The 53,791-nt window shown below is 61.8% G+C and carries 61 protein-coding genes (2 of these 61 cut by a window edge); 32 read left to right on the top strand and 29 right to left on the bottom strand.

Annotated features, from left to right (window positions below):
- Positions 1-1,097, top strand: the 3' portion of a protein-coding gene (locus tag GTF44_RS11515) for a DUF5928 domain-containing protein (RefSeq protein ID WP_171559033.1). It extends 481 nt beyond the left edge of the window; the window shows 1,097 of its 1,578 coding nt (coding positions 482-1,578); the start codon falls outside the window, past its left edge; the stop codon is at positions 1,095-1,097.
- Here GTF44_RS11515 and GTF44_RS11510 read toward each other — a convergent pair.
- Positions 1,094-2,035 carry an ABC transporter ATP-binding protein gene (locus GTF44_RS11510; RefSeq protein ID WP_171559036.1) on the bottom strand — a complete coding sequence of 314 codons (942 nt, stop codon included), beginning with the start codon at positions 2,033-2,035 and terminating at the stop codon, positions 1,094-1,096. The genes GTF44_RS11515 and GTF44_RS11510 overlap by 4 nt on opposite strands.
- Positions 2,036-2,135: 100 nt before the next feature.
- Between GTF44_RS11510 and GTF44_RS11505 the strand changes: the two genes are divergently transcribed.
- The 6 genes from GTF44_RS11505 (at position 2,136) to GTF44_RS11480 (ending at position 7,844) form a co-directional block, all read left to right on the top strand.
- Positions 2,136-2,324, top strand: a complete 189-nt coding sequence (locus GTF44_RS11505) for a zinc-finger domain-containing protein (protein WP_171559038.1) — start codon at positions 2,136-2,138, stop codon at positions 2,322-2,324.
- Positions 2,324-2,980, top strand: coding sequence for a DUF2459 domain-containing protein (locus tag GTF44_RS11500; RefSeq protein ID WP_171559041.1), 657 nt, complete (start codon positions 2,324-2,326; stop codon positions 2,978-2,980). The genes GTF44_RS11505 and GTF44_RS11500 overlap by 1 nt, the downstream gene beginning before the upstream one ends.
- Before the next feature lie 69 nt (positions 2,981-3,049).
- Positions 3,050-5,851 carry a DNA polymerase I gene (polA, locus tag GTF44_RS11495; RefSeq protein ID WP_171559043.1) on the top strand — a complete coding sequence of 934 codons (2,802 nt, stop codon included), beginning with the start codon at positions 3,050-3,052 and terminating at the stop codon, positions 5,849-5,851.
- A 19-nt stretch (positions 5,852-5,870) separates the two neighbouring features.
- Positions 5,871-6,407: a pseudouridine synthase gene (locus tag GTF44_RS11490; protein WP_171559046.1), complete on the top strand. Its 537-nt coding sequence runs from the start codon at positions 5,871-5,873 to the stop codon at positions 6,405-6,407.
- Positions 6,404-6,970: a YdeI family protein gene (locus GTF44_RS11485; RefSeq protein WP_171559049.1), complete on the top strand. Its 567-nt coding sequence runs from the start codon at positions 6,404-6,406 to the stop codon at positions 6,968-6,970. The genes GTF44_RS11490 and GTF44_RS11485 overlap by 4 nt, the downstream gene beginning before the upstream one ends.
- Before the next feature lie 73 nt (positions 6,971-7,043).
- Positions 7,044-7,844 carry a crotonase/enoyl-CoA hydratase family protein gene (locus tag GTF44_RS11480; protein ID WP_171559052.1) on the top strand — a complete coding sequence of 267 codons (801 nt, stop codon included), beginning with the start codon at positions 7,044-7,046 and terminating at the stop codon, positions 7,842-7,844.
- Between the two features lie 306 nt (positions 7,845-8,150).
- On the opposite strand, the gene GTF44_RS11475 is transcribed toward GTF44_RS11480, so the two are convergent.
- From GTF44_RS11475 to GTF44_RS11455, 5 genes are all read right to left on the bottom strand, one after another.
- Complete coding sequence (locus tag GTF44_RS11475; protein WP_171559055.1) at positions 8,151-9,464, bottom strand: pyruvate dehydrogenase complex dihydrolipoamide acetyltransferase; 1,314 nt, start codon at positions 9,462-9,464, stop codon at positions 8,151-8,153.
- 3 nt (positions 9,465-9,467) lie between these two features.
- A complete protein-coding gene (locus GTF44_RS11470; RefSeq protein ID WP_171559058.1) occupies positions 9,468-9,728 on the bottom strand; it encodes a hypothetical protein in 261 nt (86 codons plus the stop codon).
- Between the two features lie 4 nt (positions 9,729-9,732).
- Positions 9,733-11,103: a pyruvate dehydrogenase complex E1 component subunit beta gene (locus tag GTF44_RS11465; RefSeq protein ID WP_171559060.1), complete on the bottom strand. Its 1,371-nt coding sequence runs from the start codon at positions 11,101-11,103 to the stop codon at positions 9,733-9,735.
- 14 nt (positions 11,104-11,117) lie between these two features.
- Positions 11,118-12,125 (bottom strand): pyruvate dehydrogenase (acetyl-transferring) E1 component subunit alpha, encoded by a 1,008-nt coding sequence (gene pdhA / locus GTF44_RS11460; protein WP_171559063.1) that lies wholly within the window; start codon positions 12,123-12,125, stop codon positions 11,118-11,120.
- A gap of 117 nt (positions 12,126-12,242) precedes the next feature.
- Positions 12,243-12,536, bottom strand: a complete 294-nt coding sequence (locus tag GTF44_RS11455; RefSeq protein ID WP_145208225.1) for a septum formation initiator family protein — start codon at positions 12,534-12,536, stop codon at positions 12,243-12,245.
- Between the two features lie 134 nt (positions 12,537-12,670).
- Here GTF44_RS11455 and GTF44_RS11450 point away from each other — a divergent pair, with 134 nt between their 5' ends.
- Positions 12,671-14,272 (top strand): acyl-CoA dehydrogenase family protein, encoded by a 1,602-nt coding sequence (locus tag GTF44_RS11450; protein WP_171559065.1) that lies wholly within the window; start codon positions 12,671-12,673, stop codon positions 14,270-14,272.
- Between the two features lie 69 nt (positions 14,273-14,341).
- Here the strand turns inward: GTF44_RS11450 and GTF44_RS11445 are convergent, their stop codons facing one another.
- From GTF44_RS11445 to gap (GTF44_RS11420), 6 genes are all read right to left on the bottom strand, one after another.
- Complete coding sequence (locus tag GTF44_RS11445) at positions 14,342-15,229, bottom strand: fructose bisphosphate aldolase (protein WP_171559068.1); 888 nt, start codon at positions 15,227-15,229, stop codon at positions 14,342-14,344.
- Positions 15,230-15,352: 123 nt separating this feature from the next.
- Complete coding sequence (locus GTF44_RS11440; RefSeq protein ID WP_171559071.1) at positions 15,353-16,963, bottom strand: SEL1-like repeat protein; 1,611 nt, start codon at positions 16,961-16,963, stop codon at positions 15,353-15,355.
- 95 nt (positions 16,964-17,058) lie between these two features.
- Positions 17,059-18,237 (bottom strand): phosphoglycerate kinase, encoded by a 1,179-nt coding sequence (pgk, locus tag GTF44_RS11435; RefSeq protein ID WP_171559074.1) that lies wholly within the window; start codon positions 18,235-18,237, stop codon positions 17,059-17,061.
- An 88-nt stretch (positions 18,238-18,325) separates the two neighbouring features.
- Positions 18,326-19,327: a type I glyceraldehyde-3-phosphate dehydrogenase gene (gene gap / locus GTF44_RS11430; protein WP_145208235.1), complete on the bottom strand. Its 1,002-nt coding sequence runs from the start codon at positions 19,325-19,327 to the stop codon at positions 18,326-18,328.
- 131 nt (positions 19,328-19,458) lie between these two features.
- Positions 19,459-19,602, bottom strand: coding sequence for a hypothetical protein (locus tag GTF44_RS11425; protein ID WP_171559077.1), 144 nt, complete (start codon positions 19,600-19,602; stop codon positions 19,459-19,461).
- Positions 19,603-19,672: 70 nt separating this feature from the next.
- Positions 19,673-20,677 carry a type I glyceraldehyde-3-phosphate dehydrogenase gene (gene gap / locus GTF44_RS11420; RefSeq protein ID WP_171559080.1) on the bottom strand — a complete coding sequence of 335 codons (1,005 nt, stop codon included), beginning with the start codon at positions 20,675-20,677 and terminating at the stop codon, positions 19,673-19,675.
- A 186-nt stretch (positions 20,678-20,863) separates the two neighbouring features.
- On the opposite strand from gap (GTF44_RS11420), the gene GTF44_RS11415 reads away from it, so the two are divergent.
- Positions 20,864-21,841, top strand: a complete 978-nt coding sequence (locus tag GTF44_RS11415; RefSeq protein ID WP_171559082.1) for a DUF808 domain-containing protein — start codon at positions 20,864-20,866, stop codon at positions 21,839-21,841.
- 76 nt (positions 21,842-21,917) lie between these two features.
- On the top strand, positions 21,918-22,346 hold the full coding sequence (locus GTF44_RS11410) for a DUF2267 domain-containing protein (RefSeq protein ID WP_145208241.1): 429 nt from the start codon (positions 21,918-21,920) through the stop codon (positions 22,344-22,346).
- Between the two features lie 47 nt (positions 22,347-22,393).
- On the opposite strand, the gene tkt is transcribed toward GTF44_RS11410, so the two are convergent.
- Complete coding sequence (gene tkt, locus GTF44_RS11405; RefSeq protein WP_171559085.1) at positions 22,394-24,412, bottom strand: transketolase; 2,019 nt, start codon at positions 24,410-24,412, stop codon at positions 22,394-22,396.
- Positions 24,413-24,680: 268 nt separating this feature from the next.
- Here tkt and GTF44_RS11400 point away from each other — a divergent pair, with 268 nt between their 5' ends.
- Entirely contained in the window at positions 24,681-25,547 is an 867-nt protein-coding gene (locus tag GTF44_RS11400; protein ID WP_171559088.1) for a hypothetical protein, read from the top strand.
- The gene (locus tag GTF44_RS11395; RefSeq protein WP_145208246.1) at positions 25,540-25,962 is read left to right on the top strand and encodes a cell division protein ZapA; all 423 of its coding nucleotides are present in this window, start codon (positions 25,540-25,542) and stop codon (positions 25,960-25,962) included. The genes GTF44_RS11400 and GTF44_RS11395 overlap by 8 nt, the downstream gene beginning before the upstream one ends.
- On the opposite strand, the gene GTF44_RS11390 is transcribed toward GTF44_RS11395, so the two are convergent.
- Entirely contained in the window at positions 25,963-26,628 is a 666-nt protein-coding gene (locus tag GTF44_RS11390; protein WP_171559091.1) for an SDR family oxidoreductase, read from the bottom strand.
- 129 nt (positions 26,629-26,757) lie between these two features.
- Between GTF44_RS11390 and GTF44_RS11385 the strand changes: the two genes are divergently transcribed.
- Positions 26,758-27,360 carry a biotin transporter BioY gene (locus GTF44_RS11385; RefSeq protein WP_171559093.1) on the top strand — a complete coding sequence of 201 codons (603 nt, stop codon included), beginning with the start codon at positions 26,758-26,760 and terminating at the stop codon, positions 27,358-27,360.
- Positions 27,361-27,440: 80 nt separating this feature from the next.
- Here the strand turns inward: GTF44_RS11385 and GTF44_RS11380 are convergent, their stop codons facing one another.
- The 4 genes from GTF44_RS11380 to radA all read right to left on the bottom strand — a co-directional run bounded on the left by GTF44_RS11380 (position 27,441) and on the right by radA (position 31,510).
- Positions 27,441-27,866 (bottom strand): DUF1284 domain-containing protein, encoded by a 426-nt coding sequence (locus GTF44_RS11380; protein ID WP_171559096.1) that lies wholly within the window; start codon positions 27,864-27,866, stop codon positions 27,441-27,443.
- Positions 27,863-29,356: an amidophosphoribosyltransferase gene (gene purF, locus GTF44_RS11375; protein ID WP_171559099.1), complete on the bottom strand. Its 1,494-nt coding sequence runs from the start codon at positions 29,354-29,356 to the stop codon at positions 27,863-27,865. The genes GTF44_RS11380 and purF overlap by 4 nt, the downstream gene beginning before the upstream one ends.
- A 126-nt stretch (positions 29,357-29,482) precedes the next feature.
- Positions 29,483-30,088, bottom strand: a complete 606-nt coding sequence (locus GTF44_RS11370) for a CvpA family protein (RefSeq protein ID WP_171559101.1) — start codon at positions 30,086-30,088, stop codon at positions 29,483-29,485.
- 57 nt (positions 30,089-30,145) lie between these two features.
- Positions 30,146-31,510, bottom strand: coding sequence for a DNA repair protein RadA (gene radA / locus GTF44_RS11365; protein WP_171559104.1), 1,365 nt, complete (start codon positions 31,508-31,510; stop codon positions 30,146-30,148).
- A gap of 394 nt (positions 31,511-31,904) precedes the next feature.
- On the opposite strand from radA, the gene GTF44_RS11360 reads away from it, so the two are divergent.
- Entirely contained in the window at positions 31,905-33,410 is a 1,506-nt protein-coding gene (locus GTF44_RS11360) for an autotransporter outer membrane beta-barrel domain-containing protein (RefSeq protein ID WP_171559106.1), read from the top strand.
- Here the strand turns inward: GTF44_RS11360 and GTF44_RS11355 are convergent.
- Positions 33,407-33,847: a paraquat-inducible protein A gene (locus GTF44_RS11355; RefSeq protein ID WP_171559850.1), complete on the bottom strand. Its 441-nt coding sequence runs from the start codon at positions 33,845-33,847 to the stop codon at positions 33,407-33,409. The genes GTF44_RS11360 and GTF44_RS11355 overlap by 4 nt on opposite strands.
- A gap of 216 nt (positions 33,848-34,063) precedes the next feature.
- Here GTF44_RS11355 and GTF44_RS11350 point away from each other — a divergent pair, with 216 nt between their 5' ends.
- Entirely contained in the window at positions 34,064-34,642 is a 579-nt protein-coding gene (locus tag GTF44_RS11350; RefSeq protein WP_253261201.1) for a GNAT family N-acetyltransferase, read from the top strand.
- Between the two features lie 3 nt (positions 34,643-34,645).
- On the opposite strand, the gene GTF44_RS11345 is transcribed toward GTF44_RS11350, so the two are convergent.
- The 9 genes from GTF44_RS11345 to pyrC all read right to left on the bottom strand — a co-directional run bounded on the left by GTF44_RS11345 (position 34,646) and on the right by pyrC (position 42,538).
- Positions 34,646-35,422, bottom strand: a complete 777-nt coding sequence (locus GTF44_RS11345) for a DNA repair protein (protein ID WP_171559109.1) — start codon at positions 35,420-35,422, stop codon at positions 34,646-34,648.
- A 227-nt stretch (positions 35,423-35,649) separates the two neighbouring features.
- Entirely contained in the window at positions 35,650-36,018 is a 369-nt protein-coding gene (locus GTF44_RS11340; protein ID WP_171559112.1) for a hypothetical protein, read from the bottom strand.
- Positions 36,015-36,470 carry a hypothetical protein gene (locus GTF44_RS11335; protein ID WP_171559114.1) on the bottom strand — a complete coding sequence of 152 codons (456 nt, stop codon included), beginning with the start codon at positions 36,468-36,470 and terminating at the stop codon, positions 36,015-36,017. Before GTF44_RS11335 ends, GTF44_RS11340 begins: the two co-directional genes overlap by 4 nt.
- Positions 36,470-37,216, bottom strand: coding sequence for an ABC transporter ATP-binding protein (locus GTF44_RS11330; RefSeq protein WP_171559117.1), 747 nt, complete (start codon positions 37,214-37,216; stop codon positions 36,470-36,472). The genes GTF44_RS11335 and GTF44_RS11330 overlap by 1 nt, the downstream gene beginning before the upstream one ends.
- Positions 37,213-37,995 carry an ABC transporter permease gene (locus GTF44_RS11325; protein WP_145208264.1) on the bottom strand — a complete coding sequence of 261 codons (783 nt, stop codon included), beginning with the start codon at positions 37,993-37,995 and terminating at the stop codon, positions 37,213-37,215. The genes GTF44_RS11330 and GTF44_RS11325 overlap by 4 nt, the downstream gene beginning before the upstream one ends.
- Positions 37,992-39,035 carry an alanine racemase gene (gene alr / locus GTF44_RS11320; RefSeq protein ID WP_171559853.1) on the bottom strand — a complete coding sequence of 348 codons (1,044 nt, stop codon included), beginning with the start codon at positions 39,033-39,035 and terminating at the stop codon, positions 37,992-37,994. Before alr ends, GTF44_RS11325 begins: the two co-directional genes overlap by 4 nt.
- Positions 39,036-39,089: 54 nt before the next feature.
- The gene (locus tag GTF44_RS11315; protein ID WP_171559120.1) at positions 39,090-40,589 is read right to left on the bottom strand and encodes a replicative DNA helicase; all 1,500 of its coding nucleotides are present in this window, start codon (positions 40,587-40,589) and stop codon (positions 39,090-39,092) included.
- A gap of 204 nt (positions 40,590-40,793) precedes the next feature.
- Positions 40,794-41,474 carry an orotate phosphoribosyltransferase gene (locus tag GTF44_RS11310; RefSeq protein WP_171559123.1) on the bottom strand — a complete coding sequence of 227 codons (681 nt, stop codon included), beginning with the start codon at positions 41,472-41,474 and terminating at the stop codon, positions 40,794-40,796.
- Positions 41,475-41,497: 23 nt separating this feature from the next.
- Positions 41,498-42,538: a dihydroorotase gene (gene pyrC, locus GTF44_RS11305; RefSeq protein WP_171559125.1), complete on the bottom strand. Its 1,041-nt coding sequence runs from the start codon at positions 42,536-42,538 to the stop codon at positions 41,498-41,500.
- Between the two features lie 178 nt (positions 42,539-42,716).
- Between pyrC and GTF44_RS11300 the strand changes: the two genes are divergently transcribed.
- The 16 genes from GTF44_RS11300 (at position 42,717) to ureG (ending at position 52,354) form a co-directional block, all read left to right on the top strand.
- Entirely contained in the window at positions 42,717-43,529 is an 813-nt protein-coding gene (locus GTF44_RS11300; RefSeq protein WP_171559128.1) for an urease accessory protein UreD, read from the top strand.
- A gap of 16 nt (positions 43,530-43,545) precedes the next feature.
- On the top strand, positions 43,546-43,848 hold the full coding sequence (locus tag GTF44_RS11295; RefSeq protein ID WP_171559131.1) for an urease subunit gamma: 303 nt from the start codon (positions 43,546-43,548) through the stop codon (positions 43,846-43,848).
- A 52-nt stretch (positions 43,849-43,900) separates the two neighbouring features.
- A complete protein-coding gene (locus tag GTF44_RS11290) occupies positions 43,901-44,395 on the top strand; it encodes a hypothetical protein (RefSeq protein ID WP_145208276.1) in 495 nt (164 codons plus the stop codon).
- Between the two features lie 31 nt (positions 44,396-44,426).
- Entirely contained in the window at positions 44,427-44,732 is a 306-nt protein-coding gene (locus GTF44_RS11285) for an urease subunit beta (protein WP_171559133.1), read from the top strand.
- Positions 44,733-44,790: 58 nt separating this feature from the next.
- On the top strand, positions 44,791-45,159 hold the full coding sequence (locus GTF44_RS11280) for a lysozyme inhibitor LprI family protein (RefSeq protein ID WP_171559137.1): 369 nt from the start codon (positions 44,791-44,793) through the stop codon (positions 45,157-45,159).
- 65 nt (positions 45,160-45,224) lie between these two features.
- Positions 45,225-46,040 carry a cyclase family protein gene (locus tag GTF44_RS11275; RefSeq protein WP_171559139.1) on the top strand — a complete coding sequence of 272 codons (816 nt, stop codon included), beginning with the start codon at positions 45,225-45,227 and terminating at the stop codon, positions 46,038-46,040.
- Positions 46,040-46,435, top strand: a complete 396-nt coding sequence (locus GTF44_RS11270) for a carboxymuconolactone decarboxylase family protein (protein ID WP_171559141.1) — start codon at positions 46,040-46,042, stop codon at positions 46,433-46,435. The genes GTF44_RS11275 and GTF44_RS11270 overlap by 1 nt, the downstream gene beginning before the upstream one ends.
- Positions 46,436-46,628: 193 nt before the next feature.
- Positions 46,629-46,931: a hypothetical protein gene (locus tag GTF44_RS11265; protein WP_171559144.1), complete on the top strand. Its 303-nt coding sequence runs from the start codon at positions 46,629-46,631 to the stop codon at positions 46,929-46,931.
- 3 nt (positions 46,932-46,934) lie between these two features.
- Positions 46,935-48,644 carry an urease subunit alpha gene (gene ureC / locus GTF44_RS11260; RefSeq protein WP_171559147.1) on the top strand — a complete coding sequence of 570 codons (1,710 nt, stop codon included), beginning with the start codon at positions 46,935-46,937 and terminating at the stop codon, positions 48,642-48,644.
- Positions 48,645-48,772: 128 nt separating this feature from the next.
- Entirely contained in the window at positions 48,773-49,372 is a 600-nt protein-coding gene (locus GTF44_RS11255) for a hypothetical protein (protein ID WP_171559149.1), read from the top strand.
- A gap of 220 nt (positions 49,373-49,592) precedes the next feature.
- Positions 49,593-49,817 carry a DUF1127 domain-containing protein gene (locus GTF44_RS11250; protein ID WP_171559152.1) on the top strand — a complete coding sequence of 75 codons (225 nt, stop codon included), beginning with the start codon at positions 49,593-49,595 and terminating at the stop codon, positions 49,815-49,817.
- A gap of 208 nt (positions 49,818-50,025) precedes the next feature.
- Positions 50,026-50,250 (top strand): hypothetical protein, encoded by a 225-nt coding sequence (locus tag GTF44_RS11245; protein ID WP_145208292.1) that lies wholly within the window; start codon positions 50,026-50,028, stop codon positions 50,248-50,250.
- A gap of 17 nt (positions 50,251-50,267) precedes the next feature.
- Positions 50,268-50,711 carry an urease accessory protein UreE gene (locus GTF44_RS11240; protein WP_253261202.1) on the top strand — a complete coding sequence of 148 codons (444 nt, stop codon included), beginning with the start codon at positions 50,268-50,270 and terminating at the stop codon, positions 50,709-50,711.
- Positions 50,683-51,339 carry an urease accessory protein UreF gene (locus GTF44_RS11235; RefSeq protein ID WP_253261203.1) on the top strand — a complete coding sequence of 219 codons (657 nt, stop codon included), beginning with the start codon at positions 50,683-50,685 and terminating at the stop codon, positions 51,337-51,339. The genes GTF44_RS11240 and GTF44_RS11235 overlap by 29 nt, the downstream gene beginning before the upstream one ends.
- 20 nt (positions 51,340-51,359) lie before the next feature.
- Complete coding sequence (locus GTF44_RS11230; protein WP_171559157.1) at positions 51,360-51,746, top strand: carboxymuconolactone decarboxylase family protein; 387 nt, start codon at positions 51,360-51,362, stop codon at positions 51,744-51,746.
- Positions 51,743-52,354 carry an urease accessory protein UreG gene (ureG, locus tag GTF44_RS11225; protein ID WP_171559160.1) on the top strand — a complete coding sequence of 204 codons (612 nt, stop codon included), beginning with the start codon at positions 51,743-51,745 and terminating at the stop codon, positions 52,352-52,354. Before GTF44_RS11230 ends, ureG begins: the two co-directional genes overlap by 4 nt.
- On the opposite strand, the gene GTF44_RS11220 is transcribed toward ureG, so the two are convergent.
- Positions 52,331-53,275 carry a phosphoadenosine phosphosulfate reductase gene (locus GTF44_RS11220; RefSeq protein ID WP_171559163.1) on the bottom strand — a complete coding sequence of 315 codons (945 nt, stop codon included), beginning with the start codon at positions 53,273-53,275 and terminating at the stop codon, positions 52,331-52,333. The two genes, ureG and GTF44_RS11220, sit on opposite strands and share 24 nt — an antisense overlap.
- Before the next feature lie 224 nt (positions 53,276-53,499).
- On the opposite strand from GTF44_RS11220, the gene GTF44_RS11215 reads away from it, so the two are divergent.
- Positions 53,500-53,791: the 5' portion of a MoxR family ATPase gene (locus GTF44_RS11215; protein WP_171559166.1), read on the top strand. The gene runs 608 nt beyond the window's last position; the window shows 292 of its 900 coding nt (coding positions 1-292); the start codon lies at positions 53,500-53,502; its stop codon lies off the right edge, out of view.

Below are 53,791 nucleotides of genomic sequence, written 5' to 3'. Positions count from 1 at the left end.
TCAACACGCAGCGGCGGTTGGGGCTGGAGCGCAAAATCCCCGAAGATATCCAGATCATGATCGGCAGCCAATGGTGGTGTTTGCGCCGGCGCACGATTGAGGCGGTGCTGAAATTCTGCCGACAGCGGCCCGATGTGATCCGATTTTTCCGCACCACTTGGATCCCTGACGAGACGTTTTTTCAAACCATCGTGCGACATCTTGTGGCCGATGTGGAGATCGAGTCCCGGTCGTTGACCTTCAAAATGTTCTCCGATTACGGGATGCCGGTGACCTTCTACAACGATCATTACGATTTGTTGTTGAGCCAGGATTACCTGTTCGCCCGGAAAATCAGCCCCGAAGCGACCTTCCTCAAAGAACGATTGGGCGCGCTTTGGGCGTCGGACAAGACCGATTTCGCGCTGTCGGGTGATGGTCGACGGCTGCACGGCTTCCTCACGGGGCGGGGCCGGATCGGGCGGCGGTTCGCACCACGGTTCTGGGAGCGCGAGGCGACCCTGGGCCAGGATCGCGAATTGCTGATGATCGTCTGCAAGAAATGGCATGTGGCCAAGCGGCTGTTACACGCGGCCGAAGCGGCCACCGGTATAACGGGGATCGAGTATCTTTTTGACGAAGCCGGGTGTGATGTCCCCCATCTTGGCGGGATTGAACGCACGCTCGAGAAGCGCAACCGGCATCGCCGTGCCTTGATGCGGATGTTGTTCGATTATCACAACACGGATCGGATGATGATCTGTCTTGATCCCAATAATATAGACCTCATTGGGGATTTTACCTCGGATCGCGCCAATACCAAATTGTTGGAAATCCAATGCACCTTCGATGACCGATACCTGATCGGGCATGCGGAGCGTGTGGGGCTGGCGGCGCCCGATTCACCGCCGGAAGTCATCGGTCGGATTTTGCCCACATTACGCTATGAGTTCGACTATGAATCGGCACGCATTCGCGAAGCAGAGTTCCCAAATCATCTGCGCCTGCGTCAGGATCGCAGCACAGATGAGAACACCGAGGTTTTGCAGAGCTTTTTCCGGAGCACGAAAGAGACGGCCTGGAAACTGGCCGAAACCCCGCACCTGTTCGCAGATTAAGCCGCTGGCGCTTTGGCCGAGGTCAGTTCGACAAAGACATCCTCGAGATTGGGTTCCTCGGTCGCCACATCTCGGATCGTGATCCCCGCCGCGCGCACCGCTTGAAGGATCGTATCGGCCGAGACAGTTGAGCGGTGATAGGAAAACACCAGCGCCCCATCGGCCCGTTTACTGCATTCCACGCCGTCGGGTGTTTGAACCGGACCGGCGACGCCCTCGGGCATAATCACCAGAGTCTTCGCATCCATCTGCGCCAGAAGCGTCTCGGTTCGGTCGCGGACGATCACCTCGCCATGGTTGATGATCGCGATTTCGTCACACATTTCCTGAGCTTCTTCCAGGTAATGGGTGGTCAAAATGATTGTCATCCCCTGTTCATTCAGCTTGCGGACATTGGCCCAGAGCATCTGCCGCAACTCGATATCGACGCCTGCCGTCGGCTCATCCAACACCAGGATTTGCGGGCTGTGGACCAGGGCTTTGCCCAAGAGCAGCCGCCGTCGCATCCCGCCCGAGAGCGACCGGGCATAGGCCTCGGCTTTGTCTTCCAAGCCGATCAGCGCCAGGATTTCATCGGTGCGGCGTTGCGCTTTCGGCACGCCGTAAAGACCGGCCTGAACCTCCAAGGCGCCCCGGGGGGTGAAAAACGGATCGAGGTTCAATTCTTGTGGCATTACGCCAATCGCGGCCCGGCTCTGTCGCGGGTTCACATCTTGGTCGAAGCCCCAGATATTCACCTTACCCGATGATTTTGTCACCAAACCGGCGAGGATGTTGATCATCGTGGATTTGCCCGCGCCATTGGGCCCGAGAAGTCCGAAAATCGAGCCCTGCGGAATCGTCAGGTCGACCCCTTTGAGCGCTTCTTTCGCAGCGCCGCGTCCGGCCGCCGCGTAGGTTTTGCGCAACCCGGTCAATTCAATCGCATTGCCTGACATTTTGCCTCCGCTGGCTGGGCTTGCCCGACGCCGGGCAACCTGCAATATGAACGGGACTTATGACGGGATGGACGGCCCGACAAGCGTGAGGACGAGCAAAATGACCCAAGATGCCCCGGAAACCGAAGTGGTAAGCACCTGGCGCGTGGCCTGCGATGGGGGCGAGGGCGCGCTTGGCCATCCGCGGGTCTGGTTGCAGATCGGGCAGGATGTCGGTTGGGTCGAATGTGGCTATTGCGACAAGAAATACATCCATGAAGATTTCGCGGATCAGCTCGACAAAGGCTGATGCTGCGCACCCTGCGCCGCGCGCTTTTGGCGGTTTTCCTGGTCATCGGGCTTTACCTATCGGCGGCTGTTATTGGTGCGGTGTTCCCGGGTCCAACCGCGCAGATCGCGCCGGGTGGCGCGCCAGTTGAAATCGGCCTGATCTCCGGCCCGATCCACTATGATTTCCTGCTTCCTGCAACGCCTGAAACCCGGGCGGCGATGGTGGTTGCCGCTGATGCCGGCGTCCCGGTACAGAACCCTTTGGTGGAGCATTTCCTGGTCGGATGGGGATCAGAGGCGTTTTACACAACCGCCGGGACCTATTGGGACATTTCGGGACGTGCCTTGGCCCGGGCGGTGACCGGAGACAGCTCGGTCTTGCGGGTCGAGGTGGTCGGGGCGTTGCCGGACGGGTTTCTCTATGATCGCCTAACGCTCAGCGGGGCGCAGTATCAAGCGCTCTTGGCCGCGATTGCGGAGAGCACGACGGATATTCCGATCTTAGAGGCCGGTTTTACCGAAACAGACGGGTTTCTGAAGGCGCATGACCGGTTCCACATCCTGCGCACCTGCAACACCTGGGTCACGCAGATGTTGCGTGCCGCGGGGGTGGAGGCCGGTGTGTGGACCCCAACGCCTTTTTCGGTCCGGCTCTCGCTTTGGTGGCACGGATAGATCAAAAACGGGGATGCACGGCCCGATTGCATTGCGTAGAACAGATGTGAAACGTGCGGAGGGTGGACGATGAGCGACGGGACATTTGGCAAAGGGCATCACCTGCATCTGGTGGATGGCTCGGCCTTCATCTTTCGGGCTTATCACGCGCTGCCGCCGCTGACGCGCAAATCAGATGGCTTGCCGATTGGGGCGGTCAGCGGCTTTTGCAACATGATCCACAAGATGATCGAGTCCAACACCGGCCCGGATGCGCCGACCCATGCGGCGGTGGTGTTTGACAAGGGCTCGCACACTTTTCGCAACGACATGTATGATCAATACAAGGCCAATCGCGACGCGATGCCGGAGGATCTGCGCCCGCAGATCCCGCTGACCCGGGAGGCGACGAAGGCGTTCAACTTGGCCTGTCTGGAGCTGGAAGGGTATGAGGCCGATGACATCATCGCCACGCTCGCCCGCCAGGCGCGCGAGGCTGGAGGGCGCTGCACGATCATCTCCTCCGACAAGGACCTGATGCAGCTTGTCGGCGGCGGAGTCGAGATGCTGGACGCGATGAAGAACGCGCGGATCGACAGCGAGGGGGTGGAGGCCAAGTTTGGCGTCGGCCCGGACAAGGTGATCGATGTGCAGGCGCTGGCGGGCGACAGCGTGGATAATATCCCCGGCGCGCCGGGGATCGGCGTTAAAACCGCGGCGCTTTTGATCAATGAATACGGGGATTTGGAGACACTTCTTCAACGTGCCGAAGAGATCAAACAGCCCAAGCGCCGTGAAACACTGATCAATTTTGCCGATCAGATTCGGCTCTCAAAGCGCCTGGTCACGCTGGATGAGGAGACACCGATTGATGTGACGTTGGAGAGCCTGGAGGTGAAGGACCCGGAGCCCGAGGCCTTGATGGGGTTCCTGGCTGAGATGGAATTCCGCACGCTGACGCGCCGGATTGCCGAGCAAATGGGCGTCGAGGCGCCCGAGATCAAAGAGGTCGCCGCACCGGTAACGGAGGACGCGCCCGAGGTGAAACCGTTCGACATTTTGGCCTATGAGATCGTGCGAGACATGCCCGCGCTCGACGTCTGGATCGCGAAGGCGCATGCGGTGGGCTATGTGGCGGTGGATACCGAAACCACTGGCTTGAACGAGATGACCGCCGAACTGGTCGGCGTCTGCCTCTCCACGGCGGCGGGCGAGGGGTGCTATGTGCCGGTTGGCCACAAAGAAGGCGGCGATGACCTCTTCGGCGGCGCGAAGCTGGCCGATGGGCAATTGCCGCTTGACGATGTGCTGGCCGCGTTGAAGCCGATGTTGGAGGACGCGTCAGTCCTGAAGATCGGGCAGAACATGAAATACGACGCGAAGATCTTGGCCCGCTATGGCGTGGATATCGCGCCGATCGACGACACGATGTTGATGTCTTACGCGATGAATGCGGGTCATCATGGGCATGGGATGGACACGCTCAGCGACCGCTATTTGGGCCATGAACCGATCCCGATTAAGTCTTTGCTCGGCAGCGGGAAATCGCAGATCACCTTTGCCGATGTCAGCATTGAGGATGCAGCACCCTATGCCGCCGAAGACGCCGATATCACTCTGCGTCTTTGGCAGCAGTTCAAGCCGGGTCTGCACCGCGCCGAGGTGACGACGGTCTATGAGACCTTGGAGCGCCCGTTGGTGCCGGTTCTGGCCCGGATGGAGATGGCCGGGATCAAAGTTGACCGCGACACGCTTTCCCGGATGTCGAACGCCTTTGCGCAGAAAATGGCGGGGCTGGAGGCGGATATTCATGCCCTGGCTGGGACGCCGTTCAATGTGGGCTCTCCAAAGCAATTGGGTGAGATTCTCTTTGATCAGATGGGGTTGGAGGGGGGCAAAAAGGGGAAAACCGGCGCGTATGCCACCGGCGCGGATGTCTTGGAAGACCTTGCCTCGCAGGGCCATGATCTGCCCGCGCGTGTGCTTGATTGGCGGCAATTGTCGAAGCTGAAATCGACCTACACGGATGCGTTGCAGGACCATATCAACGCCGATACCGGGCGCGTGCATACGTCTTATTCGATTGCGGGCGCGAATACCGGGCGTTTGGCCTCCACTGATCCGAATTTGCAGAACATTCCGGTGCGGACCGAGGAAGGTCGGCGCATCCGTGAGGCGTTTATCGCGGAACCCGGCAAGACGCTGGTCTCGCTCGACTATTCGCAGATCGAGCTGCGTATCTTGGCGCATATCGCCGGGATCGATGCACTGAAACAGGCCTTTAAAGATGGGCAGGACATTCATGCGATCACCGCATCTGAGATGTTCAATGTGCCGCTGGATGAGATGACTCCCGATGTGCGCCGCCAGGCGAAGGCGATCAATTTCGGGGTGATCTACGGGATCTCCGGCTTCGGCCTGGCGCGCAATCTGCGCATCCCACGGGCCGAGGCGCAGGGCTTCATCGACCGGTATTTTGAGCGCTTCCCGGGCATCAAGGACTATATGACCGAGACAAAAGAGTTCGCGAAAACAAACGGATATGTGCAGACTCTGTTCGGCCGGAAAATCCATACGCCTGAGATCAATGCCAAAGGCCCCAAGGCAAGTTTCGCCTATCGCGCGGCCATTAATGCGCCGATCCAGGGCACGGCGGCGGATGTGATCCGCCGGGCGATGATCCGGATGGAGGCGGCGATTGAGGGGCTGCCCGCGAAGATGCTGCTCCAGGTGCATGATGAATTGCTGTTTGAGGTCGAGGAGGGTGCTGTCGGCGATCTGATCGGTGCCGCGCGCGAGGTGATGGAAGGTGCCGCCGATCCGGCTGTGAAACTCTCTGTGCCGCTGACGGTCGATGCGGGGCAGGGGGCGAATTGGGCCGAGGCGCATTGAGGTGCCCTGGGGCTGAAACATGCTGATTGCCTTCAACAAACCGATGAATGTGTTGAGCCAATTCACGTCTGAGGGAGGGTGGTCCGCGTTGGATGGGTTTGGCTTGCCGAAAGGGGTCTATGCGGCAGGGCGGCTGGATCGGGATTCCGAGGGGCTGCTTCTGCTCACTGATAATGGGAAATTGCAGGCGCGGATCGCGTCACCGCGCGCCAAGATGCCCAAAACCTATTACGCGCTGGTTGAAGGTGTGCCCGGGGCGGAGGCGCTGGAGGCACTTCGGATGGGCGTCGCGTTGAAAGATGGGCAAACCCGCCCGGCGCACGTCGCGGCCACCGATGTGCCGGAGTGGCTTTGGCAGCGTGATCCGTCGGTTCGCTTTCGCAAGACGGTCACCGATCGCTGGCTGCGCCTGACTCTGACTGAAGGGAAAAATCGACAGGTGCGGCGGATGTGTGCCCATGTCGGGCTGCCGGTTCTGCGGCTGATCCGATGGTCGATTGGGCCTTATGATTTGACTGGCTTGGCCCCCGGTGCATGGCGCGAGGTGACCCCATGAGTAAGACGGAGACTGTAACGGTGAAGAGCCGCGCCGCGCTGCGGGCGTGGCTTGAGGCCAATCATGCCAACACGTCCTCGATCTGGCTGGCGACTTACAAGAAACATCATCCCAACTACCTGCCTTGGGGAGAGGCTGTGGAGGAGTTGCTTTGTTGGGGCTGGGTTGATGGGCAAGTGGCGGCGCTGGATGCGGACCGGGTGAAGCGCCGGGTCGCGCCGCGCGACGAGAACTCGACCTGGTCGGCGGTGAACAAAGAGATCGTCGCCCGGATGCGCGCCGAGGGGCGGATGACGCCGGCGGGCGAGGCGAAAATCGCGGCGGCGGAAGCCAACGGGATGTGGCATTTCCTGGATGATGTGGAACGGCTGGAGATGCCGCAGGACTTGGCGGAGGCGCTTGGCGATTTACGCCCTGTTTGGGACGGCTGGCCGCGCACTGTGAAGCGCGGTACCTTGGCGTGGATCAAGACCGCCAAGACGCAGCCAACGCGAGAGAAACGCATCACCGATGTGGTGGACAGCGCGCGGGCCGGGCTCAGGCCGAGCCCGGCCCGGCGCTAGGGCGACGCGCCGTTACACTTGACCCGGCAGCGCGGATGACGATCCCTGATGGCGCATCACAAGAGAGGATCACATGAGCGCTTTGGTCTCTGTCATCAATGAAACCGGTCCGATTGCCGAAGTCCGGCTCAATCGGCCCGAGAAGAAAAACGCGGTGACGCTGGAATTGCTGGCGGAGCTGGTGGCGGCGGGCGAGGCGATTGCGGATCAGCCCGGGCTGCGTGCGGTGGTTCTGAGCGGCGCGGGCGGAGATTTCAGCGCCGGGATGGATACAGGCGTGTTGATGCAGATGGCCGGTCGGCTGGACGAGGTGAAGGCCGAGATGGTTGCGCCGCCGGATGGCGCCATCGCGAACCGGTTCCAACGCCCGGCCCAGGTTTGGCAAGAAATGCCGGTGCCGGTCATCGCCGCGATTGAGGGCGTGTGTTTCGGGGCCGGGATGCAGATCGCCCTTGCGGCTGATTTTCGGATCGCCGCGCCCGAGGCGAACCTGTCGATCATGGAGGCGAAATGGGGCTTGATCCCGGATATGGGGATCAGCCTGTCCTTACCGCGGCTGATGCCGGTGGACCGGGCCAAGGCGTTGATCATGACGGGCCGGGTCTTGTCGGGGAGGGAAGCCTTGGACGAGGGGCTGGTGACGCGTGTCGCCGAGGATCCATTGGCGGCGGCGCGCGAGTTCGCTGAGGAATTGGCCGAGAAATCACCGGATGCGGTGCGGGCGGGCAAAACACTGGCGGATGCGCTTTGGGGCCGCGATGCAGCGCCTGATCTGGCCCTGGAAGCGCGGCTTCAGGCCGAGTTGATGGGCGCGCCGAACCAGGTGGAAACCGTCATGGCGCAGATGCAGAAACGCCCGGCGGTCTATAAGTAGCCCGCCGATTGGAAGTTGATCTGAACAGCAGTTTTTCCGTTTTTTTACGCAAGCCTGTCAGTGAAAGCCGCACGATCGGTGTCCTCCCCGCCAAGCGATGCCGCAAGGCGCGATGGATTGCGAAACCCTCTCCCGGAGATGGGTGCGGCGGGCGGCGGTTCGTTTCCGGGACAGGGATCATCGGCGCGGGCCGTCAGTGGCGTTGGCAAGTGGTGAGATGCCCCCGGCCTTGTAAGCGAAGGGGCCGCACGATCCGCACGACCCCTTCTTTCTGGCAGGTCTTTCCTCCCCAAAAGACCTGCAGAGTTAGGCCAGCATCACCATCGGGTTTTCGAGATTATCGACAATGGCTTGCAGAAGCTCTGCGCCAAGGGCGCCGTCGATGACCCGGTGATCGACGCTAAGCGTGACCGACATCACGGTGGCCACGGCCAATTCGCCGTCTTTGCCAACGATAGGCTTTTTGACGCCCGCGCCGACGGCGAGGATCGCGCCATGCGGCGGGTTGATCACGGCGTCGAAATTGTCGATGCCAAACATGCCGAGATTGGAAATTGCGAAACTGCCGCCCTGATACTCATGCGGTGCCAATTTGCGTTCCCGAGCCCGGGTGGCGAGGTCTTTCATCTCGGCGGAGAGCGCGGAGAGGGACTTCATCTCGGCATCTTTCAGAACCGGGGTGAAGAGCCCGCCTTCGATCGCCACGGCCACGGCCACATCCGAGGGCTTCAGGCGCAGCGTGCGGTCATTGGCCCAGACCGAATTGGCTTCGGGCACCTGTTGCAGGGCATTGGCGCAGGCCTTGATGATGAAATCATTGACGCTGAGCTTGGTGCCGCGGGCTTCGAGCTGTTTGTTGAGCTGCGACCGGAAGGCCAGCAGCGCGTCCAGTTGAATGTCGCGGCGCAAGTAGAAATGCGGGATGGTCTGTTTCGCCTCGGTAAGCCGCGCGGCGACGGTTTTGCGCATCCCGTCGAGTTTGACCTCTTCGAACTCCCGGCCTTCGTACATTTTGAGGATCGTTTCGGTGGCCGGACCTGCGGCCATGGCGGCGGCGGGCGCAGCGGCGGCCGCCGGGCTGGCGGCGGGGGCTGCGGCTTGCGGAGCAGCGGTGGCGCCTTCCACATCGGCTTTCACGATCCGACCTTTCGGGCCGGAGCCTTTGATCTGCGCCAGGTCGAGGCCTTTGTCTTTGGCGATGCGGCGGGCCAGCGGGCTGGCGAAAATCCGGCTGCCATCGGCGGCGGCAGGCGCGGCGGGGGCAGGGGCCGCGCTCTCGGAGCCCCCTGCGGGAGTCGCCTCGGGCGCGGCGTCAGACGCCTTTGGCGCTTCCGGGGCTGCGGCAGGCGTCGCATTGCCGATATCATCGGCGCTTTCGCCATCGTCGAGCAGAACGGCAATCGCGACATTCACTTTGACGCCCTCGGTCCCCTCGGGGACCAGAATCTTGCCGATCACCCCTTCATCGACGGCCTCGAACTCCATCGTGGCTTTGTCGGTTTCAATCTCGGCCAGAAGGTCGCCGGAGGAGACCTCGTCACCCTCCTTGACCAACCATTTGGCCAGTGTGCCTTCTTCCATGGTTGGCGAGAGGGCGGGCATCAGAATTTCGGTGGGCATGTCTTAACTCTCCTCTGCGAGCGCCAGGGCATCAAACGGGGCGCGCGGGGGTTGTTTTCCGGCCGCCAACACGCGGACTGCATCGGTCAGGGCGTGTTGATTGGCGGCGATCCATTCATAGGCGTCGCTGTGGCTCACCTTGGCATCGCGCCCATATTCCGAAGACAGGAGCGCATCACTGACCAAGACCTCCACCGGTTTGCCGTCTAAATCGACGACCACCCGGTAGGCCTGTTCCAGTTTATCTTTGCCAAGGACTTGCATGAGGTTAGCGATAGGTGACCTGTTTGACGGTCTCGATCACCTCGGCGGTGGTGGTGAGCGCCAGTTTCTCCAGGTTTGCGGCATAGGGCATCGGCACGTCTTTCCCGGTGCAATTCAGGACCGGCGCGTCGAGATAGTCAAACGCATGGGTCATGATATAGGCCGACAGGTGATTGCCGATGGAGCAGACCGGGAAGCCTTCCTCAACCGTCACGCAGCGATTGGTTTTCATCACCGATTGAATCACCGTGTCATAATCGATCGGGCGCAGCGTGCGCAGGTCGATGACCTCGGCGCTGATGCCCTCTTCGGCCAGTTTATCGGCGGCTTCGAGCGCGTATTGCATGCCAATGCCGAAGCTGACGATGGTCACATCCGTGCCTTCGCGCCAGATCCGGGCCTTGCCGAAGGGAATCGTGAAATCATCCAGCACCGGCACATCGAAGCTGCGGCCATAGAGGATTTCGTTTTCCAGGAAGATGATCGGGTTCGGGTCGCGGATCGCGGTTTTCAGAAGGCCCTTCGCGTCGGCGGCGGAGTAGGGCATCACGACCTTCAGGCCAGGCACATGGCTATACCAGGCGGCATAATCCTGGCTGTGCTGTGCGCCGACGCGGGCAGCGGCGCCGTTGGGGCCACGGAACACCATGGGCGCGCCCATCTGACCGCCCGACATATAGAGCGTTTTGGCCGCCGAGTTGATGATCTGGTCCATCGCCTGCATAGCGAAGTTGAAGGTCATGAATTCGACAATCGGGCGGAGCCCGCCAAAGGCCACGCCAACGCCAATCCCGGCGAAACCATGTTCGGTGATCGGCGTGTCGATCACACGTTTCGCGCCGAATTCATCGAGCAATCCTTGCGAGACCTTATAGGCGCCCTGATATTCGGCGACCTCTTCGCCCATCAGATAAACCGTTTCGTCGCGGCGCATCTCTTCGGCCATCGCGTCGCGCAGCGCTTCGCGAACCGTGGTGGCTTTCATCTCGGTGCCGGCGGGGTAGTCCGGCTCGACCGACTTGACGGCGACCGGCGCGGCAGGTGCAGCGGCCACAGGCGTCGGTGCAGGGGCTTCGGTCGCCGGGGCTTCTGCGGCGGGCGTGGCCGGGCTTGGCACCGCCGATGCGTCCTCGCCTTCTTCTAGAAGAACGGCAATGGCTGCGTTGACCTTCACCCCTTCGGTGCCCTCAGGCACAAGGATCTTGCCGATCACGCCTTCATCGACGGCCTCAAACTCCATTGTGGCTTTGTCGGTCTCGATCTCGGCCATGATGTCGCCGGACGACACGGTGTCGCCCTCTTTGACCAGCCATTTTGCCAAAGTGCCTTCTTCCATCGTCGGAGAGAGCGCGGGCATGAGAATTTCGGTTGCCATGTCTGTCGTCTCCCTCAGGCGTCGGCGTAGATGTCGGTCCAGAGCTCTTCGAGCGCTGGTTCCGGGCTGGTTTTGGAGAATTCGGCGGCCTCGTTGATGATCTCTTTGATCTCTTTATCGATCGCCTTCAGATCATCCTCCGAAGCATGTTTGCCCTGAAGCAGCAACTCGCGCACATGTTCGATGGCGTCCCGTTCCTCGCGCATCTTCTGCACCTCTTCGCGGGTCCGATACTTCGCCGGGTCCGACATCGAATGGCCGCGATAGCGGTAGGTTTTGATCTCTAGGATGTAGGGTCCCTTGCCCGCGCGGCAGTGCGCGACGGCTTTCTCACCGGCGGCTTTCACCGCCAGAACATCCATCCCATCGACTTCTTCGCCCGGGATGCCATAGGCCGCGCCGCGTTCCCAATAGGAGGGCGATTTGGTCGAGCGTTTGGTCGAGGTGCCCATGGCGTATTGGTTGTTTTCGATCACGAAGACCACCGGCAAGTCCCAAAGCTCGGCCATATTATAGGTCTCATAGACTTGGCCCTGGTTCGCGGCCCCATCGCCGAAATAGGTGAAGGTCACGCGCCCGTTTTCTTTGTACTTATCTGCAAAAGCGAGGCCCGCACCAATTGGCACTTGCGCGCCGACGATGCCATGCCCGCCATAGAAATGCTTCTCTTTCGAGAACATGTGCATGGAGCCGCCCTTGCCCTTGGAATAGCCGCCCTCGCGACCCGTCAGTTCGGCCATCACGCCCTTGGGGTCCATGCCACAGGCCAGCATATGGCCATGGTCACGATAGGAGGTGACGCGCTTGTCGCCTTCTTCGGCAGCGGCTTCGAGACCCACCACGACGGCTTCTTGTCCGATATAGAGGTGGCAGAACCCGCCGATCAGACCCATGCCATAGAGCTGGCCGGCCTTTTCCTCGAATCTGCGGATCAGCAGCATTTCGCGGTAGTATTCCAGCAGTTCTTCGGCGGAAACATTTGGTTTTGCGGCAGTTTTTGCCGTTGTCTTCCGTGCGGCCATGCGGGGCGGTCCTCCAGCCTAAGGCAGATAGTTTAACGTTGAACTACCCATAGCAAAGCTTTTGGTGAAATGCACCAGTCGAATTGAACGTTGCGTCAAAGCGTCTGTTTGGGGGGGTTAGGGAAGGACGATTTCGTCAGCGCGGATCAGACCCAATACGCTGCGGGCTTGCTCATCTAGAAGATCGAGGTCGAGATAATCATCCGACAGGCGCCGGGTCAGGATTTCCATCTCGGCGGTCTCGGCTTGCAACTCGGCCAGTTCAATCCGCAGGCTTTCGGCCTCGGCTTCCACTTGGATGCGATGGAACAGGCCGAAATTCCCTTGCACAGCGGCAAAGGTGAAATAGGCCCCGACGAACAAGAGAGCCATCGGGATCAACAATCCGGAAAGAGAGCGCTTTTTCTGCATAGTCTCTTCTGCCGCCTCAAGATCGCGCCACCTCTGCCGGGCAGCTGCATGGCGGAGATTCGCATATCTCGAATCAAAAGGGAATCCCCTGAAATCAAAAAGATTTTGCGCTATCATGGCGTTGGAGGTGTGAGATGGATGCCAGATCGGATTTGCCAAGTCATGAGGTGACCAACCAGCCGCCACCGCGCGGGGATCGCGATCTTTGGGCCAGCGACCCGGTGCTGCGGGCGCATGCGATTGGCGCGAATGAGGATGTGCTGGCCCGATATGGTGCAGCCCTTGGCCGGGCAGAGATGCGGGACGCGGCGCGGCAGGCCGAACAGATCGCGCCGGACTTGCAGCTCTTCGATCCTGGCGGGCGTCGGCTGGACGAGGTGCGTTTTGCTCCCGGGTATCACCAGTTGATGACGCTTGGGCTCGAGGCCGGCTACGCTGCCGGGCCGTGGAAGGGCGGCAGCCATGTGACCCACGCGGCGCAGGTCTATATGCACTCCCAGGTGGAGCCGGGCACCTGCTGCCCGATGACAATGACCTACGCCGCCGTCCCGGCACTTGCCGCAAGCCCGGCGCTGGCCCAGCAATGGGTGCCGAAACTGACCGCGCCCGCCTATGACCCGCGCGTGGCCCCGATCCATCATAAACAAGCCGCAACGCTTGGTATGGCGATGACCGAGAAACAGGGTGGATCGGATGTGCGGGCGAATACCACCCGCGCGGAGCCGGATGGTGATGCCTACCGGTTGACAGGACACAAATGGTTCTGCTCCGCGCCGATGTCGGATGGTTTCCTGACCCTGGCCCAGGCCCCGGGCGGTCTAAGCTGTTTCCTGGTTCCGCGCTGGCTGGAGGGGGAGCGCAACGCGATCCATCTGATGCGGCTTAAAGACAAGCTTGGCAATCGCGCCAATGCCTCGGCGGAGGTCGAATATCACGGCGCGCTGGTCTATCTGGTCGGCGAAGAGGGCCGGGGCGTGCAGGCGATCATCGAGATGGTGCATCACACGCGGCTCGATACCGCCATCGCGCCGGCGGGCTTGATGCGCGCGGCGCTGGATCACCTGCATCACTGGACCCGCCATCGCACCGCGTTTCAGCGCAAGCTGGTGGATCAGCCGCTGATGCAAAGCCTCTTGGCCGATCTGGTGCTGGACTGGGAAGGCGCGACGGCCCTTGGCCTGCGCGTGGCCCGCGCCTTCGATGGCGACACGCCGGAGGATCGGGCCTTTGCCCGGATTGCCGTCGCCTTGGCGAAGTTCCTCAACAACAAACTCTGCCCGCGTGTCGTCGTCGAGGCGATGGAAGGGCTGGGCGGCATGGGCTATGTCGAGGAAACCGGCCTGCCGATGCTGTACCGCGAGGCGCCGCTCAACGGGATATGGGAAGGCTCGGGCAATGTGATCTGCCTCGACATCCTGCGCAGCTTGGCGAAAGACCCACTGGCCGGAGAGACCCTCGCGACGGAACTATCGGCCGCCAAAGGCGCGGATCGCACCTATGATACGGCCCTCGCCGCGCATCACGCACGTTGGCCAAAGGGACCCGAGGAGGCCGAGGCCCGTTGGTTCGCCGAAAGCCTGGCGGTTTTGCTCACCGCCTCGGTCCTGATCCGACAAGCCCCTGGCGCGGTCGCCGAGGGGTTTTGCGCGACCCGCCTTGCCGGAGAGAGAGGCCATATCGCCGGCGCGATCAGCGGCCTGAACACCAGTGCTTTGCTAGAACGGCTTGGGCCCTAGGCCGTCCGTCCTCTTCTCTGCTTCCCAAATATCCCGGGGGTCTGGGGGCAGCGCCCCCAGGCACTTAGCTCACGTGGTAGACGCTGCGTGGATGCTGTCGATCGAGGCCGCGATCTGGGCGTCGAATTCGGCATCCGATTGCTGCGCCGACAGGCCTTCGGTCAGCGCACGGGAAAAGCTGGCGATCACGCCCGCGTTCTCCGCCAGTTTCGCGTTTGCGTCATCGCGAGAATAACCGCCGGACAGGGCCACAACCCGCATGACACCAGGGTGCTCCACCAATGGTTTGTAGAGGTTCGGCTGGCTCGGCAGGGTGAGTTTTAGCATCACTTGCTGGCCTGCGGGCAGCGCGTCCAGATGACGGGTCAGTTCGGCCAGCAGGATGTCTTCCGCTTCGGCCTTGTCGGCGATGGAAATCGTGACCTCCGGTTCGATGATCGGCATCAGACCCTTGGCGGTGACCTGCGCCGCGATCTCGAATTGCTGCGCCACATTGGCCGCGATCCCGGTGGGCGACGCGGCATTGATCACCGAACGCATTTTCGTGCCGAAAATGCCTGCGGCCACAGCCCGGTCGAGCAGATCATCCAGGCCGGGCATTGGCTTCATCAGTTGAACGCCACCCGCCTCGGCCTCCAAGCCCTTGTCGATCTTCAGAAACGGCACCACACCACACTCTTCCCAAAGATACTGCGCCGCAGGTTTGCCGCCGATCTCGCGCTCCATGGTCATCTCAAACAGGATCGCGCCAATGACCTTCTCGCCGGTGAAGGCAGGGGATGTCGCGATCCGGGCGCGCATGGCGTGGATCAGGTCGAACATCTCCGCCTCGGAGCCATAGGCGTCTTCGTCGATGCCATAAAGCTTGAGCGCCTTCGGGGTCGATCCGCCGGATTGGTCCAGCGCGGCGATGAACCCGGGGCCAGAGGTCATTTGGGCGGCTTGTGCATCAGTCATGGGCGGGGGCCTCGGGCTTGTGAATGGGAACTGGCCCTGTCCTATGATGGGTCGGGGCGACGGGCAAGCATGATGGCGCTAACGCGCGGATTTGCCCGCCGCCCTGGGTCTGTGCGTGGCCGGCTAAGGCGCGCGGAACCGGCTGGCCAGATCGAGCGCGATCCAGTCGGCCAGGGCGGCGCGTTGGGTCTCGGCGCTGAGCGCGATCCAGAACGCCCGGACCTCGGGGCCGCGGGCGCCAAACCGCGCTTCGATCTCTTCGCGCAACACCGTCGCGCCGATATCGCCCGCCGCTTCGGCCAGGAGCGCATAGTAGTACGCCCGCTCATAGGCGCGCGGCGCGCCAAGCCCGGTGAAATGGGCGAGCGCCAGGGCGCGGAGCGCGCGCGGATCGTCGGTCGCGCCAATCGCCTCTGCCGGGCTTGGGGCACCAATCGCCGCGAGATAGGCGGCCTGGGCTGCGACCACATCGGGGGTGGTGATCCGGGCTTCCAACCCGTCCAACATCGAAATCGCCCCAGACACTTCTGCTGCAGAAGCCCGGAGCGCTTGCGGATATGCGGCTTGGGGGTCGGTCGGGGCAAGGGCGGTGGCCGCAAGCGCGGCGGCGTCGGCACCGAGCGGATCGGCCCCGTCCAAGAGCGGGGCGAGGAGATCGGGCACCAGTGCCGACCCCATCGGAACGCCGTCACCCGCCATCAGGGCGCGGGCCAGGTTCAACCGGTCCTGGGCGCTCAGATCGCCGCCATCGATCTGCGCCAGAAGGCCGGTATCGATGAGCCGCGCGCGGGAGAGCGGTGTGGCACGCGCATCCAGCGCCAGGGCGGCGATCAAACCATGCGGTTTCTCATAGGTGTCGGGTTCCAGTACAACGCCGCCGGGCGGCAGATCGGCCTCAATGGTGATCTCGCCGGGGTCGCGGATATAGGCCTCAACCTGGGTCATCAACGCCTCAATGAAGTTCCGTTCAATCGCGCTGAGATTGCGACTGCCACCTTCGGAGAGGGCGACGGTCAGTTGTTCGGTGCCAAGGGCACGGATCGTTTCCGGCGCGCGCAGGTTCTCGGGCAGAAGCTGCGAGAAGGCCGCCCACCCGCCGCTATCGCGGAGGCTTGCGACGGCGCGCGTGACGCGGATGGCCGGATCGTCCGTGCCGCCAAATTCGTTCATGCGGGGCAGAAATGTGCCCGCCGCCGAGACGTCCAACACGACCACGCCATTGATCGCGGCGGAGAGGTCAAAGAGGGTGGCCCCGGTGCCATAGACATAATCGGCGCTGAGCGTCAGCCGGTCGAGGATGATCTCGTTGAACCCGGCGGTGCGCAGACCGATAGATGCCTCCTGCGGCAGGCAGGCGATACCAGCGGTTGCGCCGATCAAGGTCACGGCGACCTCGGTTGAAACCGAGAATGGTTCCGAGACGTCCGAGCTGATCACGACGCGTTCGACGGTGATCTCGCATTGCCCGGCGCGGTCATAGGGCAGGTTGGGCCGCGCGGTGACGCCGGAGAGCGAAATCGTGCCGCGCAGCACATCGGTGGAGAGGTATTGGTACTCCAATTCCATCTGGGTCCGCGCCGCCGCGATCCCGACATTGGCCAGCGCCGTGGCAAGCCGGTCGGGGGCGAAAATCTCGGCAAATCCGGGGCGCGGGTCCCCCTCTTGCGCGGCGGCGGGCAGGGCCAGGGCGGTGACCAGGCACATCGCGCCGGTCAGGTGTTTCAATGCGGACATCAGCTATCTCTCCCCTTAAATGATGCGGAGAGACTAGACGATTTTTGCGAATTCTATAGGCAGGTTTCCCTTACCGCCCGGATTGGCGCGGCGGGTCAGCCGACGAGGGCGGCAACGCCAGGCAGGGTTTTGCCCTCCATCCACTCCAAAAACGCGCCGCCTGCGGTGGAGATGTACGTGAAGCGGTCGGCAGCGCCAGCTTGGTTCAGCGCGGCCACGGTATCGCCGCCGCCTGCCACCGTGATCAACTGGCCTTGAGCGGTGAGTTGAGCCGCGGCCTCGGCGGCTTGGTTGGTGGCGGCGTTGAACGGCTCCAACTCAAACGCGCCAAGCGGGCCATTCCAGATCAGCGTTTCGGAAGCGCCAAAAACGCCTTCGAGCGCCGCGACCGTAGCGGGACCCGCATCGAGGATCATCGCATCCGCCGGGCATTGATCGGCGGGCAGAATCTCATGCGGCGCATGGGCCTCGAAGGCGCGGGCGACCACGATGTCTTTCGGCAGATGGATGGTGCAGCCGCTGGCCGCCGCCTTGGCCAAGACGGCGCGCGCCGTCTCTGCCATGTCTTGCTCGGCCAGCGAGGTGCCGATCTCATACCCTTGGGCAAAGAGGAAGGTGTTGGCCATGCCGCCGCCGATCACCAGATGGTCGACCTTCTCGACCAGATTGCCCAGAAGATCGAGCTTGGTTGAGACTTTCGCGCCGCCAACCACGGCCACGACGGGGCGTTTTGGGGTGCTGAGCGCGGCTTCGAGCGCGCTCAACTCGGCCTGCATTAGACGCCCGGCGCAGGCGGGAAGAAGCCGCGCGATCGCTTCGGTCGAGGCATGGGCGCGATGCGCGGCGGAGAAGGCATCATTGCAATAGATATCGGCCAGACCCGCCAGACGACCGGCGAACCCGGGGTCGTTCTTCTCTTCCCCCGGCGCGAAGCGGACATTTTCCAGAAGCAGGATCTCGCCTGGCTGCAGCGCCTCGGCGGTGGCGCCATATTGGCCATCGGCGAAACCGACCGCTTGGCCAAAGGCGGTTTCCAGCGCGGGCAGAAGCGGGCGCAAGCTCATCTGCGGCACGACCAGGCCTTTGGGGCGGCCAAAATGCGCAACCAGGATCGGCATGCCGCCTTTGGCGAGGATGTCTTTCACCGTCGGCACGATCCTGTCGATGCGGGTCGTATCGGTGACCTTGCCATCTTCGACCGGCACATTGATGTCGACCCGGGTCAGCACCCGTTTGCCCGCGAGGTCCATATCATCAAGGGTTTTCCAGGTCATTTGTGCCTCCGCCTGCGTGCAAATCTGGGTGCAGGGCGTCCGGAGGCGCCCTATTGCCCGTTGTCAAAGTAACCCGGATGCGCCGGTGTCAGAGGTATTTTGCCATCTCAACGGCGGTGTCCGCCATGCGGCAAGAGAACCCCCATTCGTTGTCATACCAGGTAAGGATGCGGCACATATTGCCATCCATCACTTTGGTCTGATCGGTGGCGAAGATCGAGCTGTGCGGATCGTGGTTGAAATCCATCGAGACCAGCTTGTCATCGGTCACGCCCAGGATGCCCTTCAACGGGCCGCTGGCGGCGGCGGCGTGGATCGCGGCGTTGATTTCCTCGATGCTTGTGTCACGAGCGGCCTCGAACGTCAGATCAACAGCGGAGACATTCGGGGTCGGCACGCGGATCGCGACGCCATCGAGTTTACCGTTCAACTCCGGCATCACCAGGCCCACGGCCTTCGCCGCGCCGGTGGAGGTCGGGATCATCGACATCGCGGCGGCGCGCGCGCGGTAGAGGTCGGAATGCATCGTATCCAGCGTCGGCTGATCGCCAGTATAGGAGTGGATCGTGGTCATGAAACCGCGTTTGATGCCGATTGTGTCATGGATCACTTTGGCCGGCGGTGTCAGGCAATTGGTGGTGCAAGACGCGCAGGAGACATGCAAGTCATCGGCGGTCAGGCTGTCATGGTTCACGCCATAGACGATGGTTTTGTCTGCGCCGGAGGAGGGGGCAGAGACCAGGACGCGGCTGGCGCCGTTCTCCAGATGCACCTTCGCCTTGTCGCCTTTGAAGATGCCGGTGCATTCGAGCACGATATCTACATCGCCCCAGGGAAGCTCCGCCGGGTTGCGAATGGCGGTCACGGCGATCGGCCCGCGGCCAACATCAATGCTGTTTTCGGTTGTCGTCACCGTTCCGGGAAACCGGCCATGCACAGAATCGAAGCGCAGCAGATGAGCATTGGTTTCCACCGGGCCCAGATCGTTGATTGCGATGACCTCAATATCGTGGCGGTCCTGTTCGATGATCGCGCGCAGGATATTTCGGCCAATCCGCCCAAACCCGTTGATTGCAACTTTAACGGCCATCTCAACTCTCCTCGAAACCTGATGTGATCCATGTTCGGCCACTATGCAGCAATTGCAACCGCGTGGCGTATGTTAGCGATAACATGGCGCTTGTAACCCTGCGATGACCGGATGGGAAGGGGGGTGCGGCACTAGCGCCAGAAAGCCACCCACTCCAAGACGCGGAGCAGATACCAGCCGACGATCAGGTGCAAATCCCAATGGAAATAGAGGAAATCCGCCGCGACCACCGCGAGGATGATGCCACCGAGCCAGAGGGCGATTGTGTTGGTCATATGAGGCCCATTGTCCGCGCGCTAATCTGCAAGGCAGACACTGGGCCGCGCCGGGTCTGGGCGCAACCCCTCAGTGCAGAAGGCGGCCCATCGCACCGGCCACATCTGCCATGCGGACCGAGAAGCCCCATTCATTGTCATACCACGCCAAGACCCGCACCGTGCGCCCGCCAACCACTTTGGTTTGGTCCGGCGCGAAGATGGAGGAGTGCGTGGTGTGGTTGAAGTCGATGGAGACTTTCGCCTCCGGGTCATAGGCCAGAACTGCGCCCATATGGCCCTGCGCCGCTTCGGCGACGACGGCATTGACCTCTTCCACGGTCACATCGCGGCCCGCCTCGAAGGTCAGATCGACGGCGGAGACATTTGGTGTTGGCACGCGAAGTGCTGTGCCATCAAGCTTGCCATCCAGTTCCGGCAACACCTCTTTCAGCGCTTTGGCCGCGCCGGTGGAGGTTGGGATCATCGCCATCGCGGCGGCGCGGGCGCGATACAGATCGGCATGGCGGCGGTCGAGCGTCGGCTGATCGCCGGTATAGGAGTGGATCGTGGTCATGATCCCGCGCTCAACTCCGATTGCGTCGTTCAAGACTTTGGCGAGCGGCGCCAGACAGTTCGTGGTGCAAGAGCCGTTCGAGACAACTTTGTGCTCGGGCTTCAAGGCGCGGTGGTTCACACCATAGACGATGGTTTTGTCGGCGTTCTTGGCAGGTGCCGAAACCAGCACCCGTTTTGCGCCATGCTCGAGGTGAATCGCGGCCTGGTCGCGGGAGTTGAATTTGCCGGTGCATTCCAGAACCACATCGCAGCCGGACCAATCCAGCTCGCGCGGTTCATAGGTCGAGAAGACTTTCATCGGGCCGCGGCCCAGATCGAGCGTATCGCCATCGACCCGAACCTCGCCGCCGAACCGGCCATGGACCGAGTCGTATTTCAGCAGATGCGCGTTGGTTTCAATCGGCCCGGTGGCGTTGATCTTCACGACCTGCACATCATTGCGCCCGCTCTCGGCGATATGGGCCAAAGTGCAGCGCCCGATGCGGCCAAATCCGTTGATCCCGATGGTGACGGTCATTGCCGCGCTCCTTTGCCCTAACGATTCTGCCCCTGCCTTGGGCGCGGTGCATACAAAATCCTTGGGGCGACGGGAAGGAAAAACCGCTTATTTTCTTTATGTTAGCGCAAACCACTTCTGTTTGCGCTAACGGTTGGAGCGATGCGGAAAGCCGGGTAGAGTGCGCCAAACCGACGGAGGCAGGGCATGAGCGGGTTACTGGCGCTATTGGATGATGTGGCGGCGATTGCGAAAGTCGCGGCCGCCTCGGTCGATGATGTGATCGGCCAAGCGACAAAGGCCGGGGCGAAGGCCGCAGGCGCGGTGATCGACGATGCCGCCGTGACGCCGAAATATGTGCATGGGTTTGAAGCCAAACGAGAATTGCCGATTGTCTGGCGGATCGCAAAGGGCTCGATCTTCAACAAGCTGGTGATTTTGCTGCCCGTGGCGCTGCTGCTCTCGGCCTTTGCGCCGTGGATGATCCCACCTCTGTTAATGCTCGGCGGCGCGTATCTCTGCTTCGAAGGGGCGGAGAAGATTTGGCATAAGTTCGGCCCGGGACATCACAGCGCAGAGGAAGAGGCCGCCGCCGTCGGCGACCCGGCGCATTTGGAGGAAGAGAAGGTCCAAGGCGCGATCAAGACCGATTTCATCTTGTCGGCGGAGATCATGACCATCGCGCTTGCGGCCCTGCCAGAGAGCAATGTTTGGTTTGAGGCGGCCGCTCTGGCGGTGGTCGGGCTTGGGATCACCGCGCTGGTCTATGGCTCGGTGGCCTTGATTGTGAAAGCAGATGACGTCGGGCTGCATATGGCCAATGAAGGCCGGCTTGGTCTCACGCGCAGCGTCGGGCGCGGCATCGTGCGCGGCATGCCCGGCTTCATGTCGGTTCTGACCTGGGTCGGAACCGCGGCGATGCTCTGGGTTGGCGGCTCGATCATCATCCACGGGCTGGCCGAACTGGGCTGGCACACGCCGGAAGAGATGATCCATCACGCCGCCGAGGCCGTGGCGCATCTCTTGCCCAATGGGGCGAGCGGTTTTGTCTCCTGGCTGGTAAAAGCGGTGATTGACGGGGTGTTGGGGCTGGCCCTCGGGCTCGCGCTGATCCCGCTGGTGGCGACGGTCATCGGGCCAGCGTTGCGCGCGGTCGGCATCGGTGCAAAGGCCGGAGATCACTAACCCAGATCAAGGCTGAGGCTACCGCCGCTTGGTATGATCCCTGAAATGGGCGTCAGAGACAGGAGGAGCCGAGGCCATGAGTGCACTTGGGTTGAGGATCATCGACGAATCCGTTCAGCAGGCCAATCTTTGGATCAATGATGTGGATTATCGGGCCGGATGGGCCAACAAGCAGCGCGCCTATCGGCTGCTCCGCGCGGTGTTACATGCGGTGCGCGATCATCTGAGCGTCGATGAGGCGGCGCAGCTTGCCGCACAAATGCCGATGCTGATCCGGGGTCTCTATTACGAGGGCTGGAATCCGTCCAAAACCCCGGTCGTGATGCGCAGCCGCGCGGATTTCGTCGCGGCGGTGCAGAAGGACTTTGCCAAGGACCCGATGGGGGATGCGGAAGAGGCGATCGGCGCGGTGCTGGATGTGTTGGATCAGCGCATCTCGGAAGGGGAAATGGCCCATGTCCGGGCCAGTTTCACCAAAGAGATCCGCGCGCTTTTTGCCGACTAAACCGGCGTGAGGAGGCCGCGGGCGCGCGCGCCAACGGCCCCGCAATCTCAGGACAGGAGCGATTTCGCCTTGTCGGCCACAGCTTCGGCGGTGATACCGAAATGCGCGAAGAGCTCGCCAGCCGGTGCGGAGCCGCCAAAGCTCTCCATCCCGACGAACCCGGCTTTCGCCTCGCGACCCCGCTCGCCCAGAAGCCAGCGATCCCAGCCAAGCCGAACCGCGGCCTCGACCGCGACGCGCACCGCACCACCGGGAAGGATCCGTTTGCGATAGGCCTCCGGCTGCGCCTCGAACAGCTCCCAACAGGGCATGGAGACCACGCGGGTGCCGATCCCTTCAGCTTGCAGCAGATCGCGCGCGGCCATGGCCACGGAAACCTCGGAGCCGGTGGCCATCAAGATCACCTGACGTTTGCCTTCGGCATCGGCCAAGACATACCCGCCTTGGGCGGTCAGGTTCTTGGTCTTGTGCTCGGTCCGAACGGTGGGCAGGCCCTGGCGGCTGAGCGCAAGGACCGAGGGCGTGGCCCGTTGTTCGAGCGCGACTTCCCACGCCTCAGCGGTTTCCACGGCGTCCGCCGGGCGGAACACAAGGCAGTTCGGCGTTGCCCGCATCATTGCCAGATGCTCGACCGGCTGGTGTGTCGGCCCGTCTTCGCCCAGGCCAATCGAGTCATGGGTCATGACATATTGGACATTCACCCCCATCAGCGCCGAAAGGCGGATCGCGCCACGCGCATAGTCGGTGAAGCAGAAGAACGTGCCACCATAAGGCCGCACGCCGCCATGAAGCGCCATGCCGTTCATCGCAGCCGCCATGCCATGTTCGCGGATGCCGTAATGGATATGGCGGCCCTTGCGGTCTTCGGGCGCGAAGACACCCAGATCGGCGGTTTTGGTGTTGTTGGAGCCGGTCAAATCGGCGGAGCCGCCCAATGTCTCGGGCACCACCGGGTTGATCACTTCCAGCGCCATCTCGCTGGCTTTCCGGGTCGCGACCTTGGGTTGCGTCTCGGAGATTTGCTTTTTCAGCGCTTTGATCGTGGCGGAGAGCTTCTTCGGCATCTCACCAGCGAAGGCGCGGGTGAACTGCGCCTGACGATTGGCTGAGGTGAGACCGAATTCGGTTTCCCAGGCTTCGCGGGCAGCGCGCCCCTTGGCGCCAATCGCTTCCCATTCCGCTTTCAGATCGTCGGGGATCTCGAACGGGCCGTATTTCCAGCCGTAGGCGGCTTTGGTGTCAGTGATCAGCTTCGGATCGGTCAGCGCGCCATGGCCTTTCGCGGTGTCTTGGGCCGAGGAGCCGATGGCGATATGGGTTTTGCAGGCAATCATCGCCGGGCGCGGAGAGGCTTTTGCCTCGACGATCGCGCGGTCGATATCCGCCGGATCATGCCCGTCACACTCGAACACATCCCATCCGGAGGCGGCAAATCGTGCCTTCTGATCGGTCCGGTCGGACAGCGTCACCTCACCATCAATGGTGATGTTGTTATTGTCCCAAAACACGATCAGCTTGCTCAGTTCGTGACGCCCTGCGAGGCCAATCGCCTCCTGGCTGACCCCCTCCATCAGGCAGCCATCGCCCGCAATGCAATAGGTGTAATGGTCGATCAACTTCTTGCCCCATCGGGCGCGCAAGCTTTCTTCGGCCATGGCGAAGCCAACCGCATTGGCGATGCCTTGGCCCAAAGGCCCGGTCGTGGTCTCGATGCCTTTGGCATGGCCATATTCCGGATGGCCCGCCGTGATCGCGCCCAACTGGCGGAAATTCTTCACCTGCTCCAGCGTCATATCCTCGTAGCCTGTGAGGTAGAGCAGGCTGTAGAGCAGCATCGATCCGTGACCAGCAGACAGGATGAACCGGTCGCGGTTTGGCCAATCGGGTGCGCTTGCATCAAAGCTCAGATGGTTTTCAAACAGAACTGTGGCCACATCGGCCATGCCCATCGGCATGCCGGAATGGCCGGAATTGGCGGCCGCGACGGCGTCAAGCGTTAGCGTGCGGATACAGGCGGCGCGGCGCCAATGGGCGGGGTTCTGGGCGGCGAGGGCTGAAAGGTCCAAGGTGAGCGTCCTGTCTCAAGTGGCACTGGGTCCGCGCGGTGATAGCAGAGGCAAGCCGAAGTGCAAGCGGGCCAGGGCAGGGCAGAGGTGGGTTTTCGACCGGAAATGCGCCGATTTGCCCGCCGAATGGCCGGAAAGAGTTGCAAATCCGGGCCGGATACGATTCGCTAGGGATAGAGGTTCGGCGTGCGGCATCAGGCCCGCCGGGCAGGGTGAAAATGGCCCCGCAAAGGGTGCCAGTGGACAAGACCGGGGGCATCGGCAGAGCATGAACGACACGGTGGCAATGGAGCGGATTTCTGAGCTTGAAGGTCGTTTGGCCGTGGCTCTGGATCGGATTTCGTCGGGGGTTGGGACGCTAAAAACCCAATCCGGCGCAGGCGGTGGCGATATTGAAGCCGCCGCAGCCGCATTGGCGGAGGCTGAAACCCGGGCGGCGGAACTGGCCGCGCGTTTGGCCGATGCCGAAGGGGACGGTGGATCGGCCTTGGCCGAAGCGCAAGAGGCGCTCGACGCGGAGCAGTCTGCCAATGCGGCGCTGACCGAGCAGTTGCGCGCGCTTGAGGCGTCGCGCCAGGCCAGCCAAGACGAAGCGGCACGACTGACCGCGGCGCATGAAGAGAAGATGGCCGAACTGACCGGAGAATTGACCGAGTCGCGCGCGGCCAACGAAGAACTGCGTGCTCAAATTGCCGAGCGCGATGCGGCCCCCGCCATTGCCGAGCCGGACCCAGAGGATAAGGCGACGATTGAGCGGCTGGAGGGCGAGGTGGAAATCTTGCGTCGCCGCGTGAAACGGTTGCGCGGTGAAGCGGCGACGGCCCGTGAACAGCGGGACGAGGCGCAAGATATCCTCGATGAGTTGCGGAGCGGTGACGGCGATGGCGCGACCGAGGCCGCGCTCCGGGTCGAACTGCGGGAACTGCGCCTCGCCAATGCGGAGCTGCGCGATACGAGCCAAGAGATGCGCCAAATCGTGGCGCAGGGCGAGACGGTCGATCCGGACCTCTTGAATGCCTCGATGGCGGCGGAACTTGTGGCGCTCAAGGCGGAACGCGCCGCTGAGGCGGCCGAGATGCAGCAAATTGTCGATGAATTGACCCCCCTCGTGAGCGGAGACAGCGCCAATGCCTGAGTTGAATATCGAAATAGGCGGGCGCAGCTTCACGGTCGCCTGTCAGGAGGGCGAAGAACCTTTTCTGGAAGCGGCTGCACGGATGCTCGACACCGAAGCAGCGGTTGTCTTGGGGCAAATCGGACGGATGCCGCCGGAACGGATGTTGTTGATGGCTGGGTTGATGCTGGCCGACAAGACCGCCGGGCTGGAGGAAGATTTGGGCCGGATTCAGGGCGAGTTGGAGGCGGCAGAGGCGGCGCTGACCGCGGCACAGAACAAGCTTGATGATCGGGCCCGGCGGATCGTGGAATTGGAAGATTCCGCCCCGCCCGCCGAGATCACCGTAATCCCGGCGCAAGTCACCGACGGGTTGGCCGAATTGGCCGCGCGCGCCGAAGCATTGGCCGAAGAGGTCGAAAGCGCCGCGGGCTAGTTACGCTTGAAAGACATCTGGCAGAAGCCGCGCGGCCTCGTCGCGCGGACTGCTCAGCGCGTCTCGATCCTCGCCAGGGTAGAACCGGGCGCGGATCGCGGTTGGCATCGGATTTGGCCGCAAGAGATGGACGCCCAGATGCGATTTGGCACTCTCGGCTTGCCAGCTTTGCACCAGTGCGCGCTCGGCGGCCTTGCTCATGGCGTAACCGGCGGCATATTTCTCATCCCAATCGCTGTCGAAGAACACCGCTTTCGGTGCCTCCGCCGGTGCGATCAGCGGGTCGACCAGCGCAATCAGCCGGGCGAAGGCGCGGATATTGGTGCCGATCAGCTTATCGAGATCTTTCGCGGTCAAATGTGGCGTTGGTGTCAGCGCGGTGGCGTGAAACGCGCTGTGGACCCAGATATCCGCCTTGCCCCATCGATCAAAGATCGAACGGCAGAGATGCGCCATCGCCCCTTCATCGGTGACGTCCATCGGGGCCAGGGTCGCGCTGCCGCCGGCCGCTTGGATCCGGTCGTCGAGTTCTTCCAACCCGCCGGTGGTCCGCGCCACGGCCACAACATGGGCGCCGCGCGCCGCCAACCATTCGGCGCTGGCCGCGCCGATCCCGCGAGAGGCGCCGGTGACCAGCGCGATCTGTCCGTTCAATAACTGTTCCATGCGGGGCAAATGCAAGCTTTGGCCGCGATTGGCAAGATGCCACGCCTGCGGCGGATTGCTTGACTTTGCTGCGCCTGCACGGGACAACTCCCCTCAACAACAGTTTGCAGTTGCAAAAAGGAGAGGCCGATGAGCCGTGACACCACCCTTAGCCAAGCCGCGCTTGGCACCGATGGCATCGGGCGCAAGGCGCTTCTGGTGCTCGGCGGCACGCTATTCATCGCGGTTGCCGCGAAGATCTCCGTGCCGATGCTCCCGGTGCCGATGAGCTTGCAAACGCTGGCGATCTTGATCGTCGGTTTCGCGTTTGGCTCGCGCCTGGGCGCCGTGACGCTGCTGGCCTATCTGACCCAAGGTGCCATGGGCTTGCCAGTTTTCACGCCGACGACGGCCCCTGGGCTTTTGGCTTTTGCTGGCCCGACCGCAGGTTTCCTGATCGGCTTTGTGGGTATGGCGTATCTTGCGGGTCTGGCGGCCGAACGCGGCCTGGCGCGCGGTGTGATCAGCACGGCGCTGGTCGCAATTGCGATCTCGGCGCTGCTTTATATCCCCGGCGTGGCTTGGCCGATGGCCGTGGCAAGTGCTTTTGGCGTTGAGGCAGGTTGGGTTGGCCTTTCGGCGGCACCGATCTGGGCGAATTTCGTGGCGCCGTTCTTGCTGGGTGACGTGATTAAATCCGTCCTTGTGGCGCTGATCGTCACCGGCGCGTGGCGAGCGCTGGCGCGCCGCTAAGGCCGCAAACCTTCGAACATGGAAAACGCCGCCCAAACCGGGCGGCGTTTTTCTATTGGGGTCGGCGCGTTGATGACAGGTTAGTCTGCTTCGTCATGCAGCCGTGTGAGAGCCGCTTCACAAACGCCGAGCGGCAGCCAGTCGCAGCCTGCGCAAATCTGGGCAAGATCGCCGGGTTTGACCCGCTCTCGGATACGCGATTTGGCCGCGCCCCAGGTCAAGTGCTCGCCATCGATCAGCTCCAAGGCCGACGCATGGGCGGTGTCCAATCGGTCGATCTTTGCTTGGCTGGTGCAGAGCGCGCCGCGGCGCTTGGGGCAGGGCGCACAGATATCGTCGGTGGTTCGGACCACCTCGATCTCCGTCTGGTCGCCCTCGGCCGACCTGAGCCGTCCGACCACAATGGCTGTCATGTTCGTGGTGAAGGCGTCGGAATAGCCTTTGCCCTCGAACCCGAGCGAGCACAAAAAATGGTGCGGTCGGTAGCGCAGGGGCGCGGTGCTCACTCCGCAGGTTCCTGAACCTCGAAGCCCTTGGCCTCCATATCCGTCGGACGGACCGGGTAATCGCCGGAGAAACAGGCGTCACAATAGGCGGGTGATTTCGGGTTCCGGCCCTTGGATTCGCCCACCGCGCGATAGAGCCCGTCAAGCGAGATGAAGCGCAAGCTGTCGACTTGCAGATGGGTCTGCATCTCGTCTTCGGTCATGGTCGCGGCGAGGAGTTTTTCCCGCTGTGGTGTGTCGACGCCATAGAAACAGGGCCAAGCCGTGGGCGGCGAGGCGATGCGGAAATGCACCTCGGCCGCGCCGGCATCCAGGATCATCTCTTTGATCTTCCGGCTGGTGGTGCCGCGCACCACGCTATCATCGACCAAGATCACCCGTTTGCCGCGAATAAGCGCGCGGTTCACGTTGAGCTTCAGCCGGACACCCATATTGCGGATCTGCTCGGTCGGTTCGATGAAGGTCCGGCCCATATATTGGTTGCGGATGATCCCCATCGCGTAGGGGATGCCCGATTGTTGGCTATAGCCAATCGCCGCAGGCGTCCCGCTATCGGGCACGGGGCAGACGATATCGGCGTCCACCGGCGCTTCACGAGCCAGTTCGACGCCGATCTGACGGCGGGTTTCGTAAACCGACTGACCACCAATCACGCTGTCAGGGCGGCTGAAATACACATGTTCGAAAATGCAGGGGCGGGGCTTGCGCGGTTCGAACGGCATATAGCTTTCGACACCCGCGGGGGTGATCACCACCATCTCGCCCGGTTCCACATCGCGCACGTAATCCGCCCCGATGATATCAAGCGCGCAGGTCTCGGAGCTCAGCACCCAGCCTTCGCCGATCCGGCCCAGAACCAGCGGGCGCACGCCAAGCGCATCCCGGACGCCGATCAGTTTGGTCCGCGTCATCGCCACAACGGAAAACGCGCCCTCGACTCGGCGGAGCGCGTCTTTCATCCGTTCGGGGATGGTTTTCTGATAACTGCGCGCCATCAGATGGATGATGCACTCACTATCGCTGGAGCTTTGGAAGATCGAGCCGCGCCCGATCAACTCACGCCGCAACTCCTCGGCATTCACGATATTGCCATTATGGGCCAGCGCCGCGCCGCCCATGGAGAATTCGCCGAAAAATGGCTGCACATCGCGGATCGCGGTATGGCCTTTGGAGCCGGTGGTGGAATAACGCACATGGCCGATGGCAAGCGGGCCGGGCAGGGTCTCCATCACCTTATGCGAGGTGAAGTTGTCGCGCACATAGCCAAAGCGCCGGGCCGAGTTGAACCCGTGATCGGGGTGATGGGCAACGATGCCACCGGCCTCCTGGCCCCGATGTTGCAGGGCATGTAGGCCGAGGGCCACGAAATTTGCCGCATCGGCGACGCCGATCACGCCAAAGACGCCGCATTCCTCATGCAGTTTATCATCGTCAAACGCATCGAAAGGATGTGCGGGAAACCGGGCGTCGTCGCCAGTCCGGTGGCTCATTCAGTCGCTCCTGTGACAGCAGGCAAGGGCCGAATCCGATATTAGATTTAGGGCAGTATGTAGGGCCTCTGACCGGCGCTGTCACGCACCGGTTCATCAAGCTGTCACAATTGTTGCGGTGAGGCCCTAGTTCCCGGTCTCGGCCGGGGTCTCTTCCGCAGGGGCGGCATCTTGTGCGGCAGGTTCGGCCGAATTGATCAGCTCTTCATAGCGTTCCAAAATCCAACCTGGCGCGTCGGTCGGAATTTGCGCCTCGATCCGCTCTTGCATCTGGCCGAAAATCTGCGCGGTGCGGCTGTCGTCGACCATCGGGATCGCCTGGTCGCCTGCGATGCGATCATAGACGATCAGCGCAACGACGACCAAAAGCACGCCCCGGGCGACGCCGAACAGGAACCCGAGTCCCGCATCAATCCCGCCCAGAACCGAGCGCTGAATGGCCGATGAAAACAGCGGCGTGAAGAGTGACACCACCACCAGCGCGATGGCAAACACCCCGGCAAAGGCGGCGATGATGCCAAGTTCGTTGCTGTCGCCGATGAAGTCGCCGACATAGGGGATCTCGCGAACCAGCGGGAAGGCGGTCGGGGCAAAGATAAAAGCCACAATCGCGGCGATGACCCATCCGGCAATCGCCATGACTTCGCGGACAAACCCGCGAGAATAGGCCAAAATGGCGGAGATCACGATAACGGCTGCGACCACGCCGTCGATGATGGTGAAGCCTTCCATAAGTGGCCCTCGTCCTGTTTCCTGGCACCCCTGCCGGTGCCGTTTGTTTTTAGGCGCTTAGCCCGCGCCGAATACATCCCCGACAAAGCGGGTCAAATCGGCCATGGGGTTAAGCGTCATGCCCGCCCCGTCGCCGGTTTTGCACCCCTCGGGTACGATCGCAGAGGAAAAACCAAGTTTCCGGGCTTCTTTCAACCTGTTTTCTGCCTGAGACACGGGTCTGAGTGCGCCAGAGAGGCTGAGTTCCCCGAAAACCACACAATGTGGCGGTATTGCGGCGTCTTCCCGCGCAGAGAGCAGCGCCGCCGCAACCGCTAGATCGGCGGCGGGTTCGGAAATCCGCATCCCGCCCGCGATGTTGAGATAAACATCGAGGCCTTGGAATGAGATGCCAACGCGCGCCTCCAGCACCGCCAGGATCATCGACAGACGCCCGCTATCCCAACCCACAACCGCCCGCCGTGGCTGACTAAGTGAAGAGGGGGCCACAAGCGCTTGAATCTCCACCAGAACCGGCCGTGTCCCCTCGATCCCGGCAAAGACGACAGAACCGGGGGCCGGATTGTCGCGGTCGGTCAGGAACAGCGCCGAGGGGTTCGGCACTTCGGCCAGTCCTGCACCGGTCATCTCGAACACACCGATCTCATCGGCGGGGCCGAAGCGGTTTTTCACGCTGCGCAGGACGCGGAATTGATGCCCACGTTCGCCTTCGAAATAGAGCACGGTGTCGACCATATGCTCCACCACGCGCGGGCCCGCGATCTGGCCTTCCTTGGTCACATGGCCGACCAACATCACCGCGACGCCGCGCTTTTTCGCGAATGTCACCAATTCATGGGCGGCAGCGCGGACTTGCGAGACGCTGCCCGGTGCGCTTTCAACCGTGTCGAGCCACATCGTCTGAATCGAGTCGATGATCGCCAGATCGGGGCGCTCCGCATCCAGCGTCGTCAGGATATCGCGGAGATTGGTTTCGGCGGCCAGTTTGACCTCTGCATCCGTCAGTCCCAACCGCTGCGCCCGCATCCGCACCTGCGCCGTGGCCTCTTCGCCTGAGACATAGATGACCTTCAACCCGGTGCGTGCGAAACTCGCGGCGGCCTGCAGCAGAAGTGTCGATTTCCCGATACCGGGGTCCCCGCCCACCAGCGAGGCAGAGGCGGGAACCAGGCCACCGCCCAAAACGCGGTCGAGTTCCGCCAAGCCAGAGCCTTGGCGCGGTGGCGGTGTTTCTTCAGTGGTCAGATCGGTCAGGGCCATCGCCCGGCCTTTCACCGCGCCGAGCGATTTGCCCGGCCCCGATGACAGCGGGGCTTCCTCAGAAATGGTGTTCCACTCGCCGCAATTGTCACACCGGCCCGACCATTTCTTATGGACCGAGCCGCAGGCGGAGCAGATGAACTGGGTGACGGGCTTTGCCATGACACAGGCCTAGCGCAGCGGGTGGGGGATGACCAGATGGGGCGTAGGCGTCGCATGGTTCAGGGGCGGCTGGACGGACCGCGCAGCCTTGACGGCCTTTCGATCTCGGCATCCCATTTTCTTCTCGGGACGCGGTTTGTCTGTCTGGAACCCGTAAACTCTACATCTGAGCGCCGCAAAACGCTATCCCGCCTGGCGTCTTGCGGACTCTAAGGGGCGTTCCAAAAGGGTGCCAATAGTGGCGCAGTCTGGGTCGAGAGGTGTGTTGCCCCATTGCCTCATCAGATTTTCCTAAGGCGCCTCTACTCCTTGTGGGAAAACGAAAAACGCTAAATGCTCGGCCCAAGGCGGCTGGGGACTGCGTCGCTGTAAACAGTATGAGGGGATCACAGTCATGCGCAGGACACTTCTTCAATTCACCACTTTGACATCCATAGCGGCGCTTGTGTCAGGCTTTGCGCAGGCTGACACCATTTCGACGTTGGCAAGCGAAACAAGCACATTTGCTAGTTGGGGTTTGCCGAATACCGCAGCGTATGGGCAAACCTTTGTTGTTGAGGCCGGAGCCACATTGAACCGCGCACAATTCCGCATCAATGACGGCGGAACAACAATTTCTTTTGACATGCACGTCTATGGCTGGGATTCGACGACCAACCGGGTAACTGGATTAACCCTTGGATCGGTTGCCGGCGTAACGGCCGGCGTGGCCGGCATGGAGACGGTGACCGTCGACACAACTGGGATAGAGCTTGTCGATGCCGGCGATTACGTGGTGTTCTTTCAGGCTACCAGTAGCGGATCGGCCAGCTGGGGAACGGCACCTTCAACCACCTACGCCGATGGCGACTTGGTTTACCAGAACAATGGCGGTGATACCTCGCGGTGGGATGCGCGGAGTTGGGTTGTTGCTTCTTTCATCGATACAGCGTTTGAACTCCTGCTTGCGACCGGTCCGACGACAGAAGAAGAATTGGCCAATCTGATGGCGGCGACCAGTGGTGCGACACTGGTGTTTGTCAACAGCGCCCGAAATGTCGTCCGTATTCAAGGGCAGGCCAGTCTTGTCGCTCGGGACCAGCAGATGACAGCCACACGGGCGGGCGGCGGTTCCAACGCTGATCTGGTCACCGTCTCCACCCGGAACAGCCAAACCGGACTAGTCGGCAATCTGTATACTTGGGCCGAAATCACCGGATTGCGCGCGGAAGACGACGCGAATGACCGCGATTTCACCGGCCGCGGTTTTCAGATTGGCGGCGACGTTCCGATTTCGCCGAACATGGTCGCAGGCCTCAGCTTCGGCGTTCAGGACCTTGATGTGTCTGGCCCGAGTTTCAGCCAAGAGGGTGTGCTGCGCTATCTTCAGCCCTACTTGGCTTACCAATCCGGTCCCTGGAGCGGGGAGGCGAACATTATCTATGGGCTTGGTGAGTTTACGCAGACTTCAACCAGTGGCACCGGCACTGGAGATACGCGCTTGGCCGCATTGAGTCTGTCTGGTGGGTATGATTTCGACATGGGCGACGGCTTGACGCTTCGGCCCACCCTCGGTCTAACTCATGGCACTGAAGAGGTTACTGGTGATACCGGCACCTTGGCGGGCGCGGGATCGACAACAGTGCGGTTCACCGAGGTGTCGCTAGGTGGACGCTTGACGCGGAACACCGCGCACGGATCGTTCTTTGCTGGCTTACATGCCGATTGGCAGGACACCAGCGGAGACACCCAGATCGTGTCCGACCTTTTGGCCGAAGACGGTTGGACCGGGCGGCTGGAGCTTGGCGGTTCATTCGAATCTGACAACGGCCTATTGTTCGACACTTCCGTCGAGTTGGGCGGATTGGGTGGAGATTTCCACAGCACCAGCGGCGCATTGCGCCTGGCGATCCGGTTCTAGACCTTGATCCCGAGGCGCTTGGCGGTTGCGACGGAGAGCAAGAGTGACCCTAAAACGCACCCTGTGAAGAGCCAAAGGCCCCAGGCGGTCTCAACCCGACCGACGGTGATGCCTTTGGCAATCACTATGTAGAGCGCGATCAGGAACACATCCGCCATCGCCAGCTTGCCAAGCAGGTTGGTCAGGCCGAGGAAGCGCTCGGGCAGGCGGCGCAGATGGATCAGCGCCAACGTGATGGTTTTGCCCATGGGCGCGATCAGCGCGAAGAAGATCACCAGAAGCGCCAGCAGCTTCTCATCCTCCCAAAGTGCCACGATGCCGGAGAGGACCGAGATTTCCTCCAGACCGAAAAGCGGCAGCAACCCGGCGCGCATCAAGGGGGCGGTCCAGGAAATTGGGAAGAGGATCAAAAGCGCCAGATTGGCGAGGACGAGCAGGCGCATGGGCCGGGCCTTTCGGTCAGGTCGTTGGACGGCACATGGCCCGATGCGCGCCGCCACGCAAGTCTTGGCAAGAAATCGCTGCGGGCCACGCGGGGATGATTGATAAAATGTTCATGATATGTTCTTATGCGTTCATGCTGTCCACGATAGCCGGTGGCGATGTGCAGTCGTCGCCCAATATCTGGCAGAAGAAGAATATGGTGACGATTGATGGAACGCCCGCGTGACTCTTCGATGATCTTTGACATCCGCCCGGCGGATTGGGCCGGGTTCAGCGCGGTGATGGGTGAGAAGGGCGGCTGCGGCGGCTGTTGGTGCATGCTCTGGCGCTTGTCCAAAGCCGAGATGGACGCGCAGATGGGCGCGGGCAATCGGGCCGCGATGAAAGCGCTGTTCGAGGCAGGCGAGGTGCCGGGCCTTGTGGCCTATCACGATGCGGTGGCGGTGGGCTGGATACAGGTGGCGCCGCGCGCGGAGTTCCCCCGGCTCGAACGATCCCGGGTGTTGCAGCCGGTGGATGATCTGCCGGTCTGGAGCGTGTCCTGTTTCCTGGTCGATAAACGGTTCCGACGGACAGGCCTTTCGGTTCAATTGCTGCGCGCGGCTTGCGATTTTGCGCAAGAACGCGGCGCGGAGGTCTTGGAAGGCTATCCGATCGACACCCCGAAAAAGAGCTATCCGCCGGTCTATGCTTGGACGGGATTTGCTGGCGCATTCCAGGCGGCGGGCTTCGCCGAGGTGGCGCGCCGATCCGACACAAGGCCGATCATGCGGAAAACCTTAAACTAGGCTTCACTCTGCGGGCGAAGACGCCGTGTGCATGGTGATCACCCGCGGTTCATCCGCCGGGCGGTGACGCAGCTCGAAACCCAGTTCGGTCAGCGCCGCGCGCAATTGGTGTTCGACCGCGCGGCGTTTCTCACCAAGTCGAATCTCTTCGTCTTCCACCTGCTCGGCCAACACCGTCAACTCGGCACAAGCGGCGCGCGCACGATCCAGATGCGCTTCGAACCCGTCAATCTCATGTTGCCGCTGCTGTAAGAACCGGCGCGCGCGCTCGATCTTTTCGACGCTGAAGCTTTGCGCCAATTGACGGCTTTCCAAGCTCATCTGCGCCGCCAGTTCCAGGATCTGTGGCTCCAGCGTTTCCAGCTCGGGGTGTTCCTGCAGAAACGCATAGCGCTCCCGCACCGCGTCGAACTCGCGATCAAGGCCAAAGAACCCTTCACGGTCGGCTTTGTGGCACGCGGCATAGGCCCGGGCCACATCCTCCATTCGCACCCGGAAATCCCGATGACTGGTCTCCAGCCGTATCATCCGCGCATTTGCCGGCAGATAGAGGCTCAGCAGAATCAGCAATCCGGTCACACCGATTTGCAGATATCGCCCGCCATCGGGCAGGGTGGTCGCGCCAAAGCTCAGCGGAAGGTCGAGCCAAGGCAAAACCCCAAATGCCGCCGCAAGTGCCGCGGCCAACAAGACCGCCGCTGCCACCACGACGATCACCATCGCGAGGCGCTGTAAAATCGAGGTCATCGACACCAAAAATCTACCCATCCAATCAAACATCGCGCGTCCCCCAACGAAAACAATGTCTTACCGGAAAGTTAACCACAATTTGGCCCAACTGTGGGCAAAATCTCGCCACAGTTCACGAAGGCGTGCGGAGCAACAATATCTGGGGTGGCGGTGTGTTCCGGCACAAGATGATGACATCAGATGGTAACAATCGTCGACAAAGTCCGTGATCGGTTCCGGTTTGGGAACAGTGGCCGCATGGTCAAGCCGCCGCAATGTCACCCAAACTGTCGCCGCCAAATGACCAAAGCAGCGATCAAAAGAATCACCGCGAGTTTGACCCCTTCATACCGCCAGCTCGTCTCGCGCAGGTCGTTGAGCGATTGATGCAATCCGAAGGCCACCCCGGCGGGAAACAGGACTGCGATGATCACGACGACCGAGGGCAAGCCAATCAACGCCCCGGCCATGACCACAACCACAAGGGCAATCATTGCCGGGACCAGATTGCCCAGAAGCTCAGCCATGTGAGGGATGTGTTGCCGCCGCTCAGACCGTGCCACGTGCCGGATCCATTCGACCAAACCAACCCCGGCATAGACCCAAAGGACGGTCGCGATGGCTTCGATGATGGCAATTGGGGTCAAATCGTGAGCGCCATTGCAATGAAAAGGGACGGTGTTGCGATAATGGACAAAAGCACAGCGCAGCCCGCCCATCGGGGTCTGAGCCCGCTCCGCCGTGCACCGCGCCAGAAATCCAACAGGGTCCAGGCGTATAGAAAGACGATGGTGAATCCCAACATATCGGACACTCTCAGGACATCCGGAACCCACCGGGGCGCAAGAAACACGGTGAGCATCATGACGCTTGTCAGCGCCGCGGAGATCGTGGCCGTGATAAAAAGCACCCGATTGTCTGAACGGCTCTTGAGGTTCAGGGCCGCAAAGAGCAACGCGGAGACGGGTATCAGAATGATCGCAAGCGCAAGCGCCTGGCTCAACGCGAGCGTGGTTGGCGCGAAATCGGGGTTGATCAGGGTGTCGAGGAAGACATCGACATCGCTGGCCGGCAACTCAGCTGCGGGAGCTTCGTCCATCAGCGCACCGCCTCGATCGGCCCCTCCGCCGATCCGGTGATAAACTGGTGCAGGAAGGGGTCGGTTGCGTCATCCATCCGCGCCACCGGTCCGGTCCATTTGACCACCCCGTCATGCAGCATCGCCACATGATCGGCGATGGCGCGGACAGAGGACATATCATGCGTGATGGTCATCGCGGTTGCGCCCATTTCAACCACGATCTCGCGGATCAGCTCGTTGATCACGCCCGCCATGATCGGGTCGAGCCCGGTGGTTGGCTCATCGAAGAAGATCACATCCGGTTCGGCGGCGATCGCCCGCGCGAGCCCCACGCGTTTCTGCATCCCGCCCGACAATTCCGAAGGAAACAGATCGGCCACATCGGGGGTCAGGCCGACGCGGCGCAGCTTCTCAACCGCGATCTCGCGTGCCTCGGCGGCGGGCCGTTTCAAGGAGCCGCGCAAGAGGCGGAAGGCCACATTTTGCCAGACATTGAGCGAATCGAAGAGCGCGCCGCCCTGAAACAGCATCCCGAAGCGCGCTAGGAACGCATCGCGCTCGACCGTGCGCACATCTTCGCCTTCGAGTGTGATCGCGCCGCTGTCATGGCGGATCAGGCCCAGGATGCATTTCAAGAGCACCGATTTGCCGGTGCCCGATCCGCCAATGATCACCATGCTCTCACCCTGCCGGATCGTGAGATCAACGCCGCGCAAGACCCGTTTGGGTCCGAAAGATTTATGGACACCGGAAAGCTCAATCATGCGGTGAAAAACAGCTCCGTCAGCAGGTAATTCGCGGCCAAGATCATGATCGAGGCAGAGACAACGGCATTGGTTGTTGCGCGACCGACGCCGCGCGCGCCTCGGCCCGAATGCATCCCATGAAAACACCCCATAAGCGCAACGATGAAGCCAAAAACCGCACCTTTGACCAGGCCGGAGAGCACATCCCAAAGCTCCAGGAAGTCGACCGTGTTGTCGAGATAAGTCACCGGGTTGAACCCAAGCCGCGTGGTGCCGACGAGATAGCCGCCGAAAATCCCGATAATGTCGCCCACCGCGACCAGAAGTGGCAAGGTCAGAGTGGCGGCCAGAACCCGTGGCACGGTCAGGTATTTCATCGGGTTGGTTGAGAGCGTCACAAGCGCGTCAATCTGCTCGGTCACCTTCATTGTCGCGATCTCAGCGGCAATGGCCGAGGCGACGCGGCCCGCAACCATCAAGCCGCCGAGAACCGGACCAAGCTCGCGCACCATGCCGATGGCTACGATCGACGGCACAACGGATTCCGCATTGAACCGCGACCCGCCAGCATAAATCTGCAGCGCCAGCGCGCCGCCGGTGAAAAGCGCGGTCAGCCCGACCACGGGCAGAGACAGCCAACCGATTTGCATCAAAGCATGGGCAAATTCGCGCGGATAAAACGGCGGCCGGATCAGATGGCTGAGCGTTTGCGCGCAAAACATCGCGACGCGACCAATGACAGCCAAGGCCGAGAGGGTGGAACGGCCAAGCGCGCCAAGGGGATAGAGCAAGATCATATCGCGCCGCCAGTGTAATGGCGTTCATAGCGGTGCCCGAGCGAGGTCAGGATCTCATAGCCGATTGTCCCTGCTGCCTCTGCCAAGGTATCGACGCCTTGCGCCGGGTAGAGGATATCAAGCTCCTTCGGAATGTCGGGCAGATGGGTGATATCAACGGTGATCAAATCCATCGAGACACGGCCGAGCACGGGGCAGGGGGTGTCGCCCGCAAAAAGCCGGGCGTGGCCGCTCATCGCCCGGAGCAACCCATCGGCATAGCCGCCGGATACCGTCGCGGTTTTGCGGGGCCTGTCGGTGACAAAACTGGCGCCGTACCCCACGCTTTCGCCCGGTTTCAGATCGCGGGTTTGGATCACTGGCAGAGTGAGATGCACCGTCGGACGCGCTCCGGCGAAGGGCAGGCCGCCATAGAGCCCAATGCCCGGGCGCGAGAGGTCGAAATGATAGTCGGGCCCTAACAAAATGCCGCCCGTGGCTGCCAAAGATCGTCGCGCTGTAACGCCCGCCGTCATCTCGGAAAAACTGACCAACTGCGCGGCGTTTTGCGGGTGTTCTGGCTCGTCAGCGCAGGCCAGATGGCTCATCACCAAAGAAAGTGGTCCGGCTTCCAGATCGCTGCGAAGGGCCGCCCATTCCTCTGGTTCCATCCCGAGCCGGTTCATGCCGGTGTCAAGCTGCACGCCATATGGCTGATCCGGAAGAGCCGCGCGATGCCGCGTCACTTGGTCGGCGCTGTTCAAAAGCGGCGTCAGGCCCGCGTCGCGAATGGCATCTGTGTCACCCGACATATGGCCAGAAAACACACTGATTTCTGGGCCTTGGCCGAGGGTCTCGCGAAGCTCCCGCCCCTCTTGCGCCGTTGCCACGAAAAACTGCCGGGCGCCCGCCTCTGCCAAGCTCCGCGCGACCTGGCTGGCGCCGAGGCCATAGCCGTTGGCTTTGACCACAGCAGCGGTTTCGCCCGTGGTCATCGCGTCAAGGGCCCGCCAGTTCGCGACCACCGCATCAAGATCAATATGTAACTGCCCGCTTGCCATGATGCTTCTGTCGGTGTTCCGCCGCGCAGGGTCAAGAGGCAAGCCGGGTTCGACCTATCTGAACCCGTTGCCGCCATCGGCTTGCCAGGGCTGGACCAGGTTGCCGAACTTGGTGAACCGCCCTTCGAAGCTCAGATCGACGGAGCCAACCGGCCCGTGGCGCTGCTTGCCGATGATCACCTCGGCTTTGCCGTGCAGTTGCTCCATCTCCTGCTGCCAGATCGCCATCGCCTCCAGGTTTTCTTCGCCCGGCTTCTCGCGTTCTTTGTAATACTCGCCGCGATAGACAAACATCACCACATCCGCGTCTTGTTCGATGGAGCCGGATTCGCGGAGATCGCTCAATTGCGGGCGTTTGTCATCGCGTTGTTCGACCTGGCGCGAAAGTTGCGAAAGGGCAATCACCGGGATGTTCAGTTCCTTGGCGATCGCCTTCAGGCCTTGGGTGATTTCAGAGACCTCATTCACCCGGTTTTCCGAACTACCTGTGCCGCGTAGAAGCTGCAGGTAATCGACGATCAACAGGTCTAGCCCTTGCGGCGAGCGTTTTAGCCGCCGGGACCGGGCGGCCAATTGGCTGATCGGCAGGGCGGGCGTGTCATCGATATAGAGCGGGCAGCCCTCCAAATCCTGCGCAGCCCGCAGATATCGTTGGAACTCTTGCTCGTTGAGATCGCCCTTGCGGATCAACTCGGATGGCACTTCGGCCGCCTCGGACAGGACCCGTTGTGCGAGCTGAGCCGCCGACATCTCGAGGCTAAAGAACCCGACGACACCGCCATCTACCGTGCCCTCGCTGCCATCGGTTTTCTTACCGCGTTTCCAGGCTTTGGCGACGTTGAACGCGATATTGGTGGCGAGCGATGTCTTGCCCATCGATGGACGACCGGCCAAGATCAAAAGGTCGGAATTGTGCAAGCCGCCAAGCATTTTATCCATATCGGTGAGGCCGGTGGAAATTCCGGCCAACCCGCCGCCACGATTATAGGCGGCATTGGCGATGTCCACCGCATCGGTCAGCGCCCGCAGAAAGCTCTGGAACCCGCGCGAGGTGGTGCCGGAGGAGGCGAGTTTGAACAGATCGGCCTCCGCCTCGACGATTTGCTCGTCCGGCGTGGCGTCGTCGCGCACGGTCTGCGCGCGGTCGGCGATGTTACGGCCCAAACCGATCAACTCGCGCCGCAGCGCCAGATCATGGATCAGTTGGGCGTAATCGCGCGCCGCAGAGGTCGCGATAGCCGAGAGTTGCAGCCGCAGCAGATATTCCGCGCCGCCAAGCGCTTTCAGCCCGGCGTGATCGGCCAGAAAATTCTTCAGAGTCGTGGCGTCGGTCTGCAGGCCTTTGGTGATCCGACTCGCGGCGGTGGCGAAAATCTCGCTATGCACCGGGTCATAGAAGTGATCGGGCTTGACCAGGTCATCGACCCGGTCCAGCACATCATTCGAGGACAGGATTGCGCCTAGAAGCTGTTGTTCCGCTTCGATATTATGGGGCAGATCGGGGGAGTCCGATGCCTCCGGCGCGGCCGCTTTAATCGGCATAATCTCTGTCATGTGCCTCCCCCTATTGCTGTCCCCCGTGATGGGATCAACTGACTATCCTGCCCCCTGCGGAGCGGTCAATCTGGATATCCTGTGGACAGGCTGTGGGTCGTTTTTCGCCTCAGCATCTTGGTTCTGACGTGGCGCATCTGTCAATATATTGTGTATCTCCTGGCGGCGCTGCCGCGTGGTAACAGATTTAGTTTGACCGGCGGATCAACTCTTGCCTCTCGCCTCAGACCAAGCGTCCGGGTCGGTCAAGAATCGTTCGACCTCGGCCAGGGTCTCTTCGTCGAAATCCCCGGCGCGCCGTGCCTCGGCCACCACATCCGCCCAGGTGCAGAGGTGATGCAGCACCACGCCTTCGGCCGCCAAGTTCGGCACCGTCTCCGGGAAGATATCGTAGAAGAAAATCACCGCCGTATGGCCGCAGGTCGCACCGGTCTTGCGGATCGCCTCGACGAATTTCAGCTTCGAGCCGCCATCGGTGGTCAGGTCTTCCACGAGCAAGACCCGCTCGCCCTCGTTCATCTGCCCCTCGATCTGCGCGTCGCGGCCATAGCCTTTCGGTTTCTTCCGCACATAGGTCATCGGCAGCGCCATCCGCTCGGCCACAAAGGCCGCGAAGGGGATGCCTGCCGTCTCGCCGCCGGCGATATTGTCGAAGGCTTCGAGACCCGCATTGCGCATCACCGTACAGGTCAGGAAATCCATCAGCGTCGCGCGGATGCGCGGGTAAGAGATCAGCTTACGGCAATCGATATAGGTCGGCGCCTGTTTCCCCGAGGCATGGGTGAAGGGTTCGCGCGCGTTGAAGTGCACCGCGCCGATATCCAGGAGCATGCGCGCGGTCATCTGGGCCATGGTGGCGGCGTCGGGATAGGTCGATGGGATCATCTTGGGGCCTCGGGAAGCGGGGGTTAGGGATGGACGGACCAGTACAGCGGATGGCCGGGGTCGAAGAGGGTAACCGGCCCCTCGCCAGTGTCGATTTTGTCGGGGTAGGGGACGGGGTCGGCCTGTTTGGTTAGCGTGATGGTGGCTTCGTTTGGCGGCAGGCCGTAATGGGCCGGGCCAAAGAGCGAGGTGAAGCCTTCAAGCTTGTCGAGCGCGTTTTCTTCTTCAAACACATGGGCCAGACAAGACAGCGTGTTGGTCGCCGTAAAACACCCGGCGCAGCCGCAGGCGCTTTCCTTATTCGGGTCCGTATGCGGGGCGCTGTCGGTGCCAAGGAAGAAGCGCGGATTGCCCGAGGTTGCGGCGCGGCGCAGTGCCTCTTGGTGAGTGCTCCGCTTGGCGACGGGCAGGCAGTAATAATGCGGTTTGATCCCGCCGACCAAGATGTGGTTGCGGTTGATCATCAGGTGATGCGTGGTGATCGTGCCTGCGATTTTCCCTTCGGCTTCAGAGACATAATCGATGCCCTGCGCCGTGGTGATATGCTCCAGCGTGACCGTCAAACCGGGCGTGGCGCGGCGGAGCGGATCGAGGACCGTCTCCAAAAACACCTGCTCCCGGTCGAAAATGTCGACTTCTGCCGTGGTCACTTCGCCATGGATGCAGAGCGGCAGCCCGATCTCCGCCATCCGTTCCAAAACGCCCCGCACTTTGTCGAAATCGGTGACGCCGGAGGCGGAGTTGGTGGTGGCCCCGGCGGGGTAGAGTTTCACTGCCGTCACCAGCCCGCTGGCATGGGCCGCGGCCACATCATCTGGGTCGGTCTCTTCGGTCAGATAGAGGGTCATTAGCGGAGTGAATTCCGCGCCCTCGGGCAGGGCGGCTAGGATTCGGTCGCGATAGGCCGCCGCGTCTTGGCCGCGCACCACCGGCGGCACCAGATTGGGCATGATGATCGCGCGGGCGAAATGACGGGTGGTTTCGGGCAAGACACCTTCCAACATCGCGCCATCGCGCAGGTGCAGGTGCCAATCATCGGGGCGGCGGAGCATAAGTGTGGTCATGGTCCCTCCGCTACACTGGGGCGCGCGTGCTGCCAAGGGGCAAGGCCGCCGCAGGGGGATGTCGATTGTGCTGCATTTGGCAGCGCTTTGCCTGAATTTTGGGCGATGCGCGATCTGCGCCCGGGGCCGCGCCTTGGGTCGCTTGTTTTGCGTCCAGCCGCTTGCCTAGGGTTTGGCGATGCTGGATGCCACCACCACTGATTGCCGTCTGCAACGCACCCGGGGCCGCGCTGATGTCGGCTTTGCCAAGGGGCGTCTGAGCCATTTGCATCAGGAGGGCGCGGCCAAGGCGATGCTGCCCCGGATGCATGGTCGCTGGCCCGAGATCGTGTTTCTGAACACGGCGGGCGGGATCACGGGCGGAGATCGGTTGTCGTATTCGGTTGCGCTTGGAGAAGGGATGCAGGCCGTTGCCACGACCCAAACCGCCGAGCGGGGCTATAAAAGCACAACTGGCACCGGGCGGGTGCAGGTGCATCTGAGCCTTGGGGCCGGGGCGGAACTGCATTGGTTGCCGCAAGAGTTGATTTTATTCGATCAGGCAGCCCTGGAACGCGACATCACGGTTGAGATGGCCACCGACGCCCGGCTCGTCTTCCTGGAAACGCTGGTCTTGGGACGGGCCGCGATGGGGGAGCATCTGGGCCGGGTTCATCTGACCGACCGGCGGAGCATCCGGCGCGGCGGACGGTTGGTGGTGTTGGAACCTCTCCGCCTGCGACCGGCGGACTTGACCCGCCCCGGCACGGCCGGGCTGAACGGCGCAACCGCGCTCGCGAGTCTCACACTCGTCGCCCCCGATGCCGAGGATCATCTGGAGCGTCTTAGACGCATCTTGCCAAACACAGATGTTTCCGCCGCCGCCTCAGCCTGGGGCGGGCGCCTGACCGCGCGCTTCATGGCTGAGGACGCGTTTCCGCTCCGCCGTGCCGTGGCAGAGGCCGTGCAAATCCTGACCCACCAGCCCCTGCCACGGGTCTGGCAACTCTGACAGCCAAGGACGACAGATGAACCTCACCCCCCGCGAAAAAGACAAACTCCTGGTCAGCTTGGCCGCCATGGTGGCGCGCAACCGCCTGCTGCGCGGTGTGAAGCTGAACCACCCCGAGGCGATTGCCTTGATTACCGATTTTGTCGTCGAAGGCGCGCGTGACGGGCGGAGCGTGGCCGATCTGATGAGTGCGGGCGCGCAAGTAATCCGGGCCGATCAATGTATGGCGGGCGTGCCCGAAATGATCCACGATGTACAGGTCGAGGCGACCTTCCCTGACGGCACCAAATTGGTGACCGTGCACCACCCGATCCGTTAAGCTTCAATGAGAAGTGATCGAAACATGACGCAATTCGGGGTAAAGATGGCTCATGGACGCTCAACCCGACCAACATCTGCGCCAAGCCGCGCTAAGCGAGCGCGACTTTCGTTTCGCGGTGGCGCAATACGGCCTGTTCTCGGACCGCGTGACCGAATTGCAGAAAGAGCGCGAGGTTTGGATCCGGCATTCCATCATCGCGACCTTCGCGTTTTTCGGCTGGCTCGCGGTGTATCGCGACAGCATCTCGACCACCTTCATGCTCGAAATGGTCGGGCTGCAGACGATCTATTTCCTGCCTTTCGTGTTCAATGCCGGCGGCGCGCTGCGGTTCTATTTCATTCAGCGCGACATCAACCGTCATGTGATTTTCCTGACCGAGATGGAGCGCGACACACTCTGTCTGCACGACAGTATTTGCGAGGGGCCCTCCGGGCGCGGCATCCGCGACCGGCACTGGCATCTGCCCTCAATCCTTTATTGGGTGTTTATCTGCCTGCTGTCTTTGTCGGTGGCGCTGATCCTCACCTATCAAATCGTTCTTTAGGGCCAATCCGGCCCGCAGTTGGAGCTGCCTTATGATCCCTGGTGAAATCCTGCCTGCGGCGGGGGAGATTACGTTGAATGCCGACCGCCCGGCGATCACGCTGAAGGTGGCCAATACCGGCGACAGGCCAGTGCAGGTCGGCAGCCATTATCATTTCGCTGAGGCAAACACGGCGCTGGATTTCGACCGCGCCGCGGCGCGGGGCCACCGGCTGGACATTCCGGCGGGTACGGCGGTGCGCTTTGAACCGGGCCAAGCCCGAGAGGTGCAACTGGTGCCCTATAGCGGTGCAGGCGTCGTCCATGGTTTCAATCAACAGGTGATGGGCAAACTATGATGACCCTGTTTGATATCTGGCTTGGGATCGACGCCAATTCGGCCATCTGGAGGCGGCGATGAAAGGACTCTGGGCAGTCTTGCTGCTGATAGTTCCGATGCCGGCTGTGGCGCAGGAGTGGGACTGCACCGATTTCGCGGCTCTGCCGCAGCAGGGCATCAATGCCTGCCTGGCCGAAGAGTATGCCCGCGTCGATGCGGAGTTGAACGCGGTCTATCAATCCGTGCTGGCCGACGCGCAAGGCGCGATGCCCGACCTGATCCGCACAGCGCAGCGGGCCTGGATTCCCTTCCGGGATGCGGCATGTGAGGCCGAGGCGGAATTCATGCGTGGGGCGCCGGCCGAAGCTGCGCTTCGTCTGTCCTGTTTGATTCGGCTGACCGAGACACGCACAGACGAGCTGGGGTATCTTGATCATGGCGAGTGATACGATGCGGCGACAGGCAGAGACAACCGAGCAGACCAATGGCGACAACCAGGGAGGAGCAAGCCATGTGTGATATCTGTGTGATGACTGCCGTGAAGGAGCAGATGCTCTCACGGCGGGGTTTCTTTACGGCGGGTGCGGCGGCCACCGCTGCGGTGGCGTTGAGCAGCGGCACGACAACCCCGGCGATGGCGGCGGGCCATGGTGGCGTCGTGGACATGACCCATATGATGGATGAAACCTTCCCGACTTATTTCGGCGAGCCGGGCATCTCCTATGAGGCCACCGCGAACTTCGCGGAGAACGGTTTTAATCTCAACGTGTTGACGGTCATGGAACACACCGGCACCCATATCGATGCGCCGCTGCATTTCTCCGCCGATGGGCTCTCGGTTGATGAGATCCCGGTCGAGAATCTGGTCTGCCCGCTTTGCGTGGTTGATATCGCCGCAAGGGCTGCGGATGACCCGGACACGCAAGTGACGCCAGATGATCTCTCGGCCTGGATCGCCGCCAACGGGGAGATCCCGGATGGCGCTTGCGTTGCGATGTATTCCGGGTGGGCCGCCAAGGCGCGGAGCGACGGGTTTCGCAATGCCGATGGCGACGGGGTGATGCATTTCCCTGGGTTCCATATCGAGGCGACGCAGATGCTCTTGGAAACCGGTGCCGGTGCGATTGCGGTCGACACACTGTCGCTCGATCACGGGCCGTCGGCGGATTTCGCGACCCATTACGCCTGGCTGCCTGCCAACCGCTATGGAATCGAATGTATCGCCGGGCTTGATCAAATGCCCGCTGCTGGCGCATCGCTCGTGGTCGGTGCGCCCAAGACCGGGCGCGGCACCGGCGGCCCGGCCCGCATCTTCGGGATGGTGTGATGGGCACGGTTCCGCTTTTGTCGGACGAGGAGGTCAGCGCCGAGGCGCTGGCCGTCTTCGACGACATCCGCGCGGTGCGGGGGACGGACTACGTTAACAATTTCTGGCGCGCCTTGGCGCATGATCCCGAGACGCTTGCGGCCACCTGGGCGCGCTTGAAGCAGGTGATGGCGCCGGGCGCTTTGGACCCGTTGGTGAAAGAGATGCTGTATGTGGCGGTCTCCACGGCGAACGGGTGTTCTTATTGCGTCCATAGCCACACGGCGGGGGCCAAGGCGAAGGGCATGACGCCGGAGATGCATGGAGAACTGCTCGCGGTGATTGGGATGGCGATGCAGACCAATGGGCTGGTGACGGGGCTTCAGGTCGAGGTGGATGAGGTGTTTCAGGCGTGAGCAGAGATGGCCTAATGCTCCGGCGCGGAACCAAGGCGCAGCCGCCGCGCCATCGACGGGCCGCCCCCCGGCACGTCGATTTGGTTGGGCTTGGTGCTGCGCTCGTATGGCGTGCGGGACTGAACCATAAAGTGCGCAGAAAGACTGTCGGCTCGACGCATGGCAGCCCGTCGATGGCGCTCAGGTGTCTCCCATGACCGAAGCTCTCGCATTTCCCGGTCTGCATTTTCACAAAGTGTATTGGATACACTCATGTTCGGACGACCCCTCGATATTCTTCTATGAAGTCCGCGATGACTGGGTGCTTCGGGTAGTGGAAGTCTATGAAGATGGTCGACTGACCTGGGCAGATAGTCCCGATGAAACGGGTGGCGCGAGATTTCCTGATCAACCTGTACCGCCACTGGATGAACTGGACGAATTGCAGCATGCGGTGATTGACATCCCAAAGCAGCAGTTCGAAGCCGCATGGACGGCGGCAAGAAACAAAGGATAATCCATGCCAACCCAAATCCCCCGCACCACCTATGCCGATATGTACGGCCCCACCACGGGCGACCGGGTGCGCCTCGCCGACACCGACCTCATCATTGAGGTAGAACGCGACCTCACCACCTATGGCGAGGAGGTCAAATTCGGCGGTGGCAAGGTGATCCGTGACGGGATGGGGCAGAGCCAGGTCACGCGGGCGGGCGGCGCGGTCGACACCGTCATCACCAATGCGCTGATCGTGGACCACTCCGGCATCTACAAGGCCGATGTCGGCCTGAAAGACGGGTTGATTCACGCCATCGGCAAGGCAGGCAACCCGGACACACAGCCCGGCGTCGATATCATCATCGGCCCTGGCACCGAGGCCATCGCAGGCGAGGGGCGGATTCTGACCGCAGGCGGCTTCGACGCGCATATTCACTTCATCTGCCCGCAGCAGATCGAAGATGCGCTGCATTCCGGCATCACCACCATGCTCGGTGGCGGCACCGGCCCGGCCCATGGCACGCTGGCCACCACCTGCACGCCGGGGTCCTGGCATATCGGGCGGATGTTGCAGGCGCTTGATGCGTTTCCGATGAATTTCGGACTGAGCGCCAAGGGCAATGCCAGCCAGCCCGAAGCGCTGGTTGAAATGGTGGAGGCTGGGGCCTGCGCGATGAAACTGCATGAGGATTGGGGCACGACGCCGGGCGCCATCGATTGCTGCCTCTCCGTCGCCGATGAGATGGACGTCCAAGTGATGATCCACACCGACACGCTGAACGAGAGCGGCTTTGTCGAGAACACACTCGCTGCCATGAAGGGCCGCACGATCCATGCCTTCCACACCGAGGGCGCGGGCGGCGGGCACGCGCCGGATATCATGAAGGTGGTGGGGTTTGACCATGTGCTGCCGAGTTCCACCAACCCGACCATGCCCTACACGGTGAACACGCTGGAAGAGCATCTCGATATGCTCATGGTCTGCCACCATCTCGACAAAGCGATCCCCGAGGATGTGGCCTTTGCCGAAAGCCGTATCCGTAAGGAGACCATCGCAGCCGAGGACATCCTGCACGATATGGGCGCGTTCAGCATCATCGCATCCGATAGCCAGGCGATGGGCCGGGTTGGCGAAGTGATCATCCGCACCTGGCAAACCGCCGACAAAATGAAGAAACAACGCGGCGCGCTGCCTGAGGAAACGGGCAACAATGACAATGCGCGGGTCAAACGCTATGTGGCGAAATACACGATCAACCCTGCCATCGCGCATGGGATATCGACACATATCGGCAGTGTGGAACCCGGCAAACGCGCCGATCTGGTGCTGTGGAACCCGGCGTTTTTCGGCGTGAAACCCGAGATGTCGCTGATCGGCGGGACCATCGCCATGGCGCAGATGGGCGACTCCAATGCCTCGATCCCGACGCCGCAGCCGGTCTATTCGCGTCCGATGTTCGGCGCGTTCGGTCGTTCGGTGGAACAGTCGGCCGTAACCTTCGTGTCGGAGGCGGCGCAGAGCCGCGGCATCGGCGGCCCGCTTGGCCTGCGGAAAACCACGCTGGCCGTGGAAAACACGCGCGGCATTGGCAAGAAAGATATGGTTCACAATGCTGCGACGCCCGAAGTCGATGTGCATCCCGAGACCTATGAGGTGCGTGCAAATGGTGAGCTGCTCACCTGCGATCCAGCCAAAGAACTGCCGATGGCACAGCGGTATTTTATGTACTGACGCCACGCGCCTCTCGTGATCCGCCCACGAGGCGGTGATTTTTGATTGCAAGTCACAACTATTGCGCTCAGCATATATTTGTTGTGGCGGTCGTGCCCCGCCGGAGCTTTCTGAGGAGACACGATCATATGACGGCTTTCATTCCGACCTTCCGTATCTGTGTGGTTCTTTTGCGTGCCTTGCCGGCTGTTTGTCTTGCAACTGGGCTATTCATGGCTGCGCCAGCTTTGGCCGATAACAGTTGCCCATGGGCCTTTGACGGTGAATGCGACGAGCCTGGTATCGGAACTGGCCTTTGTGGTGTGGGGACGGATACGGCGGATTGCGGTGGCGGGACGGCCAGTGGTCCGAACTCTTGCCAATGGGCCTTTGACGGGGAGTGTGACGAGCCGGGTATTGGCACGGGGTTATGTGCTGCTGGCACGGATACGGCAGATTGCTCTGGTGTCGGGGCGGCCAGCGATGCGAACTCCTGCAATTGGGCGTTCGACGGGGAATGTGACGAGCCGGGTATTGGCACCGGCCTATGTGCCGCGGGTACGGATACGGCGGATTGTTCCAGTAGTGGGAGCAATAACAGCCTACTCAACCCTTGCCCGTTCACGAATGACGGCGATTGTGATGAGCCAAACGGCCTGAATCTCTGCGCTTGGGGAACGGACGCGGCGGATTGCGCGAACCCGAATTCGAATTTCGGAAGCGGCAGCGGATACATCGAGCGCAAGTAAACCGTAACCATCGAGATGCCAAAGCTCCCCCCAACACTGGGGAGAACCTCAGACTGCCCCCGAACGGTCTCGGCCTTCAGGCGGCGGCGGTTGATCATGGTTTCGATCTAACCGGTCCGTGCATTCCGGGTTTGCAGAATTGGCAATTGCCCAGCTCACCGGTGGTGCCTAGCTTTGGGCCAAGGGAGGGAACACTTGGTATCACCATAGGAGTTTCCACATGGCCACGAGCACAACAAATCTGAAATCCGGCGTTGGTTTCGCCGACCTGATCTTGCTGCCGTTCACCGCACTCGGCCACTTTCTGGGCGCGATCATGGACAGCAACAGCCGGGTGCGCGAAGCGCAGGCGCTCAATGCGATGAGCGACGCCGAATTGGCGAAACGCGGGCTGAAGCGCGAAGAGATTGCACATCACGTCTTTCGGGATGCGTATTACGTCTGATCCGACGGACGGGTTTTTGAGACGAGGCGGCCTTGGCGGGCCGTCTTTTTTTGTTGATCAGTCAGATATCGCCGATCCAAGAGCGCAAATCTGCCGCAGTGCAGCAAATAATGCCGCGATTGCGAGAAAACGGCGGCGCTCGCGCGGGGCTTTTGCTAGTCTGCGTGTGAAGGGAGGGCCCAAACCGAGCAGAATGAGGGTCCCGAACATGACGATACATGCCGCGAATATCAATTGCTCCCCTGGGCTGCGCGCCCAATTCGATGTTTATTTTTGCACGCTGGGCCAAGGGCTTGCGGCAAAAGACCTGACGCAAGATAGGTTGGCCCATGCCGCGCGATTGGATCGGCTGCCAGATCCGGCCCTGGCGGCAATGGGGATTGCGCGAGACGACATCCCGCGTATCGTGTTCCGCGATCTTTTTTGCCTTTAGACAGGATGATTTCGACGATGACAGCCGCCCATATCCATCGCAAAGCCGGAACCTGGCAAGGATCGCCCGCCGATCAGTTGGTGCTCGACTATCAGGCGCGGTTTTTGCGGCGCAAGCGTGTGGTGATGGCTTCGGGTGCGGATCTGATGGTGGATTTGGCCGAGACGGTATCGCTGAACGAAGGGGACGCGCTGGAGACCAATCTCGGCCAATTGATCGAAATCCGCGCCGCGCCGGAGCCACTTCTCAAGATCACTGGCGATCTGACCCGGCTCGCCTGGCATATCGGCAACCGCCATACGCCCTGCCAGATCCTGCCCGATCATCTGCTGATCCGCGCCGATGATGTGCTGGCCGAGATGCTGGCGCGTCTAGGCGCGACGGCCACGCCGATCATGGCACCCTTCACGCCCGAAGGCGGGGCCTACGGCCATGGTCGAACCCACTCGCATGCCCACTGACGGCGGACTTCTCAAGCTCAGCCAATGGCTGTCGCCCGGGTTTCCAATCAGCGCCTATGCCTATTCGCATGGGCTTGAGACGGCGATCGCACGCGGCGATGTGCGGGATGCGGAGACCCTGGGCGACTGGATCACAACCGTTTTGGCCGCCGGGGCCGGGCGCAATGATGCGATCCTGCTCTGCTTAACGCTCAAGGGCGACATGCCTGTCGAAACCCTGGCGGAAATGGCGGAGGCGCTGGCCGGGTCTGCCGAGCGGTGGGAGGAGACCCGCGCCCAAGGCATGGCGTTCGCGGAGACCTTGCGACCGATAGGGTATGAGCTGGACGATGCGGCCTATCCTGTCGTGCTCGGGCAGGCCGCGCGCGGGCTTGATTTGGCGGCGCACACCGTGGCCGCGCTATTTTTGCAGAGTTTCGCCGCCAATCTGGTTTCGGTCGGGGTGCGATTTATCCCGCTTGGCCAGACAGAGGGGCAGAATGTGCTGGCGGGCCTGCATAAGACGGTTCAATCCGTCGCGGCGGCGGCTGCGAAGGCCGGTTCGGACGATCTCGGCGGCGCGGCGTTCGCCAGCGACGTGGCGGCGATGGCCCATGAAACGCAAGAAGTGCGATTGTTTCGCAGCTAAGGTTAGAAGGACCGAGAATAATGCCTGACACAACTGAGGTGGGGCGCGCCTTATCCGAAAACCTGAACCCTGGCATGGAAGCCGCGCTTGAGGCGCGGTATGGCCATCTGCTGCCGGGTATGGCGGAGGGCGTGGTCGATTTTGCCTATGGGCGTCAATACGCCCGACCCGGATTGCCGCTCAGGGAGCGCTATCTGGCGACGATTGCGGCGTTGACCGCTTTGGGCGGCCAAACCGCGCCGCAACTCAAGGTGAACATTGCCGGGGGTCGCAAGGCGGGGCTGAGCCAGGAGGAGATCGCCGAGGTCATCTGGCAGATGGCGCTCTATGGCGGGTTTCCAAGCGCAATCAACGGGTTGAACGCTGCACTTGAGGTGTTTTCAGCAGAAGAAGAGGATGAGGCATGAGCAATCCAAATGGGCCCTTGCGGGTTGGCATCGGCGGCCCGGTGGGCGCGGGCAAGACCACACTGACCGAACAGCTTTGCCGCGCGATGGCGGCGGATCACTCGGTCGCGGTGATCACCAATGACATCTACACCGCCGAGGATGCGGAGTATCTGCTGCGCGCCCAAGTCTTGCCCGCTAACCGGATCAAAGGGGTCGAAACCGGCGGGTGCCCGCATACGGCGATCCGTGAAGATGCCTCGATTAATCTGGCTGCGGTGGCCGAGTTTCGCGCCAAACTGCCCGATCTGGATTTGATTTTCATCGAGTCGGGCGGCGACAATCTGGCAGCGACCTTCAGCCCCGAGTTGGCCGACTTGACGCTCTATGTGATCGACACGGCGGCGGGCCAAGACATTCCGCGCAAGAAAGGCCCGGGCCTGACGCGGTCGGATTTGCTGATCATCAACAAAACCGATCTTGCGCCCCATGTGGGGGTGGATGTGGACCTACTTGAGAGCGATGCCAAAACCGCGCGCGCTGATCTGCCATTTGTGATGGCAGAGCTTCGGAACGGCGTTGGCGTCGACGAAATCGTGCGGTTTCTAACCCGGGAGGGCGGGCTCTGACGGCTTCTGCCCGTCGAGCTTCGCCAAATAATCGGTGAAGCGCGGGTCTTTGGTTTCTCTTGCGCCGAACCTTGCCACTGTTCGGGCGAGTTCGGGGTGACCACGACCCAGTGCCAAACCGATCAGCTTGACAAGATATGCTGCATTTCGGCGGCGCGTGTTTCGCGTGATCTGTGAAAAACGCAGGGGGGTGAGTTTTCCGCGAGACTTGGCTTGCAACACACGATCAAGCGCGCCATCGCTCTGCAAGAAGGTTTGTAGATCGGACCCGACCCACCGCATCGGAATGCGTTGCACATTGCTTCCACGATAGAGCGCGGCATGGGCGGCGGCGAGTGGTTCATAGGGATCGTAAAGAACCGTGGCCTGGGCCGCGCCCTCCAGCATATAGGGGGCATAGCCATAGCGGTCGGTGAAGTTTAGCCGCCGCGCTGTGCGAAAGCGCGGCTCAAACGGCGCGTCTTCACGGTCAAGCGTGGCCGCAGGGCTAAGCGCCAGGACCCGTGCACCGGGTGCCGTGACCGAATACGCGCAGGCCGCATAGCCGCACATCGGGCCGCAGCCCAGAAAAATCACGCGATCAAAGTTTTCGAAGAAATCCTCGTCCACCAGCCGGTCGAAAAACTGATAGAGATCCGCATCGCGAAACCAGCTTTGGCCCGAGGCCATGATATTCAGAAGTGACCATTCCCGCCGCTGCACCGCGTCGAAGCCCAAGGGCAGGCCATCCGATGTATGGTTATAGACGCGCCCGGCCTCGTCGAAACTGACCAAAAGCGTGCTGCCTTCTTGGACGAACAGCGCCGAATGTCGGCTGCCAATCCGCTCAAAGAAACCGTGGCCCCGACCGATTTCGGTCAGATGGGCAAGCCAAGCTTGACGGGAGGTATGGTGTGGCTGGGGGGCAGGGTTGGCACTCATTAGCTCTTCTTACATCTTCTCGGTATTCGGACGTGTTGTCTCGGCCAACTATGGCGAAGCTGGGCGCGAGGCGTGGCAATTCGACGAGAAAGAGTTACCAAATTCTTAACGCGAGTCGAAGGGTTAAAGGCACAAAGGTTGTGGATAGATTGTTTCGCGAACCGAGGCCGGGGCTTGACGCCTTCTCTCGCGGACGCCTTGATGGCGCGGGAGGAGGACAGGCCATGCAATCCATCGATGAGGTGCAACGCGCCTTGGCGGCAGAGAACTATGTCTGTGGCCGCGCGCTCGCCACCGTTGTGTTTTTGGCGCTGAAGCTGGGGCGACCCTTGTTTTTGGAGGGGGAGGCCGGCACTGGCAAAACCGAAATCGCCAAAGCCATAGCGGCCACGCTTGGTCGTCGCCTGATCCGATTGCAGTGTTATGAGGGCCTGGATGCGTCCAGTGCAGTCTATGAGTGGAATTTCGCCGCGCAGATGGTGGCGATCCGCGCGGCCGAGGCCGCAGGCAGGGCTG

Source organism: Roseobacter sp. HKCCD6576-2 (assembly GCF_013179285.1).
Classification (GTDB): domain Bacteria; phylum Pseudomonadota; class Alphaproteobacteria; order Rhodobacterales; family Rhodobacteraceae; genus Rhodophyticola; species Rhodophyticola oceani.
This window is presented reverse-complemented; position numbering and strand designations above follow the sequence as displayed.

What these genes read in the sequence shown, in the direction of transcription:
- GTF44_RS11270 (WP_171559141.1), top strand. Translation starts at nt 46,040, where the DNA reads ATGGGCACGGTTCCGCTTTTGTCGGACGAGGAGGTCAGCGCCGAGGCG.
- pgk (WP_171559074.1), bottom strand. Translation starts at nt 18,237, where the DNA reads ATGACCTGGAAAACCCTTGATGATATGGACCTCGCGGGCAAACGGGTG.
- GTF44_RS11455 (WP_145208225.1), bottom strand. Translation starts at nt 12,536, where the DNA reads ATGCAGAAAAAGCGCTCTCTTTCCGGATTGTTGATCCCGATGGCTCTC.
- GTF44_RS11350 (WP_253261201.1), top strand. Translation starts at nt 34,064, where the DNA reads ATGGAACGCCCGCGTGACTCTTCGATGATCTTTGACATCCGCCCGGCG.
- GTF44_RS11400 (WP_171559088.1), top strand. Translation starts at nt 24,681, where the DNA reads ATGAACGACACGGTGGCAATGGAGCGGATTTCTGAGCTTGAAGGTCGT.
- GTF44_RS11285 (WP_171559133.1), top strand. Translation starts at nt 44,427, where the DNA reads ATGATCCCTGGTGAAATCCTGCCTGCGGCGGGGGAGATTACGTTGAAT.
- GTF44_RS11325 (WP_145208264.1), bottom strand. Translation starts at nt 37,995, where the DNA reads ATGATCTTGCTCTATCCCCTTGGCGCGCTTGGCCGTTCCACCCTCTCG.
- GTF44_RS11315 (WP_171559120.1), bottom strand. Translation starts at nt 40,589, where the DNA reads ATGACAGAGATTATGCCGATTAAAGCGGCCGCGCCGGAGGCATCGGAC.
- GTF44_RS11410 (WP_145208241.1), top strand. Translation starts at nt 21,918, where the DNA reads ATGAGTGCACTTGGGTTGAGGATCATCGACGAATCCGTTCAGCAGGCC.
- GTF44_RS11275 (WP_171559139.1), top strand. Translation starts at nt 45,225, where the DNA reads ATGTGTGATATCTGTGTGATGACTGCCGTGAAGGAGCAGATGCTCTCA.
- GTF44_RS11500 (WP_171559041.1), top strand. Translation starts at nt 2,324, where the DNA reads ATGCTGCGCACCCTGCGCCGCGCGCTTTTGGCGGTTTTCCTGGTCATC.
- GTF44_RS11345 (WP_171559109.1), bottom strand. Translation starts at nt 35,422, where the DNA reads ATGTTTGATTGGATGGGTAGATTTTTGGTGTCGATGACCTCGATTTTA.
- GTF44_RS11465 (WP_171559060.1), bottom strand. Translation starts at nt 11,103, where the DNA reads ATGGCAACCGAAATTCTCATGCCCGCGCTCTCTCCGACGATGGAAGAA.
- GTF44_RS11490 (WP_171559046.1), top strand. Translation starts at nt 5,871, where the DNA reads ATGCTGATTGCCTTCAACAAACCGATGAATGTGTTGAGCCAATTCACG.
- GTF44_RS11290 (WP_145208276.1), top strand. Translation starts at nt 43,901, where the DNA reads ATGGACGCTCAACCCGACCAACATCTGCGCCAAGCCGCGCTAAGCGAG.
- GTF44_RS11385 (WP_171559093.1), top strand. Translation starts at nt 26,758, where the DNA reads ATGAGCCGTGACACCACCCTTAGCCAAGCCGCGCTTGGCACCGATGGC.
- GTF44_RS11250 (WP_171559152.1), top strand. Translation starts at nt 49,593, where the DNA reads ATGGCCACGAGCACAACAAATCTGAAATCCGGCGTTGGTTTCGCCGAC.
- radA (WP_171559104.1), bottom strand. Translation starts at nt 31,510, where the DNA reads ATGGCAAAGCCCGTCACCCAGTTCATCTGCTCCGCCTGCGGCTCGGTC.
- purF (WP_171559099.1), bottom strand. Translation starts at nt 29,356, where the DNA reads ATGAGCCACCGGACTGGCGACGACGCCCGGTTTCCCGCACATCCTTTC.
- GTF44_RS11510 (WP_171559036.1), bottom strand. Translation starts at nt 2,035, where the DNA reads ATGTCAGGCAATGCGATTGAATTGACCGGGTTGCGCAAAACCTACGCG.
- ureG (WP_171559160.1), top strand. Translation starts at nt 51,743, where the DNA reads ATGAGCAATCCAAATGGGCCCTTGCGGGTTGGCATCGGCGGCCCGGTG.
- GTF44_RS11475 (WP_171559055.1), bottom strand. Translation starts at nt 9,464, where the DNA reads ATGCCCACCGAAATTCTGATGCCCGCCCTCTCGCCAACCATGGAAGAA.
- GTF44_RS11255 (WP_171559149.1), top strand. Translation starts at nt 48,773, where the DNA reads ATGACGGCTTTCATTCCGACCTTCCGTATCTGTGTGGTTCTTTTGCGT.
- GTF44_RS11265 (WP_171559144.1), top strand. Translation starts at nt 46,629, where the DNA reads ATGACCGAAGCTCTCGCATTTCCCGGTCTGCATTTTCACAAAGTGTAT.
- ureC (WP_171559147.1), top strand. Translation starts at nt 46,935, where the DNA reads ATGCCAACCCAAATCCCCCGCACCACCTATGCCGATATGTACGGCCCC.
- GTF44_RS11295 (WP_171559131.1), top strand. Translation starts at nt 43,546, where the DNA reads ATGAACCTCACCCCCCGCGAAAAAGACAAACTCCTGGTCAGCTTGGCC.
- GTF44_RS11235 (WP_253261203.1), top strand. Translation starts at nt 50,683, where the DNA reads ATGGTCGAACCCACTCGCATGCCCACTGACGGCGGACTTCTCAAGCTC.
- GTF44_RS11395 (WP_145208246.1), top strand. Translation starts at nt 25,540, where the DNA reads ATGCCTGAGTTGAATATCGAAATAGGCGGGCGCAGCTTCACGGTCGCC.
- GTF44_RS11470 (WP_171559058.1), bottom strand. Translation starts at nt 9,728, where the DNA reads ATGCAAGTCCTTGGCAAAGATAAACTGGAACAGGCCTACCGGGTGGTC.
- GTF44_RS11220 (WP_171559163.1), bottom strand. Translation starts at nt 53,275, where the DNA reads ATGAGTGCCAACCCTGCCCCCCAGCCACACCATACCTCCCGTCAAGCT.
- GTF44_RS11360 (WP_171559106.1), top strand. Translation starts at nt 31,905, where the DNA reads ATGCGCAGGACACTTCTTCAATTCACCACTTTGACATCCATAGCGGCG.
- polA (WP_171559043.1), top strand. Translation starts at nt 3,050, where the DNA reads ATGAGCGACGGGACATTTGGCAAAGGGCATCACCTGCATCTGGTGGAT.
- GTF44_RS11310 (WP_171559123.1), bottom strand. Translation starts at nt 41,474, where the DNA reads ATGATCCCATCGACCTATCCCGACGCCGCCACCATGGCCCAGATGACC.
- GTF44_RS11450 (WP_171559065.1), top strand. Translation starts at nt 12,671, where the DNA reads ATGGATGCCAGATCGGATTTGCCAAGTCATGAGGTGACCAACCAGCCG.
- GTF44_RS11245 (WP_145208292.1), top strand. Translation starts at nt 50,026, where the DNA reads ATGACGATACATGCCGCGAATATCAATTGCTCCCCTGGGCTGCGCGCC.
- pyrC (WP_171559125.1), bottom strand. Translation starts at nt 42,538, where the DNA reads ATGACCACACTTATGCTCCGCCGCCCCGATGATTGGCACCTGCACCTG.
- gap (WP_145208235.1), bottom strand. Translation starts at nt 19,327, where the DNA reads ATGGCCGTTAAAGTTGCAATCAACGGGTTTGGGCGGATTGGCCGAAAT.
- GTF44_RS11480 (WP_171559052.1), top strand. Translation starts at nt 7,044, where the DNA reads ATGAGCGCTTTGGTCTCTGTCATCAATGAAACCGGTCCGATTGCCGAA.
- GTF44_RS11415 (WP_171559082.1), top strand. Translation starts at nt 20,864, where the DNA reads ATGAGCGGGTTACTGGCGCTATTGGATGATGTGGCGGCGATTGCGAAA.
- GTF44_RS11485 (WP_171559049.1), top strand. Translation starts at nt 6,404, where the DNA reads ATGAGTAAGACGGAGACTGTAACGGTGAAGAGCCGCGCCGCGCTGCGG.
- GTF44_RS11300 (WP_171559128.1), top strand. Translation starts at nt 42,717, where the DNA reads ATGCTGGATGCCACCACCACTGATTGCCGTCTGCAACGCACCCGGGGC.
- GTF44_RS11330 (WP_171559117.1), bottom strand. Translation starts at nt 37,216, where the DNA reads ATGATTGAGCTTTCCGGTGTCCATAAATCTTTCGGACCCAAACGGGTC.
- GTF44_RS11440 (WP_171559071.1), bottom strand. Translation starts at nt 16,963, where the DNA reads ATGTCCGCATTGAAACACCTGACCGGCGCGATGTGCCTGGTCACCGCC.
- alr (WP_171559853.1), bottom strand. Translation starts at nt 39,035, where the DNA reads ATGGCAAGCGGGCAGTTACATATTGATCTTGATGCGGTGGTCGCGAAC.
- GTF44_RS11370 (WP_171559101.1), bottom strand. Translation starts at nt 30,088, where the DNA reads ATGGAAGGCTTCACCATCATCGACGGCGTGGTCGCAGCCGTTATCGTG.
- GTF44_RS11505 (WP_171559038.1), top strand. Translation starts at nt 2,136, where the DNA reads ATGACCCAAGATGCCCCGGAAACCGAAGTGGTAAGCACCTGGCGCGTG.
- GTF44_RS11335 (WP_171559114.1), bottom strand. Translation starts at nt 36,470, where the DNA reads ATGGACGAAGCTCCCGCAGCTGAGTTGCCGGCCAGCGATGTCGATGTC.
- GTF44_RS11240 (WP_253261202.1), top strand. Translation starts at nt 50,268, where the DNA reads ATGACAGCCGCCCATATCCATCGCAAAGCCGGAACCTGGCAAGGATCG.
- gap (WP_171559080.1), bottom strand. Translation starts at nt 20,677, where the DNA reads ATGACCGTCACCATCGGGATCAACGGATTTGGCCGCATCGGGCGCTGC.
- GTF44_RS11390 (WP_171559091.1), bottom strand. Translation starts at nt 26,628, where the DNA reads ATGGAACAGTTATTGAACGGACAGATCGCGCTGGTCACCGGCGCCTCT.
- GTF44_RS11445 (WP_171559068.1), bottom strand. Translation starts at nt 15,229, where the DNA reads ATGACTGATGCACAAGCCGCCCAAATGACCTCTGGCCCCGGGTTCATC.
- GTF44_RS11425 (WP_171559077.1), bottom strand. Translation starts at nt 19,602, where the DNA reads ATGACCAACACAATCGCCCTCTGGCTCGGTGGCATCATCCTCGCGGTG.
- GTF44_RS11280 (WP_171559137.1), top strand. Translation starts at nt 44,791, where the DNA reads ATGAAAGGACTCTGGGCAGTCTTGCTGCTGATAGTTCCGATGCCGGCT.
- pdhA (WP_171559063.1), bottom strand. Translation starts at nt 12,125, where the DNA reads ATGGCCGCACGGAAGACAACGGCAAAAACTGCCGCAAAACCAAATGTT.
- GTF44_RS11230 (WP_171559157.1), top strand. Translation starts at nt 51,360, where the DNA reads ATGCCTGACACAACTGAGGTGGGGCGCGCCTTATCCGAAAACCTGAAC.